This window comes from Kitasatospora dryopteridis, from assembly GCF_050749075.1.
Taxonomy (GTDB): Bacteria; Actinomycetota; Actinomycetes; order Streptomycetales; family Streptomycetaceae; genus Kitasatospora.
In genome coordinates this window covers 7118369-7175192 of record NZ_CP192749.1, presented here as the reverse complement: position 1 = coordinate 7175192, position 56824 = coordinate 7118369, and the positions used below count along the sequence as shown (strand labels likewise).

At 73.3% G+C, this 56824-nt stretch carries 52 protein-coding genes and 3 pseudogenes (2 of these 55 cut by a window edge); 33 read left to right on the top strand and 22 right to left on the bottom strand.

Annotated features, from left to right (window positions below):
• A protein-coding gene (locus tag ACQ614_RS32480; protein ID WP_431682570.1) for a bifunctional 3-(3-hydroxy-phenyl)propionate/3-hydroxycinnamic acid hydroxylase crosses the window boundary here: on the bottom strand, positions 1-870 show its 5' portion. 726 nt of this gene lie to the left of the window's left edge; only the first 870 of its 1596 coding nucleotides appear in the window; it begins with the start codon at positions 868-870; its stop codon lies beyond the left edge, outside the window.
• Between the two features lie 121 nt (positions 871-991).
• Here ACQ614_RS32480 and ACQ614_RS32475 point away from each other — a divergent pair, with 121 nt between their 5' ends.
• Together ACQ614_RS32475 and ACQ614_RS32470 are read left to right on the top strand one after the other, a co-directional pair.
• A complete protein-coding gene (locus tag ACQ614_RS32475) occupies positions 992-1624 on the top strand; it encodes a TetR/AcrR family transcriptional regulator (RefSeq protein ID WP_431682569.1) in 633 nt (210 codons plus the stop codon).
• Positions 1625-1723: 99 nt separating this feature from the next.
• Positions 1724-2776 (top strand): amidohydrolase family protein, encoded by a 1053-nt coding sequence (locus ACQ614_RS32470; RefSeq protein ID WP_431682567.1) that lies wholly within the window; start codon positions 1724-1726, stop codon positions 2774-2776.
• A 28-nt stretch (positions 2777-2804) separates the two neighbouring features.
• On the opposite strand, the gene ACQ614_RS32465 is transcribed toward ACQ614_RS32470, so the two are convergent.
• Both ACQ614_RS32465 and ACQ614_RS32460 read right to left on the bottom strand, forming a co-directional pair.
• Positions 2805-4964, bottom strand: coding sequence for a SpoIIE family protein phosphatase (locus ACQ614_RS32465; protein ID WP_431682566.1), 2160 nt, complete (start codon positions 4962-4964; stop codon positions 2805-2807).
• 75 nt (positions 4965-5039) lie between these two features.
• Positions 5040-5762: an IclR family transcriptional regulator gene (locus tag ACQ614_RS32460; protein ID WP_431684092.1), complete on the bottom strand. Its 723-nt coding sequence runs from the start codon at positions 5760-5762 to the stop codon at positions 5040-5042.
• Positions 5763-5888: 126 nt separating this feature from the next.
• On the opposite strand from ACQ614_RS32460, the gene ACQ614_RS32455 reads away from it, so the two are divergent.
• From ACQ614_RS32455 to dmpG, 3 genes are read left to right on the top strand one after another with little or no spacing between them, the layout of a single operon-like run.
• A complete protein-coding gene (locus ACQ614_RS32455; RefSeq protein ID WP_431682565.1) occupies positions 5889-6848 on the top strand; it encodes a 2-keto-4-pentenoate hydratase in 960 nt (319 codons plus the stop codon).
• Positions 6845-7783 carry an acetaldehyde dehydrogenase (acetylating) gene (locus ACQ614_RS32450; RefSeq protein ID WP_431682563.1) on the top strand — a complete coding sequence of 313 codons (939 nt, stop codon included), beginning with the start codon at positions 6845-6847 and terminating at the stop codon, positions 7781-7783. The genes ACQ614_RS32455 and ACQ614_RS32450 overlap by 4 nt, the downstream gene beginning before the upstream one ends.
• Positions 7780-8799 carry a 4-hydroxy-2-oxovalerate aldolase gene (dmpG, locus tag ACQ614_RS32445; protein ID WP_431682562.1) on the top strand — a complete coding sequence of 340 codons (1020 nt, stop codon included), beginning with the start codon at positions 7780-7782 and terminating at the stop codon, positions 8797-8799. Before ACQ614_RS32450 ends, dmpG begins: the two co-directional genes overlap by 4 nt.
• 52 nt (positions 8800-8851) lie before the next feature.
• Here dmpG and ACQ614_RS32440 read toward each other — a convergent pair whose 3' ends face one another.
• The 5 genes from ACQ614_RS32440 to ACQ614_RS32420 form a co-directional block, all read right to left on the bottom strand.
• Entirely contained in the window at positions 8852-10093 is a 1242-nt protein-coding gene (locus tag ACQ614_RS32440) for an alpha/beta hydrolase family protein (protein WP_431682561.1), read from the bottom strand.
• Positions 10094-10237: 144 nt separating this feature from the next.
• Positions 10238-11728, bottom strand: a complete 1491-nt coding sequence (locus tag ACQ614_RS32435; protein WP_431682560.1) for an NCS1 family nucleobase:cation symporter-1 — start codon at positions 11726-11728, stop codon at positions 10238-10240.
• 123 nt (positions 11729-11851) lie between these two features.
• Entirely contained in the window at positions 11852-12868 is a 1017-nt protein-coding gene (locus tag ACQ614_RS32430) for a TIGR03842 family LLM class F420-dependent oxidoreductase (RefSeq protein WP_431682559.1), read from the bottom strand.
• A 7-nt stretch (positions 12869-12875) separates the two neighbouring features.
• Positions 12876-14279: a dihydropyrimidinase gene (gene hydA / locus ACQ614_RS32425; protein WP_431682557.1), complete on the bottom strand. Its 1404-nt coding sequence runs from the start codon at positions 14277-14279 to the stop codon at positions 12876-12878.
• A gap of 14 nt (positions 14280-14293) precedes the next feature.
• Positions 14294-15136 carry a nitrilase-related carbon-nitrogen hydrolase gene (locus ACQ614_RS32420; RefSeq protein WP_431682556.1) on the bottom strand — a complete coding sequence of 281 codons (843 nt, stop codon included), beginning with the start codon at positions 15134-15136 and terminating at the stop codon, positions 14294-14296.
• 310 nt (positions 15137-15446) lie between these two features.
• On the opposite strand from ACQ614_RS32420, the gene ACQ614_RS32415 reads away from it, so the two are divergent.
• Positions 15447-17945: a DEAD/DEAH box helicase gene (locus ACQ614_RS32415; protein ID WP_431684091.1), complete on the top strand. Its 2499-nt coding sequence runs from the start codon at positions 15447-15449 to the stop codon at positions 17943-17945.
• Between the two features lie 182 nt (positions 17946-18127).
• Here the strand turns inward: ACQ614_RS32415 and ACQ614_RS32410 are convergent, their stop codons facing one another.
• From ACQ614_RS32410 to ACQ614_RS32400, 3 genes are all read right to left on the bottom strand, one after another.
• On the bottom strand, positions 18128-18787 hold the full coding sequence (locus ACQ614_RS32410) for a hypothetical protein (RefSeq protein WP_431682555.1): 660 nt from the start codon (positions 18785-18787) through the stop codon (positions 18128-18130).
• A complete protein-coding gene (locus tag ACQ614_RS32405; protein ID WP_431682554.1) occupies positions 18784-20094 on the bottom strand; it encodes a hypothetical protein in 1311 nt (436 codons plus the stop codon). Before ACQ614_RS32405 ends, ACQ614_RS32410 begins: the two co-directional genes overlap by 4 nt.
• Before the next feature lie 365 nt (positions 20095-20459).
• Complete coding sequence (locus ACQ614_RS32400) at positions 20460-21296, bottom strand: hypothetical protein (RefSeq protein WP_431682553.1); 837 nt, start codon at positions 21294-21296, stop codon at positions 20460-20462.
• Positions 21297-21494: 198 nt separating this feature from the next.
• Between ACQ614_RS32400 and bioB the strand changes: the two genes are divergently transcribed.
• From bioB to bioD, 3 genes are read left to right on the top strand one after another with little or no spacing between them, the layout of a single operon-like run.
• Positions 21495-22742, top strand: a complete 1248-nt coding sequence (gene bioB / locus ACQ614_RS32395; RefSeq protein ID WP_431682552.1) for a biotin synthase BioB — start codon at positions 21495-21497, stop codon at positions 22740-22742.
• Positions 22742-24037, top strand: coding sequence for an adenosylmethionine--8-amino-7-oxononanoate transaminase (locus tag ACQ614_RS32390; protein WP_431682550.1), 1296 nt, complete (start codon positions 22742-22744; stop codon positions 24035-24037). Before bioB ends, ACQ614_RS32390 begins: the two co-directional genes overlap by 1 nt.
• Positions 24034-24762, top strand: coding sequence for a dethiobiotin synthase (gene bioD, locus ACQ614_RS32385; protein WP_431682549.1), 729 nt, complete (start codon positions 24034-24036; stop codon positions 24760-24762). The genes ACQ614_RS32390 and bioD overlap by 4 nt, the downstream gene beginning before the upstream one ends.
• A gap of 93 nt (positions 24763-24855) precedes the next feature.
• On the opposite strand, the gene ACQ614_RS32380 is transcribed toward bioD, so the two are convergent.
• The 4 genes from ACQ614_RS32380 to ACQ614_RS32365 form a co-directional block, all read right to left on the bottom strand.
• Positions 24856-25377, bottom strand: a complete 522-nt coding sequence (locus ACQ614_RS32380; RefSeq protein ID WP_431682547.1) for an SRPBCC domain-containing protein — start codon at positions 25375-25377, stop codon at positions 24856-24858.
• Complete coding sequence (locus tag ACQ614_RS32375) at positions 25374-25694, bottom strand: ArsR/SmtB family transcription factor (RefSeq protein ID WP_431682546.1); 321 nt, start codon at positions 25692-25694, stop codon at positions 25374-25376. The genes ACQ614_RS32380 and ACQ614_RS32375 overlap by 4 nt, the downstream gene beginning before the upstream one ends.
• 66 nt (positions 25695-25760) lie before the next feature.
• Positions 25761-26069, bottom strand: coding sequence for an AzlD domain-containing protein (locus tag ACQ614_RS32370; RefSeq protein ID WP_431682544.1), 309 nt, complete (start codon positions 26067-26069; stop codon positions 25761-25763).
• Entirely contained in the window at positions 26069-26782 is a 714-nt protein-coding gene (locus ACQ614_RS32365) for an AzlC family ABC transporter permease (RefSeq protein ID WP_431682542.1), read from the bottom strand. The genes ACQ614_RS32370 and ACQ614_RS32365 overlap by 1 nt, the downstream gene beginning before the upstream one ends.
• A 190-nt stretch (positions 26783-26972) precedes the next feature.
• Here ACQ614_RS32365 and ACQ614_RS32360 point away from each other — a divergent pair, with 190 nt between their 5' ends.
• Positions 26973-27455, top strand: coding sequence for a helix-turn-helix domain-containing protein (locus ACQ614_RS32360; protein ID WP_431684090.1), 483 nt, complete (start codon positions 26973-26975; stop codon positions 27453-27455).
• Between the two features lie 19 nt (positions 27456-27474).
• Here ACQ614_RS32360 and ACQ614_RS32355 read toward each other — a convergent pair whose 3' ends face one another.
• Complete coding sequence (locus tag ACQ614_RS32355; protein ID WP_431682541.1) at positions 27475-27900, bottom strand: GNAT family N-acetyltransferase; 426 nt, start codon at positions 27898-27900, stop codon at positions 27475-27477.
• Positions 27901-28034: 134 nt separating this feature from the next.
• Between ACQ614_RS32355 and ACQ614_RS32350 the strand changes: the two genes are divergently transcribed.
• Entirely contained in the window at positions 28035-28742 is a 708-nt protein-coding gene (locus tag ACQ614_RS32350) for a class I SAM-dependent methyltransferase (RefSeq protein ID WP_431682539.1), read from the top strand.
• A gap of 254 nt (positions 28743-28996) precedes the next feature.
• Entirely contained in the window at positions 28997-30157 is a 1161-nt protein-coding gene (locus ACQ614_RS32345; RefSeq protein WP_431682537.1) for an ROK family protein, read from the top strand.
• A gap of 75 nt (positions 30158-30232) precedes the next feature.
• Here the strand turns inward: ACQ614_RS32345 and ACQ614_RS32340 are convergent, their stop codons facing one another.
• Positions 30233-31009 (bottom strand): GntR family transcriptional regulator, encoded by a 777-nt coding sequence (locus ACQ614_RS32340; RefSeq protein WP_363497950.1) that lies wholly within the window; start codon positions 31007-31009, stop codon positions 30233-30235.
• A gap of 254 nt (positions 31010-31263) precedes the next feature.
• Between ACQ614_RS32340 and ACQ614_RS32335 the strand changes: the two genes are divergently transcribed.
• Positions 31264-32067: an exodeoxyribonuclease III gene (locus ACQ614_RS32335; RefSeq protein WP_431682536.1), complete on the top strand. Its 804-nt coding sequence runs from the start codon at positions 31264-31266 to the stop codon at positions 32065-32067.
• 144 nt (positions 32068-32211) lie between these two features.
• Here the strand turns inward: ACQ614_RS32335 and ACQ614_RS32330 are convergent, their stop codons facing one another.
• Positions 32212-33636, bottom strand: coding sequence for an RtcB family protein (locus tag ACQ614_RS32330; protein WP_431682534.1), 1425 nt, complete (start codon positions 33634-33636; stop codon positions 32212-32214).
• Positions 33637-33718: 82 nt separating this feature from the next.
• The gene (locus ACQ614_RS32325; RefSeq protein WP_431682533.1) at positions 33719-34162 is read right to left on the bottom strand and encodes an archease; all 444 of its coding nucleotides are present in this window, start codon (positions 34160-34162) and stop codon (positions 33719-33721) included.
• Positions 34163-34250: 88 nt separating this feature from the next.
• On the opposite strand from ACQ614_RS32325, the gene ACQ614_RS32320 reads away from it, so the two are divergent.
• From ACQ614_RS32320 to ACQ614_RS32275, 10 genes and pseudogenes are all read left to right on the top strand, one after another.
• On the top strand, positions 34251-35066 hold the full coding sequence (locus tag ACQ614_RS32320) for an HAD-IIA family hydrolase (RefSeq protein ID WP_431682531.1): 816 nt from the start codon (positions 34251-34253) through the stop codon (positions 35064-35066).
• Positions 35067-35075: 9 nt separating this feature from the next.
• Positions 35076-36203 carry a CapA family protein gene (locus tag ACQ614_RS32315; protein ID WP_431682530.1) on the top strand — a complete coding sequence of 376 codons (1128 nt, stop codon included), beginning with the start codon at positions 35076-35078 and terminating at the stop codon, positions 36201-36203.
• Positions 36204-36330: 127 nt separating this feature from the next.
• Complete coding sequence (locus tag ACQ614_RS32310; RefSeq protein ID WP_431682529.1) at positions 36331-36852, top strand: nucleoside-triphosphatase; 522 nt, start codon at positions 36331-36333, stop codon at positions 36850-36852.
• Positions 36853-37243: 391 nt separating this feature from the next.
• Entirely contained in the window at positions 37244-39379 is a 2136-nt protein-coding gene (locus tag ACQ614_RS32305; protein ID WP_431682528.1) for a SpoIIE family protein phosphatase, read from the top strand.
• Positions 39380-40053: 674 nt separating this feature from the next.
• Positions 40054-40320, top strand: coding sequence for a hypothetical protein (locus ACQ614_RS32300; RefSeq protein WP_431682527.1), 267 nt, complete (start codon positions 40054-40056; stop codon positions 40318-40320).
• A 3-nt stretch (positions 40321-40323) separates the two neighbouring features.
• Positions 40324-41601, top strand: a complete 1278-nt coding sequence (locus ACQ614_RS32295; protein WP_431682525.1) for a M14 family zinc carboxypeptidase — start codon at positions 40324-40326, stop codon at positions 41599-41601.
• A gap of 148 nt (positions 41602-41749) precedes the next feature.
• Positions 41750-41845: pseudogene (locus tag ACQ614_RS32290) on the top strand (exodeoxyribonuclease III); the annotation flags it as partial.
• Between the two features lie 741 nt (positions 41846-42586).
• Positions 42587-45180 (top strand): annotated as a pseudogene (locus ACQ614_RS32285) (RICIN domain-containing protein).
• A 530-nt stretch (positions 45181-45710) separates the two neighbouring features.
• Complete coding sequence (locus ACQ614_RS32280; protein ID WP_431682524.1) at positions 45711-46292, top strand: expansin EXLX1 family cellulose-binding protein; 582 nt, start codon at positions 45711-45713, stop codon at positions 46290-46292.
• Positions 46293-46662: 370 nt separating this feature from the next.
• The gene (locus ACQ614_RS32275; protein ID WP_431684137.1) at positions 46663-47025 is read left to right on the top strand and encodes a hypothetical protein; all 363 of its coding nucleotides are present in this window, start codon (positions 46663-46665) and stop codon (positions 47023-47025) included.
• Positions 47026-47112: 87 nt separating this feature from the next.
• On the opposite strand, the pseudogene ACQ614_RS32270 reads toward ACQ614_RS32275, so the two are convergent.
• Positions 47113-47223: pseudogene (locus ACQ614_RS32270) on the bottom strand (hypothetical protein); the annotation flags it as partial.
• On the opposite strand from ACQ614_RS32270, the gene ACQ614_RS32265 reads away from it, so the two are divergent.
• The 4 genes from ACQ614_RS32265 to ACQ614_RS32250 all read left to right on the top strand — a co-directional run bounded on the left by ACQ614_RS32265 (position 47203) and on the right by ACQ614_RS32250 (position 49842).
• Positions 47203-47589, top strand: coding sequence for a hypothetical protein (locus ACQ614_RS32265; RefSeq protein WP_431684136.1), 387 nt, complete (start codon positions 47203-47205; stop codon positions 47587-47589). The pseudogene ACQ614_RS32270 and the gene ACQ614_RS32265 overlap by 21 nt on opposite strands.
• Positions 47590-47933: 344 nt before the next feature.
• Positions 47934-48296 (top strand): hypothetical protein, encoded by a 363-nt coding sequence (locus tag ACQ614_RS32260; RefSeq protein ID WP_431682523.1) that lies wholly within the window; start codon positions 47934-47936, stop codon positions 48294-48296.
• A gap of 71 nt (positions 48297-48367) precedes the next feature.
• Entirely contained in the window at positions 48368-49627 is a 1260-nt protein-coding gene (locus ACQ614_RS32255) for a hypothetical protein (protein WP_431682522.1), read from the top strand.
• Entirely contained in the window at positions 49624-49842 is a 219-nt protein-coding gene (locus ACQ614_RS32250) for a helix-turn-helix domain-containing protein (protein WP_431682521.1), read from the top strand. Before ACQ614_RS32255 ends, ACQ614_RS32250 begins: the two co-directional genes overlap by 4 nt.
• 34 nt (positions 49843-49876) lie before the next feature.
• Here the strand turns inward: ACQ614_RS32250 and ACQ614_RS32245 are convergent, their stop codons facing one another.
• A complete protein-coding gene (locus ACQ614_RS32245; protein ID WP_431684089.1) occupies positions 49877-50137 on the bottom strand; it encodes a GNAT family N-acetyltransferase in 261 nt (86 codons plus the stop codon).
• Between the two features lie 412 nt (positions 50138-50549).
• Between ACQ614_RS32245 and ACQ614_RS32240 the strand changes: the two genes are divergently transcribed.
• The 6 genes from ACQ614_RS32240 (at position 50550) to ACQ614_RS32215 (ending at position 56149) form a co-directional block, all read left to right on the top strand.
• The gene (locus tag ACQ614_RS32240) at positions 50550-51068 is read left to right on the top strand and encodes a hypothetical protein (protein WP_431682520.1); all 519 of its coding nucleotides are present in this window, start codon (positions 50550-50552) and stop codon (positions 51066-51068) included.
• Between the two features lie 104 nt (positions 51069-51172).
• On the top strand, positions 51173-51790 hold the full coding sequence (locus ACQ614_RS32235) for a class F sortase (RefSeq protein WP_431682518.1): 618 nt from the start codon (positions 51173-51175) through the stop codon (positions 51788-51790).
• A gap of 208 nt (positions 51791-51998) precedes the next feature.
• Positions 51999-52346: a TNT domain-containing protein gene (locus tag ACQ614_RS32230; protein ID WP_431684088.1), complete on the top strand. Its 348-nt coding sequence runs from the start codon at positions 51999-52001 to the stop codon at positions 52344-52346.
• A gap of 175 nt (positions 52347-52521) precedes the next feature.
• Positions 52522-54573, top strand: a complete 2052-nt coding sequence (locus ACQ614_RS32225) for a thioesterase domain-containing protein (protein ID WP_431682517.1) — start codon at positions 52522-52524, stop codon at positions 54571-54573.
• 1 nt (position 54574) lies between these two features.
• Positions 54575-55840 carry an ATP-grasp domain-containing protein gene (locus ACQ614_RS32220; protein WP_431682516.1) on the top strand — a complete coding sequence of 422 codons (1266 nt, stop codon included), beginning with the start codon at positions 54575-54577 and terminating at the stop codon, positions 55838-55840.
• Positions 55841-55996: 156 nt separating this feature from the next.
• Positions 55997-56149, top strand: a complete 153-nt coding sequence (locus tag ACQ614_RS32215; protein WP_431682514.1) for a hypothetical protein — start codon at positions 55997-55999, stop codon at positions 56147-56149.
• Between the two features lie 69 nt (positions 56150-56218).
• Here ACQ614_RS32215 and ACQ614_RS32210 read toward each other — a convergent pair whose 3' ends face one another.
• Positions 56219-56824: the 3' portion of a hypothetical protein gene (locus tag ACQ614_RS32210; protein WP_431684087.1), read on the bottom strand. 165 nt of this gene lie beyond the right edge of the window; 606 of the gene's 771 nt are visible here — the last part of the coding sequence; the start codon falls outside the window, past its right edge — the gene reads right to left on this strand; it ends in the stop codon at positions 56219-56221.

The following is a 56824-nucleotide window of genomic DNA, read 5'->3' as shown; positions in this document are numbered from 1 at the left end:
CAGGAAGACCCGGCCGGCCCGGAAGCGGGAGGCGAAGCGGACGTGGTGGCTGTAGACGGTGGCACGCAGGATCCTGATGCTGTCGCGGCCGATCCCGTACCGGGCGACCATCGCGTGGATCGCGTCGTCGGTGGTGAGGTGCTTCTCGTCGTCGCCGGGCAGGATCGGGAACTCCCACCGGTGGTGGCCCAGCGGGGTGGGGCAGTCGACGGCCGGGCGGGCCGGGTCGCAGCGGAAGCGCAGCCGGTCGTGGTCCGGCCAGGGCTTGAGCATCTCCGTGTCGACGACCACCCAGCGGTCCTCGTACGTGCGGCCCTCGTAGCCGATGTTGAGCTGGGCCCGGGTGAGGCTGGAGCCGCCGTCGGCCGCGATCACGTACTTCGCGCGCACCCGCCGCACCGAGTCGTCGGCCGTCCCCACCAGGGTCAGCTCGACCCCGCCGGCGTCCTGGGCCAGCCGCAGGCACTCGTGCTGCAGCAGGACCTCGACGTTCGGGTAGCGGTCGACGCCGTCGCGCAGGACCTGCTCCAGCGCGGGCTGGTAGATGAACATCTGCGGCGGGTGGCCGTGGCCGCGCGGTGCGGGGCAGGCGCTGAGGAAGGTGCGGCCGCGGGCGTCGACGAAGTCGATCGGCCGCTCGGCGAGCATGTCCTGCTTCAGCCGGTCGGCCAGCCCGATGCGCTGCCAGATCCGGACGACCTCCTCGTCGGTGGAGATCGCCCGCGCCCGGGTGAAGATCTCGGCGTCGCGCTCCAGTACGAGGACCCGCAGGCCCGCCGCGCCCAGCAGGTTCGCCGCGGTCACCCCCGTGGGCCCGTATCCGATCACCGCCACGTCGTACGCGCTGTCCTCGGCTCTGATTCCGTTCACGGCCACCTCGCTGTCGTCCTGTCGCGGCTCTTGTTGTAACGCTCACTCCAATTAGAATGACCGCTACGGTAAGCTCGACCTCAGAGACGGTCAAGTGCCGGCACCACGGAAGGGCAACCCCATGACCAAGGCGGAGACGACGCGCAAGAAGCGCGCCAACGGCGTGGAGTCGCGGCAGCGCATCCTCGACGCCACGGTGGAGATCGCGGGCGAGCGCGGGTACGAGGGCACCTCGATCGCCGCGGTCAGCACCAAGTGCGGGCTGCCCGCGAGCTCGATCTACTGGCACTTCAAGGACAAGGACGACCTGATCGCCGCGGTCATCGAGCGCAGCTTCGAGACCTGGCTGGCCGCCGTCGACCTGCCCGGCGACGAGGCCGGCACGCCGCAGGAACGGGTCACGGCCATGGCCGCGAACGTGGCGAGGTCCCTCGTCGACGCACCGGACTTCCTCCGCCTCGGCCTGATGCTCGCCCTGGAGCGGCGCCCCACCGAACCCCGCGGCCGGACGGTGTTCCTCCAGGTCCGCGAGATCGCCCGCCGGAAGGTCACCGAGGTGATCGGCGAGCTGCTCCCCGGCCTGGCGGAGGACGACGTGCAGCTGCTGACCACCTATGCCGTCGCCGGCGCCGACGGCCTGTTCGTGCAGCGGGAGATCAACGGCGACACCGTCGACCTGGTGGGGCTGTTCGAGCTGCACGCCCGACTGGTCTGGGAGGCCGGGGTGCGGATGGCGGCGAGGAACGGGGAGTGAGCCCGGCGGCCGCCCGGCACCGGCCGTCGCCGGGCGCCGTCACCGGCTCCTGAACCGCCGTGCACCGACCCGAGTTCCCCCCAGTGAGAGGCCACCCCCATGACCACCGCGCCCCACCGGATCGACGTCCACCAGCACACCGTCCCGTCCCTCTACCGCGACGCCCTCGCCAGGGCCGGCATCGCCGACGCCGGCGGCCGCGCGCTGCCCGACTGGAGCCCCGAGTCGGCCCTTGAAGTGATGGACCTGCTGGGTACCGCCACGGCGATCCTCTCCGTCTCCACCCCGGGCACCGGCTTCCTCTCCGACCCGGCCGAGGCCGCCGACCTGGCCCGCCGCCTCAACGACTCGGCCGCCGCGCTCGCCGCCGAACACCCGGACCGCTTCGGCTGGTTCGCCACCCTGCCGATGCCCGACACCGACGCGTCCGCCGCGGAGGCCGAGCGGGCCCTGGCCCGGCTGGGGGCCGACGGGGTCGCCCTGCTCGCCAACAACCGGGGCAGCTACCTGGGCGCCGAAGGACAGGACGCCCTGTGGAGCGTCCTCGACGAGCACCGCGGCGTCGTGCTGGTGCACCCGGCCGAACTCCCCGCCCCCGCCGTCGACGGCATACCGCCGTTCGCCGCCGACTTCCTCCTCGACACCACCCGCGCCGCCTACCTGCTCGTCCGCAACGGCATCGTCCGCCGCCACCCGAACATCCGCTTCATCCTCAGCCACGCCGGCGGATTCCTGCCCTACGCCTCGCACCGCATGGCCGTCGCCATCGCCGCCGACACCGGGCGCAGCCCGCTCGACGTCCTGGACGACTTCCGCGGCTTCTACTTCGACACCGCGCTCTCCTCCAGCCCCGCCGCGCTGCCCACGCTGCTCGCCTTCGCCCGCCCGGGCCACGTCCTGTTCGGCAGCGACTGGCCGTTCGCGCCCACCGCCGCCGGCCAGTACTTCGCCAACGGGCTCGACGGCGGCGCCGCCCCCGGCACCCTCGCGGCCGTCAACCGCAGCAACGCCGAAGCACTCTTCCCCCGCCTGGCCGCCACCCCCACGCCGACCCCGGCCCGCCGGCCGCCGCTCCGGGCACGTCTGCGCCGGTCCGCACAGCGCGCCGGCGCCCGCCTGTTCTTCAGACTCGTCCAGCCGGGCACGGACTGAACGAACCGAGCCGCCGTCGCCGGGCCCGTCAGCCGAAGGCCGGCGCCGGGAGGTCGGCGGACTCCTTCAGTTCGGCCCAGACCGTCTTGCCGCGCCGGGCGTGGCGGGTGCCCCAGTGCTCGGCGAACCGGGCGACCAGGAGCAGGCCGCGCCCGCCCTCGTCGAAGATCCGGGCGCGGCGCAGGTGCGGACTGGTGCTGCTGGCGTCGGACACCTCGCACAGCAGGGTGCGGGTGGCGGCGCCTCCCCGTTCGCCGGGGGGCCTCGGGAGGATGAGGCGCAGGCTGATCGGGGGGCGGCCGTAGCGGACGGCGTTGGTGACCAGCTCGCTGACCACCAGTGCGGCGCCGAAGTCGAACTCCTCCAGCCCCCAGGCGGTCAGCTGCCGGGAGACGTCCGTACGGACGCGGGCGACGGCTGCCGGGTCGGCGGCCACGTCCCAGCTGGCGACCCGGTCGTCCCCCAGGGCGCGGGTGCGCGCGACGAGCAGCGCGACGTCGTCGTCGGGCCGCTCGGGCAGCAGGGTTTCGAGCACCGTGTCGCAGACCGCCTCCAGGGAGGGCGCGGGCCTGGCGAGCGCGTGCCGCAGTGCGGCGAGGCCCGCGTCGACGTCGTGGCTGCGGGCCTGGATCAGGCCGTCGGTGTACAGGGCGATCAGGCTGCCTTCGGGCAGGTCGATCTCCGCCGTCTCGAACGGCAGGCCGCCCAGGCCCAGCGGCGGGCCGGGAGGCAGGTCCAGCAGGTCCGCCTTGCCGTCCCCGACCACCACGGCGGGCGGCACGTGCCCGGCGCGGGCCAGGGTGCAGCAGCGGGCGACCGGGTCGTAGACCGCGTACAGGCAGGTGGCGCCGATGTCCCCGTCGGCCTCGGTGTCCGGGCCGGCGGATGCTTCGGCGGCCAGGCGCAGCACGACGTCGTCCAGGTGGGTGAGGAGTTCCTCGGGCGGCAGGTCGATGTCGGCCAGGGTGCGGACGGCGGTCCGCAGCCGGCCCATGGTGGCGGCGGCGCGGACCCCGTGGCCGACCACGTCGCCGACCACGAGGGCGACCCGGGCGCCGGAGAGCGGGATGACGTCGTACCAGTCGCCGCCCACCCCGGCCTCGGAGCCGGCCGGCCGGTAGCGGTAGGCGACGTCCACGGCCGACTGCTCCGGCGCCTCCCGCGGGAGCAGGCTGCGCTGCAGGGTGAGCGCGGTGGAGCGGGCGTTCGTGTACCGGCGGGCGTTGTCGACGGCGACCGCGGCCCTGGCGGCGATCTCCTGGGCGATGAGGAGGTCCTCGTCGTCGTAGCGGGCCGGACCTCCGTGCCGGGTGAACTCGGCGACGCCCAGGGTGGTGCCGCGGGCGCGCAGCGGCACCACCAGACAGGCACCGGGCGGCTCACCAACCGCGGCCGCGCCGCCGTGCCGGGTGGCGCGTCCGGCGGACAGGGCGAGCGCGGTCGGCGATCCGTCCGGCGGGGTGTGGAGCTGCTGCGGCGCCGCTGCCGGGTCCGGTCCCGTCCCGGACGCAGGTGCCTGCGCGGTCCGGCGCAGCAGGAGCCGGCCGTCCCCCGGGCCGTCCTGTCCGCGGAACACGTGGTCGAGCAGGTCGACGGTGGCGAGGTCGGCGAGGGACTCCGTGGCGAAGTCCGCCAGTTCCTGGGCGGTGCGGGCGATGTCCAGCGTGGTCCCGATGCGTGCGCCCGCCTCGTTCACCATGGCCGTGCGCCGGCGGAGCCTGCGGTCCCGCTCCTCCTGGAACGCCGCGACGCCCTGCTCGGACGTCCGGTCCACGTACGCGGTCGCCATCGCGATCAGCTCGCGGGCGGCCGCGCCGACCAGCTCGGGATCGCCGGTGAGCCGGGGGATCTCCGCGAGCAGCTGGTCGAGGGCGACCGCCTGGGCCAGCCGGAAGGCGCGGAGCATCGTGCTGAGCGGGATGCCGCGCCGGGCCAGTTTCCGCGCGCGCTCCTCGTCGGCGGGCGGCGGTGCGATGTCGCCCGGGGCGACGGCGTGCTCGAGGCCGAACAGCACGGCGCGGATGTGATCGGCGATGTTCTGCGAGACCGTCCGGCCGACGTCCGGGTCGTCCCACAGGCCCGGGAGCTCGCGCCGCAGGCAGCGTTCCACGTCGGCTGTCAGCTCGTCCGCTCTCGAGCCGAGTTCGTGTGCGGCTCGCGACACAAGACCGCCGGCCGTGAACTCCACACTGTCGACGGTACGCCGCGTGCACCCGTTCCTCCGACCGGGCGGAGCTGCGCGGCCGGGTGCGGCATGCCCCCGTCAGCCGCCGGTGCGCAGGACGCGGGAGAGCCCCAGGGCCGCCGTCCGCACGGCGGGCGCCAGCTGGGCCGGGCTGAAACGGGCCCGCGGCACGGCCACCGAGAGGGCGGCCACCATGGTGCCGCCGGAGAAGACCGGGGCGGCGATGCAGCACACCCCGAGGGCCGCCTCCTGCTCCTCGTAGGCGAGGCCGGAGACCTGGATCTTCTCCAGGGCCGTGCGCAGCCGTGCCGGGTCGGTGATCGAGTACGGGGTGAGGCTCGGCAGCGGCCGCGCCAGCACCTCCTCGGTCAGCTCGGCGCCGGAGAAGGCGAGCAGGGCCTTGCCCACACCGGTGCAGCTCAGCGGCAGGCTGCCGCCGATGCGGGAGGGCAGCTGCAGGGCCTCGTGGCCGTGGATGCGTTCGAGGTAGACGACGTCCGTGCCCTCGCGCACCCCAAGGTGCACGGTCTCGCGGGTGGCCTCGAAGAGGTCCTGGAGGAACGGCAGGGCCGCTTCGCGCAGGTCGAGCCGGTGGGGTACCAGCGAGCCGAGTTCGAAGAGCTTCGCCCCGAGCCGGTACTGCGGGCCGGTGCGTTCCAGCCAGCCCAGCCGGACGAGGTCCGCCGCCAGCCGGTGCACGGTGGGCTTGGGCAGGCCGGTGTGCTCGGAAAGTTCCGACAGGCGGTACGGACCGCCGCTCGGAATGAAGCACTCCAGGATGGTTGCGGCCTTGTCGAGCATGCTGCCGCCTGCACTGTTCCGTGTCACGGAACAATGTTTGTCCCATCCGGGGTGTGCTGTCTATACCGGGATGCACAGCCGGGCGCCACGAGGCCCGCTCCCCCACCACCCCTCTGGAGGCAATCCGTGTCGACCGCACCCGACGGCGCCCGTCCGGCCGCCGCTCCGCCGCCCGCCGTCGAGCAGGCCGCCGACCTGCTGGCGGAGGCGGCCCGCACCCGCGTGGCGTGCCCTCCCGTCCGCACCCTGTTCGACGGCGGCGGCGACCTGGAGACCGCCTACGCCGTGCAGCAGCTGAACGTCCGCCGCGGCCTGGCCGCCGGCCGCCGGATCGTGGGCCGCAAGATCGGCCTGACATCCGTCGCCGTCCAGCGGCAACTGGGCGTGGACCGGCCCGACTTCGGCGCACTGTTCGCGGACATGGCGGTTCCCGACGGCGGCGAGGTGCCCACGGGACGGCTGATCCGGCCCAAGGTGGAGGCCGAGGTCGCACTCGTCCTCGGGCGCGACCTGCCGGACCCCGGCTGCACCGCCGCCGACGTGCTGCGCGCCGTCGACTTCGCGCTGCCCGCGCTGGAGATCGTCGACAGCCGCATCGCCGGCTGCATCTCCCTGGTCGACACCGTCGCCGACAACGCCTCCTGCGGCCTGTTCGTGCGGGCGCCACCCCCGTCGACTCGACCTGCGCGCCGTCACGCCCGCGCTGGAGATCGTCGACAGCCGCATCGCATCTCCCTGGTCGACACCGTCGCCGACAACGCCTCCTGCGGCCTGTTCGTGCTGGGCGCCACCCCCGTACCGCTCACCGCCGTCGACCTGCGCGCCGTCACGATGACCATGACCCGCAACGGCGGGACGGTCTCCGCCGGCACCGGCGCCGACTGCCTGGGCAGCCCGCTCAACGCGGCCGTCTGGCTGGCCTCCGCGCTGGCCGAGCGGGGCGACCCGCTGCGCGCCGGGGACCTCGTACTGACCGGCGCCCTGGGCCCGATGACCCCCGCCGCCCCGGGAGACGTCTTCGAGGCCCGCATCCCGGGCCTGGGCTCCGCAGCCGTCCGCTTCGCCACGGAAGGAGACCGCACGTGACCACCAAGGTCGCCGTCATCGGTTCCGGCAACATCGGCACCGACCTCATGATCAAGATCCTGCGGCTCTCGGAGGGCCTGGAGCTCACCGCGATGGCCGGGATCGACCCGGACTCCGACGGCCTGGCCCGCGCCCGCCGCCTGAAGGTCGCCACCACCCACCGGGGCGTCGAAGGACTCGTCGGCATGGACGAGTTCGCCGATGTCGAGATCGTCTTCGACGCGACCTCGGCCGGCGCCCACCGCCACCACGACGCGGTGCTGCGCCCGCTCGGCCGCACCCTGGTCGACCTCACGCCGGCGGCCCTCGGCCCGTACGTCGTCCCGCCGGTCAACGGCGGCGACCACCTCGGCGCGCCGAACGTCAACATGGTCACCTGCGGCGGCCAGGCCACCGTCCCGATCGTCGCCGCCGTCAACGCGGTCACCCCCGTCCACTACGGCGAGATCGTCGCCTCCATCGCCTCCCGCTCCGCAGGCCCCGGCACCCGCGCCAACATCGACGAGTTCACCGGGACCACCGCCTCCGCCGTCGAACGCGTCGGCGGCGCGGCACGCGGCAAGGCGATCATCGTCCTCAACCCCGCCGAACCCCCGCTGATCATGCGGGACACCGTGCACTGCCTGGTCTCCGCCTGCGCCACCGAGGCCGTCACCGCCTCCGTCGAGGAGATGGCCGAACGAGTCAGAGCGTACGTGCCCGGCTACCGGCTCAAGCAGCAGGTGCAGTTCGACGAGGTGTCCGCCGACGACCCGCTGCGCCGCCTCGCCCCCGGCGTCGACGAGGCCCTGAAGGTGTCCGTCTTCCTCGAGGTCGAGGGTGCCGCGCACTACCTCCCGGCCTACGCCGGGAACCTCGACATCATGACCTCGGCCGCGCTGCGCACCGCGGAGCGCATGGCCGCCCACCGCACCACGGAGGTGGCATCCCGATGACCCGCCTGTACGTCCAGGACGTGACCCTGCGGGACGGCATGCACGCCGTCCGGCACCGCTACGGCGTCGGCCAGGCACGCGTGATCGCCGCGGCACTCGACGCGGCCGGCGTGGCCGCGATCGAGATCGCCCACGGCGACGGGCTGGCCGGCTCCAGCATCAACTACGGCGTCGGTGCCCACACCGACTGGGAGTGGATCGAGGCCGTGGTGGACGCCACGCACGACGCCGTCCCCACCACACTGCTGCTGCCCGGCATCGGCACCGTGCACGACCTCAGGCAGGCGCACGCCCTCGGCATCCGGTCGGTGCGGATCGCCACCCACTGCACCGAGGCCGACATCTCCGCCCAGCACATCGCCGCCGCCCGCGGGCTGGGCATGGACGTCGCCGGGTTCCTGATGATGTCCCACCTGGCCGAGCCCGCCGAACTCGCCCGCCAGGCGAAGCTCATGGAGTCCTACGGCGCCAACTGCGTCTACGTCACCGACTCCGGCGGCCGCCTGACCATGGACGGCGTCCGCGAACGCTTCCGGGCGTACCGCGACGTGCTCGACCCGGCCACCGAACTGGGCATCCACGCCCATCACAACCTCGCCCTGGGCGTGGCCAATTCGGTGGTCGCCGTGGAGAGCGGCGCCACCCGTGTCGACGCCTCGCTCGCGGGGCAGGGCGCCGGGGCCGGGAACTGCCCGCTGGAGGCGTTCGTCGCGGTCGCCGACCTGATGGGATGGGAGCACGGCTGCGACCTGTTCCCGCTGATGGACGCCGCCGACGACCTGGTGCGGCCGCTCCAGGACCGCGAGGTGCGGGTGGACCGCGAGACCCTCAGCCTCGGCTACGCCGGCGTGTACTCCAGCTTCCTGCGCCACGCCGAGACCGCAGCCGCCCGGTACGGCCTCGACACCCGCAGCATCCTGGTCGAGGTCGGCCGGCGGGGCATGGTGGGCGGCCAGGAGGACATGATCACCGACATCGCGCTGGACCTCGCGGGCCGCGAGCCGGCCGCCTCCTGATCCGGGCGGCGGCACGCACCGGCCCCGGCCGGGGCCGGTGCGTGCCAGCCGACTACTCCACGAACTCGGCCTGCGGGAAGCGGCTCGACGGGCCGTCCAGCAGGTGGCTGTCGCGGTGGCGCAGCCCGAGGTCGAAGAAGGCGTCGACGTAGGCACGCTGGGCCGCGACCGAGTCTGCCGGGTCGATGGTGCCGACCTGGGTCTGCACGGCGGCGGCCGGCACCCGTCCTGCGGCCGCGATCTGCGGCAGCTGCACCTGCAGGTCGGTGTACGAGAGGTGGCCCGAGCCGGTCAGCCGGATGTTGCGGTGCGGGCCCCGGAGGTTGGCCCAGAACGGCTGCCAGAACGCGTCGTTGTGCGTCCACTCGCCGCTGTTCATCAGCAGGAACGGCCGGTCCAGGCCGTCCGCGACGACGCTGCCGACCGGGCCCTCCTCCCCGAAGTCCAGCCCGCCGTCGAGGTCGACCGCGGCGTCCACCCGGGCGTCGTCGTGCATCACCTGGGCGGCGGTGGCGCCACCGAGCGAGTGGCCGACCATGCCGACGGCGGCGAGGTCGATCCGGCCGGCCAGCCCGGCGGGGAGGCGGCGGTGCTCGGCGTCCGGGTTGCCGCCCCGGTTCAGCACCGCGAGCCGGTCAAGGACGAAGCGGGTGTCGGTGACCCGGATGTCGACCAGTCGGCGCGGTGCGGCGCCGGCCGCGGCGGGGTCGGCCGTGGCCGTCCGCCCGCCGGGGAACTCCACGGCCAGCGACTCGTAGGTGTGGTCGATCGCCACCACCAGGTAGCCGCGGGCGGCCAATTCCTCGGCGAGGACGGTGCCCTGGCCGCGCAGACCGCCGGCACCGGGCGAGTACAGCACGACGGGGAGGCAGCCCCGGCCGGACGCGGCGGGCACGCCGGTGCGGGCGTGGGTGAGGGTGCCCGCCCAGTCGGCGGTGTCGGCGGGCAGGCCGAACTGCCGCTGCAGCGAGTCCGCGAAGGCGGCCGCGGTGCCGGCGGACAGCTGCGGTGCCCGCGCACCCGCGCCGCCGGAGCGGGCCGGGTACCAGAGCGTGACCATCAGCTCGCGGGAGCGTCCGGGCTGCCAGGGGTCGGTGCGACCGGTGTCCACCAGGTGCAGGTCGGTCGTGCCGACCGCGTAGGGGCCGTGCGGTGCCGGGAGGGTCAGGTGCACGGGGGTGCCGGCGGGAGCCGGGTCCGCATGGGCCACCGGGGCGGCGGCGAACGGCCCTGCCAGCGCGAGCAGGACGGAGGCGGCGGCCGTGGTGGACCGCCGGATTCGGTTCGTCGTCATACCCGCACCCTATGCGGCGGGGCTTACCCATGGGTATCGACTTTCGGCTAACACCGGCTCTGCAAAGCAAGGCTGACGTCTACTCATGTGATGCGCCGCCACAACCCTTCCCCGCCCCACGCCAGGGGCGGGGAAGGGCGCGGTTCAGCGGGTGGTGCGGGAACCGATGCCGAGCGCGGTGTAGAGGAGCGTCGCGGAGGCGAAGCCGACCGCCCAGCCGTAGTCGGCGAGGGGCTTGAGGAAGGGGATCAGGCCGTCGGCTGGGAAGGGGCCGCCGTAGGAGCCGCCGACGGCGAGGAGGCCGCCGACGAGGAGGGCGAGCAGGGCGCGCCAGTTCCAGCCGGCGGTGTACCAGTAGCGGCCGTGCGGGCGGTACAGGTCGGCGAGGTCGAGCGAGGTGCGGCGGACGATCCAGTAGTCGGCGATGAGGATGCCTGCGACGGTGCCCAGCAGGCCGCCGACCACGCCGAGCCAGGTGAAGATGTAGATCTGCGGGTCGGAGATCAGCTTCCACGGGAAGATCACGACGCCGACCACGCCGGTGATCATCGCCCCGGTGCGGAAATTGACGAACTTCGGGACGAGGTTGGCCAGGTCGTAGGCGGGCGAGACCACGTTCGCGGCGATGTTCACCGACAGGGTGGCGACCAGCACGGTCAGCAGGGCAAAGAGGATCCCGGCGGTGGAGTCCATCTTGGCGGACAGCGCGATCGGGTCCCAGATCGGCTCCCCGTAGACGGCCTGGGAGCCGGAGGTGACGAGCACCGACAGCAGGGCGAACAGGGTCATGGTGGTGGGCAGGCCGAGCGCCTGGCCGCGGATCTGCGCCTTCTGCGAGCCGCCGAAGCGGGTGAAGTCCGGGATGTTCAGCGAGAGCGTCGACCAGAAGCCGATCATGCCCATCAGGGCGGGGAAGAAGACCTTCCAGAAGTCGCCGTCCCAGCCCAGCTTGGAGGGCTGGTCGAGCAGCGGGCCGAAGCCGCCGGCCTCCACCGAGATCCAGAGCAGCAGGGCGAGCGCGCCGACGATGACGAACGGCGCCGCCCAGTTCTCGAACCGCCGCAGGGTCTCCATGCCGCGGGCGATGATCGCCATCTCGATCGCCCAGAAGATCAGGAACGACAGCCACTGCGTCCACGGGTAGCCGCCGACGTGGCCCGCGTTCTGCCAGCCCGAGCCGAGCAGCTTCCCGGCGAGCAGGAAGATGCCCTCGCCGCCGATCCAGGTCTGGATGCCGAACCACGCGCAGGCCACCGCGGCCCGGACCATCGCCGGCAGGTTCGCCCCGCGCAGCCCGAACGAGGCCCGGGCGAACACCGGGAACGGGATGCCGTACTTGGTGCCGGCGTGCCCGGTGAGCAGCATCGGCACCAGCACGATCAGGTTGCCCAGGGCGATGGTGAGGACGGCCTGCTTCCAGTCCATGCCGAGCGCGACCAGGCCGGAGGCCAGCGTCCAGGACGGGATGTTGTGGGCCATGCCGACCCAGAGGGCGAGGAAGTTGTAGGTGGTCCAGCGGCGCCGGGCGACGGGAACGGGTCTGAGGTCGTCGTTGGCGAAGCGGGGGTCGGAGAGGTCGGCGCCGTCGGTGAGTTCGACGCGGCCGTCGGCGTGGACGGTCTGGGCTGTGGACACGGGCTACCACCTTGTGCGGGGGAACGGCCCGGCGGCCGCCGTGGGGTGCGGCCGCCGGGAGCGGGAAGGTGATGGTGCGTCTACCGGTGGTTCAGGCCGGCGGTGGGTCGGGCCGGCGGTGGGTCAGGCCAGCGCGGGGATGACGCTCTTGCCGTACGCGTCGATGGTGGGCTCGATGGCGTCGTGCATGGCGTACACGGCGAACTGGTCGACGCCCAGCGAGCGGAGGTGCTGCAGCTTGGCGATCTGCGTCTCGGGCGGGCCGATCAGGCAGAAGCGGTCCACGATCTCGTCGGGGACGAAGGCGGTGTCCGGGTTCCCGGCCCGGCCGTGGTGGCTGTAGTCGTATCCGTGGCGGTCCTTGATGTAGGCGGTGAGCTCCTCGGGGACCATCGAGGAGTGCTCGCCGTAGCGGGAGACCAGGTCGGCGACGTGGTTGCCGACCATGCCGCCGAACCAGCGGCACTGCTCGCGGGCGTGCGCCAGCGCCTCCGGCGAGTCGTCGGTGGTCACGTACGCCGGGGCGGCGACGCAGACGGTGACGGAGGCCGGGTCCCGGCCGGCCTCCGCGGCGGCGTCGCGGACGGCCTTGACCATCCACTCGGTGAGGTAGGGGTCGGCGAGCTGCAGGATGAAGCCGTCCGCGACCTGCCCGGTGAGGTGCAGCGCCTTGGGCCCGTACGCGCCCATCCAGACCGGCAGGCGGGCGCCCTCCTTGACCCACGGGATGTGGATCTCGGTGCCGTCGACCTCGACGGTGCGGCCCTCGGCGAGTTCCCGGATGGCGTGGATGGCCTCGCCGAGCATGGCGAGGCCGGCCTGCTGGCGGCCGGCGACGCGCTGCGCGGAGTCGCCGCGCCCGATGCCGCAGACGGTGCGGTTGCCGTACATGTCGTTGAGGGTGGCGAACAGGGAGGCGGTGACCTCCCAGGTCCGGGTGGCGGGGTTGGTCACCATCGGGCCCACCGTCATCCGCTCGGTCTCGGCGAGGATGCGGCTGTAGATGACGAAGGGCTCCTGCCAGAGCACCACGGAGTCGAAGGTCCACCCGTGGGTGAAGCCGGCCGCCTCGGCGCGCTTCATCCGGTCGATGAGCAGGCGGGCGGGCGGGTCGGTCTGAAGGACGAGGCCGATGTCCACGGGGCTCCTAGCGGTCGAGGTACTGGCAGGTGGCGCGCGGCTGGTACCGGCCGTGGCCGGCCCTGCCGAGGTAGTTGTCTCCGTCGACGACGACGGTGCCGCGGGAGAGCACGGTGCGGACCCTGCCGGTGATCCGCTTGCCCTCGTAGGCCGAGTAGTCGACGTTCATGTGGTGGGTCTCTGCGGAGATCGTCTGGACGGCGTTCGGGTCGTAGACCACGATGTCGGCGTCGGCGCCGGGGGCGACGGTGCCCTTCTTCGGGTAGAGGCCGAACATCCGCGCCGGGGTGGCGCAGGCGATCTCGATCCAGCGGCGGCGGGTGATGTGCCCGTCGACGACGGCCTGGTGGAGCAGGTCCATCCGGTTCTCCACGCCGGGCAGGCCGTTGGGGATCTTGGAGAAGTCGCCGCGGCCGAGCTCCTTCTGCCCGACGAAGCAGAACGGGCAGTGGTCGGTGGAGACCACCTGGAGGTCGTTGGTGCGCAGGCCCTTCCACAGCTCGGCCTGGTGCTCCTTGGGCCGCAGCGGGGTGGAGCAGACGTACTTGGCGCCCTCGAAGCCGGGCTCGGCGAGGTTGTCGGTGGAGAGGAAGAGGTACTGCGGGCAGGTCTCGCCGAAGACCGGCAGGCCCTGGTCGCGGGCGCCGGCGATCTCGGCGACGGCGGAGGCCGCGGAGACGTGCACCACGTACAGCGGGGACCCGGCGACCTGGGCGAGCCTGATCGCCCGGTGGGTGGCCTCGGCCTCCAGCAGTTCGCGGCGGACCTCCCCGTGGTAGCGGGGGTCGGTCTTCCCGGCGGCGAGGGCCTGCTCGACCAGGACGTCGATGGCGATGCCGTTCTCGGCGTGCATCATGATCAGGCCGCCGTTGTCGGCGCCGCGCTGCATGGCCCGCAGGATCTTGCCGTCGTCGCTGTAGAAGACGCCCGGGTAGGCCATGAACAGCTTGAAGGAGGTGACGCCCTCCCCCACCAGCAGGTCCATCTCCTTGAGGCTGGCGTCGTTGACGTCGGCGAGGATCATGTGGAAGCCGTAGTCGATGGCGCAGTTGCCCTCGGCCTTGGCGTGCCAGGCGTCCAGGCCCTCGCGCAGCGAGGCGCCGACGGACTGGACGGCGAAGTCGACGATGGTGGTGGTGCCGCCCCAGGCCGCGGCCCGGGTGCCGGTCTCGAAGGTGTCGGAGGCGGAGGTGCCGCCGAAGGGCAGCTCCATGTGGGTGTGGGCGTCGACGCCGCCCGGGACGACGTACATCCCGGTGGCGTCGATGACCGTGTCGGCCGTCCAGTCCCGGGCGGCGCTGCTGCCGCGGGCGGCGAGGGCGACGATCTTCTCGTCCTCGACCAGCACGTCGGCGTCGAGTTCCTCGGCGGCGGTGACCACCAGGCCGCCGCGGATCACGGTACGGGTCACGGGCGCTGCTCCTCTCAGGCCTGGGTGAGCGGGTTGTACGCGTCCGGGCGGCGGTCGCGGTAGAAGGCCCACTGCTGGCGGACCTCCTCGATGGCGTCGAGGTCGAGGTCGCGCACCAGGAGCTCCTCGTGCTTGTCGGAGGCGACGTCGCCGACGAACTGGCCGCGCGGGTCGACGAAGTAGCTGGTGCCGTAGAAGTCGTTGTCGCCGTACTCCTCGACGCCGACCCGGTTGATCGCGGCGATGTAGTACTCGTTGGCGACGGCGGCGGCGGGCTGCTCCAGCTGCCACAGGTACTGGGAGAGGCTGCGGCTGGTGGCGGAGGGGTTGTAGACGATCTCCGCGCCGGCCAGGCCGAGGGCGCGCCAGCCCTCGGGGAAGTGCCGGTCGTAGCAGATGTACACGCCGACCTTGCCGACGGAGGTCTCGAAGACCGGCCAGCCGAGGTTTCCGGGCTTGAAGTAGTACTTCTCCCAGAATCCCTTGACCTGCGGGATGTGGTGCTTGCGGTACTTGCCGAGGTAGCTGCCGTCGGCGTCGATGACGGCGGCGGTGTTGTAGTAGAAGCCCTGCTGCTCGACCTCGTAGACCGGCACGACGATCACCATGCGCAGTTCCCTGGCGAGGGCCTGCATGCGCTGGACGGTGGGCCCGTCCGGGACGGGCTCGGCCCAGGAGTAGTGCTCCGGTTCCTGGACCTGACAGAAGTACGGGGCGTTGAAGACCTCCTGGAATCCGATGATCTGCGCGCCCTGGGCGGCCGCGTCGCGGGCCGCCTTTTCGTGGGCCGCGATCATCGTTTCCTTGTCCCCCGTCCAGGCGGTCTGGAACAGCGCTGCCCTGACGACTCGGCTCATCTCAACTCCTCGGAGAAGTCGTGGTAGACCGCTGACATTAGGAGTTTCACACCCGCAGGTGGAGTACCACGCTGTAACGCTCTCCGGTGTTTTGCGTTCCGCGGCGAAACCATGATCGGATGAAAATCAGACCCTGATAACAATGGGCGCCCGGGCGGGTTAAACCTGCGTTTCCGATGGGGATGATGGACTGAATTCCTCCGCGGCGCGGCGGGGACCGGGCGAGGATGCGGCGCGGACCGGAGCCGCCGGGGCTTTGCCGGGGCTGATCCCGACCAGGCAAGATAGGCCGGTGACCCTCCTGGACCTGATGCCGAAGCCCGCCACCCCCGACGCCCTGTTCGAGACCTTCGCCGAGTGGGCGATGGAGCGCGGCATCACCCTCTACCCGGCCCAGGAGGAGGCGCTCATCGAGCTGGTCTCCGGGAACAACGTGATCCTGGCGACCCCGACCGGCTCCGGCAAGAGCCTGGTCGCCGCCGGGGCCCACTTCGCCGCCCTGGCCGAGGGCAAGCGCACCTTCTACACCGCGCCCATCAAGGCGCTGGTGTCGGAGAAGTTCTTCGACCTGTGCAAGATCTTCGGCACCGAACAGGTCGGCATGATGACCGGTGACGCCAGCGTCAATCCGACCGCGCCCATCATCTGCTGCACCGCCGAGGTGCTCGCGCAGATCGCGCTGCACGACGGCGAGCGGGCCGACATCGGCCAGGTCGTCATGGACGAGTTCCACTTCTACGCCGAGCCCGACCGCGGCTGGGCCTGGCAGATCCCGCTGCTGGAGCTCCCGCAGGCGCAGTTCCTGCTGATGTCCGCCACCCTCGGCGACGTCCGCCGCTTCGAGGAGGACCTCACCCGCCGCACCGGCCGGGCCACCACCTGCGTCCGCTCGGCGACCCGCCCGGTGCCGCTGTTCTACGAGTACCGGCGCACCACCCTGCACGACACCCTGGAGGAGCTGTTGACCACCGGCCAGGCGCCGGTGTACGTCGTGCACTTCACCCAGAAGGAGGCGGTGGAGCGGGCGCAGTCGCTGATGAGCATCAACATGTGCACCAAGGCGGAGAAGGACGCCATCGCCGCCCTGATCGGCGGCTTCCGCTTCACCACCAAGTTCGGCCGCAACCTCTCCCGCTACGTGCGGCACGGCATCGGCGTGCACCACGCCGGCATGCTGCCCAAGTACCGCCGCCTGGTCGAGCGGCTTGCCCAGGCCGGCCTGCTGAAGGTCATCTGCGGCACAGACACCCTCGGCGTCGGCGTGAACGTGCCGATCCGCACCGTGCTGTTCACCGCGCTGTCCAAGTACGACGGGCAGCGGGTGCGGGTGCTGCGGGCCCGCGAGTTCCACCAGATCGCGGGCCGGGCCGGCCGGGCCGGCTTCGACACCGTCGGCCACGTGGTGGCGCAGGCCCCCGAGCACGTGGTGGAGAACGACAAGGCGCTCGCCAAGGCCGGCGACGACCCGAAGAAGCGCCGCAAGGTCGTCCGCAAGAAGGCCCCCGAGGGCTTCGTCGGCTGGACGGAGGAGACCTTCGAGCGCCTGATCGCGGCCGACCCGGAGCCGCTGGTCAGCCGGTTCAAGGTCAGCCACGCCATGCTGCTGTCGGTGATCGGCCGACCGGGCGACGCCTTCCCGGCCATGCGCAAGCTGCTCACCGACAACCACGAGGACCGCCCGGCGCAGCGCCGGCACATCCGCTCGGCGATCGCCATCTACCGCTCGCTGCTGGAGGGCGGCGTCGTCGAGCGGCTGGACAAGCCTGACGCCGAGGGCCGCCGCGTCCGGCTCACGCTGGACCTGCAGGAGAACTTCGCGCTCAACCAGCCGCTGTCCACCTTCGCGCTGGCCACCTTCGACCTGCTGGACCCGGAGTCGCCGTCCTACGCGCTCGACGTGGTCTCGGTGGTCGAGGCGACCCTCGACGACCCGCGGCAGATCCTCGCCTCGCAGGAGAACAAGGCCCGTGGCGAGGCCGTCGGCGAGATGAAGCGTGACGGCATCGAGTACGAGGAGCGGATGGCCCGGCTCCAGGAGATCACCTACCCGAAGCCGCTCGAGGAGCTGCTCGGCCACGCCTACGAGGTCTACCGCCGGGCGCACCCGTGGATCGGCGACCACCCGCTGGCTCCCAAGTCCGTGGTCCGCGACCTGTACGAGCGGGCGATGACCTTCACCGACTACGTCGGTTTCTACGAGCTGGCCCGCACCGAGGGCATCGTCCTGCGGTACCTGGCGAGCGCGTACAAGGCCCTCGAGCAGACCGTCCCGGACGACATCAAGACCGACGACCTGAAGGACGTCATCGCCTGGCTGGGTGAGCTGGTGCGGCAGGTCGACTCCTCACTGCTCGACGAGTGGGAGCAGCTGGCCAACCCGACCGAGCCGGAGGCGGGCGAGGTCAAGCTGGACGAGAAGCCGGCGCCGGTCACGGCGAACGCGCGGGCCTTCCGGGTGCTGGTGCGGAACGAGATGTTCCGCCGGGTGGAGCTGGCCGCCCTGGAGCACTACGACGAGCTGGGCGATCTGGACAGCGAGTACGGCTGGGACGGCGACCGCTGGGCGGACGCGATGGACGGGTACTGGGAGGAGTACGACGACCTCGGGACGGGGCCGGACGCGCGCGGCCCGAAGATGCTGCTCATCGAGGAGGTCGAGGACGAGGGCCTGTGGCGCGTCCGGCAGATCTTCGACGACCCGGCGGGCGACCGCGACTGGGGCATCAGCGCCGAGGTCGACCTCTACGGCTCCGACGAAGAGGGCCGCGCCGTCCTGCGCGTCACCGCCGTCGACCGCCTCGGCGGCTAGACACTCAGGGGCGCGGGGAACTGCGCAATCCGGACGCGGTGAACTGCACAGTTCGGGTCAACCACTCAGGGGCGCGGGGAACTGCGCAGCCCGGGACGGGTGCACTGGACGTACTCGGGGTTGCCCCCGAACGCACAGCTCGGCGCATCCGGATTGCGCAGTTCCCGCGCCACCGGGCCTCATCACGGCGAAGGTGCCTGCCGCTGCACGGTCGGCGCCTCGTCGGCCCCGGCAGGCGCGTCCCGCTCGTCCGCGGGAAGCAGCTCGACGCCGTGCCGCAGCTCCACCGCACCCGGCAGGTCGAACCTGCGCTCCCGCTGGGCGACGACGTGCCGCTCGACCGCGAGGGCCCCGGTCACCGTGCAGTGCCCGCACCGCACCGCCGCCAGCCGCCCCTGCCGCACCACCGCCACCAGCCCGGCCAGCGCGAACCTCACCGACAGCTCCATCGTGACGCTGCCGAGCTGGGCGCCGTCCAGCAGCAGGGCCACGCTCGGGTTGTTGGTGGAGGCGATGCGGTGGTTGGCCATCGCCACCAGTTCCTCGCTGTCGGGGGTGTCGCGGGTCCGGCGGGCGGCGGTCCGCAGTTCGGTGTGGCGGCACCAGCCGGCGGCCGCGACGTCGAGGAGTTCGAGGCCGAGGAAGCCCTCCAGCATCCCGGCGACCTCGCCCTCCACGGCGCGCCCGGCGGAGGCGGAAAGTCCGCGGACACCGTCGACCAGGCCGCTGACCGTTCCCTGCTCGTGCAGCGATCCGGCGATCGCGTCGACCGGGTTCTCCCGTCCGGGGTCGAACAGGAAGTCCCGTAGGGTGACCGGCTCCGCTGACGTGGTCGTGGTCATGGGTCCTCCTCGGTGATGGTGGGGTTGCCGGGGGCCGGGCGCGGTTCCAGCCGGACGGTGCGGCTGGGTCCGGCCCGGTCGGTGTGCTCGGTCAGGACCGCACCGGCGGCGCCGGCCGGGTGGGGTTCGAGTCGGATGTGCCGGTCCGCCCAGCGGGGTCCGCGGTGGCGGTTCAGCAGGTACGCGGCACCGGCTGCCAGCAGCACACCGCCGCCCAGGGCGGGGCCGACCACCGCGGCCGGGTTCGTGGACCCGCCGCCGCCCGCGCCGTTCCCGTCGTCCCCGTTGCCGTTCCCGCCACCGCCGCCGCCGTTGCCGTTCCCGCCGCCACCGGCCGGCTCCACGGTGAACGCGGCGTCGTCCGTCATCTCCGGGAAGGCCGGGCAGGTGGCGGTGAGGGTCAGGGCGCCCGCCGACGCCTCGGCCGGCACGGACACCACCGCGGCGAAGTCGCCCGCCGGGTCGACCGCGGTGCTGACCGACAGGCTCGCGCCCTCCCAGACGAGTTCGACGTCGCCGGCGTCGCAGGAGAACCCCGTGCCGACGGCCTCCACCGGCTCCCCCGCCGACCCGCTCCCGGGGTTGACGGTGAGGACCGGCCCGTCCGTCGCCCCGCCGCCGTCGTCGACGGTGAATGCCTCCCGGTCTCCGACCTCGGCGTTCTGGGCGCAGTACGCGTCGACGGTGTGCTCACCGGGCGACGCGTCCGACGGCACGGCGACCGTCTCCTCGAAGTCGCCCGTGGGCCCCGTGACGGCGGTGGCGAGCTGGGTGCCGTCGTCCCAGGCCAGTACCGCCTCGCCGCCGGGGCAGGCGAATCCCGTGCCGTAGGCGGTGAAGGCGCTGTCGACCCGGCCGTGCTGCGTGTCCAGCGTCAGGTCGGCGTTCTCGGCTGCGGTGTCCTCCACGACGAACGCGGCGCTGCCCGTCACCCACTCGATCGGCTCCGAGGTCTCCTTCAGCACCGGTTTGGCCGCGCACCTCAGGGTGATGGTGTACTCGCCGGGGGCGGTGTCGGGCACGGTCATGGTTCCGGTGACCGTCTCGGCAGAGGTGACGGAGGCGGTTCCGCCCGCAGGGGTCGGGCCGCTCCAGAGCAGCACGGCGGACGCTCCGGCAACGCACCCGGTGAAGCCGGTGCCGGTCGCGGTGACCTCCGTACCGACGGGTCCGCTCCTCTGGGACAGCGACACCGACTGGGCCCAGGCCCCCGGCGCCAGCACGGCGAAGGCCACCCAGACCACGAAGCCGAGCAGCAACGCGGTCAGACCACGGCCCACCGGCCGGCCGGTCCGTAACAGCAGCATCGTGACCACCCACGGGCGGTCCCGGGCCTACCCGGCGGGGTGCCCGGGGCGGGAGTCGACGGCAGCGGCCGGCCGGGCCGGGCCGCACTGGGCCCTACCGGCCGAGCGGTGCAGGTGTCGGGTCATCACCGACCGCCCTTCCTTGCTCACTACTCCTCATCATCGCCCACCGGACGTACGCGCACCACCCTTCACGGAAAGACCGCCCACCCCGGAGAGCGGTCGGCCCGGTCAGGGTTGACCCGGTGTCAGCCGACGGCGACACCGACGCGGTGGCGATGCCCACCGGCTTCGGCGCGCGGGCGACGGCCTTCCGCACGCTGCGTCACCGACGGCGGCGGCCGGGGCCGCGGGGCGGTCTCCCGCTACATCCAGAGGAAGGGGGTGCGGGCGGTGTAGGAGAGGGCCCGGGCAGCCTTGTCCAGGGTGAGGTCGCCGGGGGCGACGGTGGTGCGGCGGTCGGTGTAGCGGGAAACGGTGACTGTCAGGTAGTGGCCGACGGGCTCGACGCGGGTGACGTCGGCGGGCTTCGGCGGAGGCGTCGTCGCGGTGGGCGGCGGCGTGGTGGTGGCCGGTGCGCCCGGGGATGCGGTGGTGCCGGCCGTCGCGGTGGGCGAGGGGCTGGCGGTGGGCGAGGGTGCGTCGGACTCGGCGGTGAGAAAGGCGAGCACGGACGGGTCGGTGAGGGCCTGCCGGGCCTTCTGGGCGCTCTGCTCGTCGGCGAAGCGGAGCACGGTGACGCTGGTGACGACCTGCTGGTCGGCATTGGTGAAGCCGACGGAGACGTACGCCTGGCAGCCGGTGTCCTTGAGCGGGTTCTTCTCGCGGTCGAGCAGGATCTCGGCGCAGTCGCCGCCCTCGCGGGCCGCGGTGCGGTGGGCCTGCACGCCGTTCTGGTCGACGGCGCGCTGGCCGGGGAAGTAGTGGTCGGCGGTGAAGGCCTGGGCCTCCGTCAGCGGCTGCTCGGAGGCGAGGCCGGGGGCCGGCTGGGACTTCTTGGACTGGCCGCTGGTGCTGCCGAGGCCGGGTATGAGGTCGCCGGGGTTGGGGCGGCTGACCACCCAGCCGATGCCGGCGGCGGCCACGACGAGGGCGCACCACAGGGCGGTACGGCGCCGGCCGGGCCCGAGCCGGCGCGGCTCGGCGGGCGTCTCGCCGTCGTGTCCGGCCGCGGTCTGGTCGGGTTCCCCCTGCGTGGTCATGCGGGAGATTCTAAGCAGATGATCAGCCGGGCCCGGAGGGAGGGCCTGCCGTGGGGGCGCTGCGCGCACGAAGGGGGCGTACGTGACCTGCGCCACTACCCTGTGCGGCGACACTGTGACAACTCGCACACCGCCGAGCGGATCTTCTGGCGGGTTCCCTCTGGCGGAACGCGACGCGGCACGGGCAGGATCGGGCGCATGGATCTGCTCGACACCCTCACCGCCAAGGGCCTGCGCCGGGAACTGCCCACCCGGGAGGAGGCGCTGGCCGTCCTCGCCACCACCGACGACGAACTGCTCGACGTCGTCGCGGCCGCCGGCAAGGTACGCCGCCAGTGGTTCGGCCGGCGGGTGAAGCTCAACTACCTGGTGAACCTGAAGAGCGGTCTCTGCCCGGAGGACTGCTCGTACTGTTCGCAGCGGCTCGGTTCCAAGGCGGAGATCCTCAAGTACACCTGGCTGAAGCCGGAGCAGGCGGCCGAAGCGGCCGCCGCCGGTCTGGCGGGCGGCGCGAAGCGGGTATGCCTGGTGGCCAGCGGACGCGGCCCGACGGACCGTGACATCGACCGGGTGGCCGACACCATCGCCGCCATCAAGGACGCCGACGCGCAGGTCGAGGTGTGCGCCTGCCTGGGCCTGCTCTCCGACAACCAGGCGGAGCGGCTGAAGGCGGCCGGTGCCGACGCGTACAACCACAACCTGAACACCTCCGAGGCGACGTACGGCGACATCACCTCCACCCACACCTACGCGGACCGGGTGGACACCGTGCAGAAGGCGCACGGCGCGGGCCTGTCCGCCTGCTCCGGCCTGATCGCGGGCATGGGCGAGCGCGACGAGGACCTGGTGGACGTGGTCTTCGCGCTGCGCGACCTGGGCTCGGACTCGGTGCCGGTGAACTTCCTGATCCCGTTCGAGGGCACGCCGCTGGCGCAGGAGTGGAACCTCACCCCGCAGCGCTGCCTGCGCATCCTGGCGATGGTCCGCTTCGTCTGCCCAGACATCGAGGTGCGGATCGCCGGCGGCCGCGAGGTGCACCTGCGCTCGCTGCAGCCGCTCGGCCTGGAGATCGCCAACTCGATCTTCCTGGGCGACTACCTGACCAGTGAGGGCCAGGCCGGCCAGGCCGACCTCGACATGATCAAGGACGCCGGCTTCACCGTCGAGGGCGCCGGCGAGCAGACCCTGCCCCGGCACCGCGCCGACGCGGTGGCGGCCGGCGGCTGCGGCGGTGCCTCCGCATCGCCGTGCGGCACGGAGGCGCACGCCTGCGGCACCGGCGGCTGCGGCCCGTGCGGCGGCCACGCCGAGCCGGCCGAGACCGCGGCGGACGTCGCGGCGGACGTCGCGGCGGCCATTGCGGCGGAGTCCTCGGACGAGGCCCGGACCGACCTCGTCCGGGTGCGCCGGCGCGGTGCGGGCACCGAGCTGGCCCCGAACGCCTGATGGCCGACGTCCAGCACCTGCTCGACCTCGACCGGGCGCACGTCTGGCACCCGTACGGGCCCATGCCCGGCACCGTCACCCCGTACGTGGTGGAGTCCGCGTCCGGGGTGCGGCTGCGGCTCGCCGAACCGGCCGGCGGACACGACGAGCTGATCGACGGCATGTCCTCCTGGTGGGCGGCGATCCACGGCTACCGGCACCCGGTGCTGGACGAGGCCGTGCGCGAGCAGCTCGGCCGGATGAGCCATGTGATGTTCGGCGGGCTCACCCACGAGCCCGCCGTCCGGCTCGCGGCGAAGCTGGTCGAGATCACCCCGGAGCCGCTGCGGCACGTGTTCCTCGGCGACTCCGGGTCGGTCTCGGTCGAGGTCGCGCTGAAGATGTGCCTGCAGTACTGGCAGTCGGTCGGCCGCCCGGCCAAGCGCCGGGTGCTGACCTGGCGCGGCGGCTACCACGGCGACACCTTCCACCCCATGTCGGTCTGCGACCCCGAGGGCGGGATGCACCACCTGTGGGGCGGGGTGCTGCCGCACCAGCTGTTCGCCCCCGAGCCGCCGGGCGGCTTCGACGCCCCGCTCGACGAGGCGTACGCGGGCGTGCTCGCCGACCTGGTCGCGCGGCACGCCGGCGAGCTGGCCGCGGTGATCGTGGAGCCCGTGGTGCAGGGCGCCGGCGGCATGCGCTTCCACTCCCCCGCCTACCTGCGGCTGCTGCGCGAGCTGTGCGACGAGCACGGCGTGCTGCTGGTCTTCGACGAGATCGCCACCGGCTTCGGCCGCAGCGGCGCCCTCTTCGCCGCCGACCACGCCAGGGTGTCGCCCGACGTGATGTGCCTCGGCAAGGCGCTGACCGGCGGCTACCTGACGATGGCGGCGACGCTGTGCACGGCGGAGGTCGCGGACGGCATCAGCCGCGGCGAGATGCCGGTGCTGGCGCACGGCCCCACCTTCATGGGCAACCCGCTGGCCGCGGCCGTCGCCAACGCCTCGATCGACCTGCTGCTCGGCCAGGACTGGCAGTTGGAGGTCAAGCGGCTCGAGGCCGGCCTCACCGCCGGGCTCGCCGCCGTCGCGGACGCCCCCGGCGTGCGCGAGGTGCGGGTGCAGGGCGCGATCGGCGTCGTCCAGCTCGACCACCCGGTCGACATGGCCGCCGCCACCGCGGCCGCCGCCCGCGAGGGCGTCTGGCTGCGGCCCTTCCGCGACCTCGTCTACACCATGCCGCCCTATGTGACGAACGATCAGGACCTGGCCCGGATCACCGCCGGTGTCGCAGCCGCGGCGGTGGCCGGATGACCGTCCTCTTCGTGACCGGCACCGGGACGGAGGTCGGCAAGACCGTCGTCACCGCCGCGGTCGCCGCCCTCGCCACCGGGCCGGTGGCCGTCCTCAAGCCCGGCCAGACCGGGGTCGGGCCCGCCGAACCCGGCGACGCCGGCGAGGTCGCCCGGCTCACCGGGCGCGACCTCACGCTGCGGGAACTCGCCCGCTACCCGGAGCCGCTCGCCCCCGACACGGCGGCACGGCGGGCCGGCCTGCCCACCGTCCGCCCGCAGCAGGCCGCCGAGGCCGTCGCCGAACTCGCGAAGGACCACGACCTGGTGCTGGTCGAGGGCGCGGGCGGCCTCCTCGTCCGCTACGACGAGGACGGGCACACGCTCGCCGACATGGCGATCGCGGCGGCCGGGCTCGGCCTGGAACCGTCCGTGCTGGTGGTGGCGACCGCCGGGCTCGGCACGCTCAACACCACCGCACTGACCGCGGAGGCACTGGCCGCCCGCGGCCTGCCGCTGCACGGCGTGGTGATCGGCGCCTGGCCGGACGCACCGGACCTCGCCATGCGCTGCAACCTGGCCGACCTGCCGGTGGCCGCAGGCGCACCGCTCCTGGGGGCACTCCCCGCCGGCTGCGCCGCCACCGGCGGAGACCCCTTCGTCACGGCGGCCCGCACCTCCCTGGCGCCCGCCCTGGGCGGCACCTGGGACGCTGCGGAGTTCACGGCCGCCCACGCAGCCCCGTAGGCACTCGGTAAACCCGTAGGGGCGCGGGGAACTGCGCGAGACGGGGCAACGGTCCGCACCTTCCGTCTCGCGCAGTTCCCGCGCCCCTTGGTCCTACTCGGCGAGCGTCTTGCCCGTCTCCAGGAGGGACTTGAGGTCGCTGAGGACCCAGGCCCAGCCGCCGCCTCCGCCCATCTCCTCGTCGTCGAAGGCGCCGCTGACCAGGGCGGCGAGCTGCGGGGCGCCGGTCAGTTCGTGGGTGACGGTGAGCCGGGTGGATCCGTTCTTCTCGACCAGCTCGTAGGTGAGGCGGGTGAAGCCCTCGGCGACGAGCTGCGGGTCCATGAGCATCCGCCAGGTCAGGACCAGCTTGTGCGGCGGGTCCGCCTCGACCACCTCGCCGTCGATGACGGTGTCGGGGACGGTGAAGCCGCCCGCCTCGGCACCGTCCACCATCGCCTGGCTGGGGCGGGTGCGGTAGGGGGCGCCGGGCGTGAGGTCGTAGTCGGTGAGGCCGCCGTAGCCGTAGCGGTCGGTCCACTCGGGCTTGGTGATGGCGTCCCAGACCTGCTCCGGGGCGGCCTTGATGTACACGCGGTAGACCTGGGTGGTCGCCGCGGGCTGGGTCCCGCTCATGTGTCCTTCTCCAACTCTGCCTTCAGGGCGGCAAGTGCGGTCACGTGGCGTTCGGTGTACTTGTCGATCCAGCGGTCGTGGATGAGCCGGATCGGTACGGGGTTGAGGAAGTGGAGCTTCTCGCGGCCCGACTTGCGGGTCACGACGAGCCCGGCGTCCTCCAGGACGCGCAGGTGCTTCATGACGCCGAACCGCGACATCTCCAGCTCGGACTCCAGCTCGGTGAGTGTCCGCCCGTCGCGGGCGAACAGCAGATCGAGGAGGAAGCGCCGGGTCGGGTCGGCGAGCGCCTTGAACACCTGGTCGTCATCGGGCACGACTCCAGAATAGGTGACCATTTGGTCACATGTCCACCGCTCGGGCCCGGCACGCCGCCGGGAATCTCAGGACACGCCGCCCAGCCGCAGCAGCGCCGTGGTCGCCGCGGCCGCGACCACCACCAGCGGGAACGGTGCCCGCCGCAGCACCAGCACGCCCGCGACCAGCACCCCGGCCGGGCGGGCCCAGCCTGCGAAGCCCTGCCCCTGGGTGAGCGCGGCGGTCACCACCAGGGCGATCAGCAGGACCGCGGTGGCGGTGGAGAGCAGCCGCTCCAGCCCCTCGGAGAGGTGCAGGCGGTCGCGCAGGACGGGGCCGGCCAGCCGGAACGCGTACGTGCCGGCGGCGAGCAGCAGGACGGCGAAGAGCGGCATCAGCGGGCCTCCCCGGCGGGTTCGGCGGCCCGGGCGGCGGGCGCGGGTGTGCGGCGCAGTGCGGTGCGGACGGCCGGGACGAGGGCGGCGAGCGCCAGCAGTACGGGCAGGCCGGGCGGCAGAAAGGGGGTGGCGGCGACCGCGAGCACCGCACCGGCCAGGGCCGGGTTGCGGACGGAGCGGTCGGTGAGCGAGGGCAGCACCAGGGCGAGCAGGACGGCGGGGAAGGCCGCGTCCAGCCCGAGCGCGTCGGTGTCGCCGATGGCGCCGCCGGCGAGGGTGCCGAGCAGGACGGCGATGTTCCAGGCGGCGAACAGGGCGAGGCCGCAGACCCAGTAGGCGGCGCGGCGGGCCTTCGGGTCGCGCTGCTGGAGGGTGAAGGCGGTGGACTCGTCGGTGAGCACGTGGGCGCCGAGCAGCCGGTCGCGCCACCGGCCGCCGAGCACGTCGGCGACGGCGAAGCCGAAGGGCAGCAGCCGGGCGTTGAGGACGAGGCCGGTGACGACGGCGGCGATCGGGCCGCCGCCGGCCAGCACCACGCCGACCGCGGCGAACTGCGAGCCGCCGGCGAAGACCAGTACGGACATGGCGACCGGCACCCACGGCGGCAGGCCGCCGGAGACGGCGATCGCGCCGAAGGAGGCGCCGACGAGGGCGTCGGCGAGACAGACCAGGGCGATGTCGCGGAGCGTGCCGCGATCGAGTGTTCGCAATGCCGAACGCATGTCCAGTAGAATGAACAGCAACCTCGGCGTTCGTCAAGCCGAACGGGCAGCAGTCTGGAGCGAACACGTGGACGACGCGGACAACACGCCGGCGGTCGGCGGCCACCGGTCCTCGCAGGACCTGATCACGCTGATCTCCACCTCGATCCGCCGGGAGCGCGAGCGGGCCGGTCTCTCGATGGCCGAGCTGGCCCGCCGGGCCGGCATCGCCAAGTCCACGCTCTCCCAGCTGGAGGCGGGCACCGGCAACCCGAGCGTGGAGACGCTGTGGGCGCTCGGCGCCGCCCTCGACGTGCCGTTCAGCCGCCTGGTCGACCCGCCGCGGCCGCAGATCCGGGTCGTCCGGGCGGGCGAGGGCCCGGTCACGTACTCCGAGCGCGCCGACTACGCGGCCACCCTGCTCGCCTCCTGCCCGCCGGGCGCACGCCGGGACATCTACCGGATCGACGCCCGGCCCGGCGGGGCCCGGCTCTCCGACCCGCACCTGCCCGGCTCGGTCGAGCACGTGGTCCTCGGCAGCGGCAGGGCCCTGGTCGGCCCCGCCGACGCCCCGGTCGAGCTCGGCCCGGGGGACTACATCTCCTACCCCGGCGACGCACCGCACGTCTTCGAGGCGCTGGAGCCCGGCACCACGGCCACGCTCACCATGGAGCACGTCTGACCGGCCGGGCGGGCGCGGCTCAGCCGGTCAGCGGACGCACCCAGCGGCGCCAGTGCTCCTCGCGCCGGTACCCGGCGCCCGACCAGGCGCTCTGCCCGAGGGCGTTGCGCTCCAGCACCATCGCGTCCACCCGGCGGCCGCCCAGCCCGGCGAACCTCCGCTCGGCCGCCTCGATCAGCGCGCCACCGACCCCGCGGCGGCGCAGCTCCGGGTCCACGGCCAGCCGGTAGAGGTGGCAGCGCCAGCCGTCGAACCCGGCGACCACCGTGCCCGCGAGCACCCCGTCGAGTTCGGCGACCAGCAGCGCCTCCGGGTCCCGTTCGATCAGCCGGGCCACCCCGGCCTCGTCGTCCGTGATGCTGGCGCCCTCGGCGGCGCGGGACCAGAAGGCGAGCAGGGCGGGGATCTCGTCGGGGCGTGCGGTACGGATCGCGATCTCGGTCATGCGCCCCTGTCTAACAGGCACGCTCCGGGCAGACAGGACATTCCACAGGGTGGGACGGGCCGGGCTGACCTCGCGTCACCCGTCCCGTAGGCTCGGTCCACCCCCCGCCTGTGCGACACCCCGCGAGGAGCACCGTGCCGACCGCACCCACCGCAGATCCCGCAGCAGACCCCGCCGCCTCCGCCCCGGCCGACCCCGCCGAGGCGGAGGAGTTCGTCCGCGCGCAGACCGCGGTCGGCGCCGTCCCCTTCGTGCCGGAGGTGCGGCTGCACCTGGCCGAGGAGGCGATCGGCCTGTGGGAGCGGACGGAGTCCGCCAAGGGCGAGATCGGGCTGCCGCCGCCGTTCTGGGGCTTCGCCTGGGCCGGCGGCCAGGCCGTCGCCCGGTACGTGCTCGACCACCCGGAGTCCGTCGCGGGCCGCTCCGTGCTGGACCTCGCGTCCGGCTCCGGCCTGGTCGGCATCGCCTGCGCCCTGCGCGGTGCGGCCGGTGTCACCGCCGCCGAGATCGACCCGTACGCGGTGGCCGCGATCGGGCTCAACGCCCGGGCCAACGGGGTGCCGATCGCCGCGCACTGCGCGGACCTGCTGGACGGCGACGGCGCACCGGCCGAGGTGGTGCTGGCCGGCGACGTCTTCTACGAGCGGGCCATGGCGCTGCGCGTGCTGCCGTTCCTCCAGCGGGCCCGTGCCCGCGGCGCCCTGGTGCTGGTCGGCGACCCGGGCCGGGCGTACCTGCCGCGCGAGCACTTCACCGAGGTCGCCTCCTACCGGGTGCCGGTGGTCGCCGACCTGGAGGACGCCCCGGTGAAGACCTCGGTGGTCTGGCGGCTCACCGGCTGAGCCCGCCCTCGCGGGCTCCGGTGCCCGAGCGTCACCGCCTTCGTACCGTTTAGATACCGAAGCCGTGATGAGCTGCGGAAACGCTCGCGGCGCGCGGGGTGCCCGAGTACCATCCGGCTGACGCCCCGGGGCGCGGTGCGCGCACACCGATGTGCCGTGCTGCCCCGCGGCGACTCTCGCGGGGCAGACGGAGGTCACCGCGCACTCGGCACCGCGCGCCAGAGCTGTCGCGCGAACGCGGGAAGGGCAGCGACTTGGCGGATCGGCTCACCGGAGGCGACTCCTCGCTGCTGCGTCGGATCAACGCGGCGGTCACCCTGCGGGCGCTGCGCGACGGACAGACCGTCACCCTGACGCAGCTCGTCGGCGACACCGGGCTGTCCCGGCCCACCGTCGAGGGCGTCATCGAGGGGCTGATGGAGTCCGGGCTGGTCGCCGAGGTCGAGCACGGCCAGGACGGCGGCGGACGGCGCGGCCGGCCCGCCCGCTGGTTCCGGTTCCGCGCGGAGGCCGGGCACGCGCTCGGCATCGAGATCGGCGTGCACGACGTCCGGGTGGTCCTCGCCGACCTCAGCGGCGAGATCCTCGCCGTCCACGCCAAGCCCGTCGACGAGACCCTCGACGCGGAGGAGCGGCTCGGCGTCATGCGGACGACCGTCGCCGAGGTGCTGCGCAAGACCGGCGTCTCCCGGGACAACCTGTGGGCGGTCGCCGTCGGCACCCCCGGCATCGTCGACGGCGACGGCACCGTCCGTCTCAGCACCGCCATGCCCGGCTGGACGGGGCTCGACCTCGGCGCCCGGCTGCGCCGCTCGTTCAAATGCCCCGTCGTCATCGAGAACGACGCCAACCTCGCCGCCATCGCCGAGCACTGGAAGGGCGCCGCGGTCGGCAAGGGCGACGTCGTCTTCGTCATGGCCGGCCTCAGCCCCGGCGCGGGCTCGCTGATCAACGGCCGGCTGCACCGCGGCTACGGCGGCGCGGCCGGCGAGATCGGCGCCCTCCACCTGCTCGGCCAGGAGGCCACCCCGGAGCGGCTGCTGTCCACCACCGGCAAGCCGCTCGACCCACTGGACGAGGCCGCCGTGGCCCGGGTGCTGCGGCTGGCCCGGGAGGGCGACGAGGTCGCCAGGGACGCCATGGACCGGTTCCTGCGGCGGCTGGTGCACGACGTGGCGGCGCTCGTCCTCGCCCTGGACCCGCAGCTGGTGGTGGTCGGCGGCTGGGCGGCCGGGCTGGACGGCGTGCTGGAGCCGCTGCGCGAGCGGCTCGGCCGGTTCACGCTGCGGGCGCCCGAGGTGGCGCTGGCCGCGCTCGGCACGGAGGTCGTCGCGACCGGGGCGCTGCGGGTGGCCCTGGACCTCGTCGAGGAGCAGCTGTTCGCCGTCGACCCGCCGGGGGCGGGCGGGCGCTGACCCGCCGTCCGGCGGGCGACAGCAGACGGGCCCGTCCGGTGTCGGACGGGCCCGCGCTTCGGCTTCGAAGAGGTGTCAGGCGGAGCGGACCGCCTCGACCGGGGTGACCTCGACCGCGCCGGCCTCGCCGAAGGTGAGCTTGCAGGTGTCGGCCCGGTAGGTGCACACCGCGCGGGCGATCTGGCGGCCGGCGGAGGCGTACACGGTGGTGACCACCAGCACCGGGGTGCCCGGCGGGCGCTCCAGCAGGGCGGCCTGCTCGGCCTCGGCGACGCCCAGCTCGACCGTGCGGGACTCGCCGTCGACGCCGGCGCGCTCCAGCTGACGGAGCACCGAGCGGGCGCGCTCGCCCTCGGCGGAGCCGACCAGCTGCGGCAGGGCCGGCAGGTGCGGGACGGCCGAGTCCGGCACGTGCAGCGACTCGGTGGCCATCACGCGGCCCTGCACCAGGCGCAGGCGGCGCACGGTGTGCACCGTCTCGCCCGGCAGGACGCCGAGGTCGGCGGCCAGGCGTGCGGAGGCGGGGGCGCTGGTGCAGTCGACGATCCGCCAGGACTGGTTGCGCGAGGCGCTCGGCCAGCCCTCCTCGCTGCTGCTCACCGGCACGCCGACCCGCGGGGCGGCGATCACGGTGCCGATGCCGCGGCGGCGGACCAGCCGGCCTTCCAGCTCAAGCTGGTCGAGGGCCTGACGCAGCGTGGCCCGGGCCACGCCGAAGCGGGCGGCGAGCTCGCGCTCGTTGGGCAGCACCTGGCCGGCGGAGAACTCCGAGTCGATGGTGCGCACCAGGACGGTGCGCAGGTGCCAGTACTTCGGCTCGGGAGCCGCCGTGAGCTGTCCTGCTTGCGCCACCGTGTCCTCCGCCCTGAAGGTGTGGGGCCGCCCGACCCCCGCCCGGTTTCGGCAGGTGGGGAGGGTGGGCTTTATCCGTCCTTCTTTATTAAAGGTCTTTGCAGTAAGCGACCCTAGGGGGTGGCGGAGGAGATGGTCAAGACCAATGACCGACCTCGACCGGAGTTCGGACAGTGAACGATCGTTCGTGACCTGCGCCACAGCGGGAAGCGACCACATCACCGATCCGGCGGGCCGGACGGTACCCTCCGGGGGTGATCGTGGTTTCAACAGTCAACGTCAACGGCATCCGCGCAGCCGCCAAGAAGGGCCTCGTCGAGTGGCTCTCCGGCACCAAGGCCGACGTCGTCTGCCTCCAGGAGGTCCGCGCCGAGCAGGACCAGCTGCCGGCCGAAATCCGTGACCTGGAGGGCTGGCACGCGGTGTGGGCGCCCGCTGCCGCCAAGGGCCGGGCCGGCGTCGCCGTGCTGTCGCGCCGCGAGCCCGAGCGCACCGCGATCGGCTTCGGCTCGACCGAGTTCGACAGCTCCGGCCGGTACGCCGAGATCGACCTCCCGGGCCTCACCGTCGCCAGCCTCTACCTGCCCTCCGGCGAGGTCGGCACCGAGCGCCAGGACGAGAAGGAACGCTTCATGGCGGAGTTCCTCGTCCACCTGGACGCGCTGCGCCGCCGCGCCGCTGAGAACGGGCGCGAGGTGCTGGTCTGCGGCGACTGGAACATCGCCCACCGCGAGGACGACCTCAAGAACTGGCGCGCCAACCAGAAGAACGCGGGCTTCCTGCCCGAGGAGCGTGCCTGGATGACCCGCCTCTTCGACGACGTCGGCTACGTGGACGTCGTCCGCGTCCTCCACCCCGGCCAGGCCGGCCCCTACACCTGGTGGTCCTACCGCGGCCGCGCCTTCGACAACGACTCCGGCTGGCGCATCGACTACCACATCGCCTCCGCCGGCCTGGCCGCCCGCGCCAACGACGCCGTCGTCGAGCGCGCCGCCGCCCACGGCGAGCGCTGGTCCGACCATGCCCCGGTCACCGTGGTCTACGACCACGGAGTCTGACGGCCCTCCCGGACCACGTCCGCGGCGCGCTGGGCGTTCCCCTCGGAGAGTCGTCGTGTCCGCCGGAGGCCGGCGCGACGGTGGACACGTTCGTCGTCGAGGCGGCGTGCGGCGCACCCTTCAGCCCGTCATCCCTTCAGCCCGTCATCCCTTCAGCACCCCGAGCGGGACCAGCCGGGCGACGATGCGGCTGAGCCCGTTGCGCTCACTGGCGGTGACGACGGCGTCGACGTCCTTGTAGGCCTCCGGGGCCTCCTCCGTCGCACTGCGCCACGAGGTCGGGCGGGCCGACACGCCGGCCGCGACCAGTTCGGCGCGCAGGTGGCGGATGTCGATCTCGCGCTGGGCGCGGTGTCGGCTCCAGACCCGGCCCGCACCGTGGCAGGAGGAGTCGAACGCCTCGTTCCCCGGCACCCCCGCCAGGACGTAGGACGCCGTGCCCATGGTGCCGGGGACGAAGACCGGCTGCCCTGCCCCGGCGAGGTCTGCCGGCAGGTCCGGGTGACCCGGCGGCAGAGCCCGGGTGGCGCCCTTGCGATGGACGCAGAGCAGTCGGCGCTCTCCGTCCACCTCCTGGCGTTCCAGCTTGGCCAGGTTGTGCGACACGTCGTAGAGCAGGTCCAGCCCGTAGCCGGTGTGCTCGCGGAACACCGCTCGGGCGGCGTCGGCCAGCAGGTGGCGGTTGGCGCGGGCGTAGTTGGCCGCGGCGGCCATCGCCCCCATGTAGTCCCGGGCCTCCGGGGAGTCCACCGGGGCACACGCCAGCTGCCGGTCGGGGACGGTGATCCCCCGGCGGTGCATCACGGCCTCCATCCGCCGGACGTGGTCGGTGCAGATCTGGTGACCCAGGCCGCGCGAGCCGCAGTGGATCATCACGCAGACCTGATCGGTGCGCAGACCGAAAGCCCGGGCGCATGCTTCGTCGTAGATCCGGTCGACGGCCTGGACCTCCAGGAAGTGGTTGGCCGAGCCCAGGCTCCCGACCTGGCCCGCCCCGCGCTCCAGCGCGCGGTCGCCGACGTGCGTCACGTCCGCATCGTCCACCGCCCCGCCGTCCTCGCAGCGGTCGAGGTCGCGCGGCACCCCGTGCCCCATGTCCACCAGGTAGCGGGCGCCGCCGCGCAGCAGGTCGGCCAGTTGCCGGCGCCCGGCGGGCCGCCACAGGCAGCCCCGCCCGAGGCCGCGCGGGATCAACGGGTCCAGCCGGTCCATCAGCGCCGGCAGCACCTCGCGCACCGTGTCCCGGTCGAGCTCGCTGGTGAGCAGCCGGACCCCGCAGGAGATGTCGAATCCGACCCCTCCCGGAGACACCACGCCGCCGGCCGCGACCTCCGTGGCCGCCACCCCGCCGATCGGGAAGCCGTAGCCCCAGTGGATGTCGGGCATCGCGTACGAGGCCCGGACGATACCCGGCAGCGAGGCGACGTTCGCGACCTGTTCGAGTGCGCGGTCGCCCTCGTCGAGCGGCAGCAGCCCGTACGGGGCGAAGATCACCCCTGGCACCCTCATCACGCCGCTGCGCTCGATCCGGTAGCGCCAGGGGGTCTCCTCCACCAGTCGGACGTCCATGTCAGCCGATGCCTCCTCGGCCCCGTCACGCTCATGTGCCGTGGTGGCGCTCGTCCGCCGCGACGCCCGGGCCGCGCGCCGGTCAGACGTCCAACGTCACGTGGCACCGCCAGCCCCCCGCCGTTTCTCTCGTCATCCGCAGACCGTGCAGGGACACCGCCTTCGGCACCGCGCCGACCTGCTCGACCAGGGCGCTGTCCACCATGGCCAGTCGCATCCGCACGCCCGCCCCCGTGCGCCGGACCGACACCCGGGCCGGCAGTTCCCCGGCCGTCTCCGCCCGGAAGATCATCTCCTCCAGCGCCGAGACCAGCAGCCGCTCGTCGGTGTCGTCGGCCAGCTCGTACTCCCGCTCGGTGCGCACCGCCCCCGGCGGGATCTCCGCGAAGCCCCCGACCGCCCCGCGCACCGCCTCCGCGACGCACTCCTCCCGCTCCGGGGCCCATGCCTCGACAGCCAGATCCCCGGTGTGCGGCACGGTCCGGTGACCGGTGCCGCCGGGCGCTGCGCCCGGTGCTCCACTCACACCACCAGTCTTCCCCCCGAAACGGGCCCGGCGGTAGCCCGGGAAGCCGGAACGTGCCGCACGGCCGGGCCGGCGCTAGGGTCGGCCCATGCGGCACCGCACCACGACGACCGTCAGCGCGGCCCTGATCGACATCGACGGGGTGCTCACGGTGTCCTGGAAGCCGCTTCCCGGGGCCGTCGAGGCGCTGGAACGGCTCCGAGAGATGGGCCTGCCCTTCCTGCTCCTCACCAACACGACCTCGCGCACCAGGGCGTCGATCGCGACGACCCTCGCCGGTGCGGGCTTCCCGGTCTCGGCCGAGTCCATCCTCACCGCCCCCAGCGCCACCGCGGCCTTCCTGGCGGAGCACCATCCTGGTGCCCGCTGCCTGCTGCTCAACAGCGGTGACGTCCGAGAGGACCTCACAGGGGTGGCCCTGGCCGAGGACGACGAAGCCACGGAGGGGGAGGACGTGGACGTCGTCCTGGTCGGCGGCGCCGGACCCGAATTCGGCTATCGCGCCCTCAACCGCGCGTTCGGCCACCTCCAGCGGGGCGCCCGCCTCGTCGCCATGCACCGCAACCTGTACTGGCGCACCGACCGTGGCCTGCAGCTCGACGGCGGCGCCTTCCTGTCCGGCCTGGAGCAGGCCTCGGGTCAGCGGGCCGAGGTGGTCGGCAAACCCGCTGCCGCGTTCTTCACCGGGGCGCTGACCCGGCTGGGAGTCGAGGCGGACCGGACCCTGATGGTGGGCGACGACATCGAGTCCGACGTGCTCGCCGCCCAGCGCTGCGGCATCAGCGGCGTCCTCGTGAAGACCGGGAAGTTCCAGGGCCGTGCGCTCCGCGACGCCGACGGAACCCCCGACCACGTCCTCGACTCCGTCGCCGATCTGCCGGTCCTGGTGGCGCGGTTGGCCTAGCGTTGAAGCGTGGACGCCGACGTCGTGACGCTGTTCCTCTGCGGGGACGTGATGCTCGGGCGCGGGGTCGACCAGATCCTGCCGCACCCGGGTGCTCCGGGGCTGCGGGAGCCGTACGTGCGGGATGCGCGGGACTACGTCGGGTCGGCGGAGGCCGTGAACGGCCCGATTCCCTTCCCGGTCGACTTCGCGTGGCCCTGGGGCGAGGCCCTGGCGCTGCTCGACCGGGCCGCGCCCGACGTCCGGGTGCTGAATCTGGAGACGAGTGTCACCCGGAGCGACGACTTCGCGCCGGGCAAGGACGTGCACTACCGGATGAATCCGGCGAACCTTCCCTGTCTGGCAGCGGCCCGGCCCGACGTCTGCGTACTGGCGAACAACCACGTGCTGGACTTCGGTGTCCCCGGCCTCCGGGAGACGCTGGCCGCTCTGGCAGGCGCGCGGTTGCGGGCGGTGGGAGCGGGGCGGGACGCGGGCGAGGCCCGACGGCCCGCGATCGTCGAGGCCGACGACGGCCGCCGAGTGCTGGTCTTCGCCTTCGGCACCGCGTCCAGCGGGATTCCGTGGACCTGGGCCGCGTCCGAGCAGCAGGCCGGCGTCCACGTCGTGTCCGAGGCGTCGAGCGCCGACGCGGCCGAGATCGTCGACCGGGTGCAGCGGGTCAAGCGGCCGTGCGACATCGTGGTCGCCTCGGTCCACTGGGGTTCCAACTGGGGCTACCACGTCTCCCGGGAACAGGTGCGCTTCGCGCACACACTGATCGACGGCGGTGTCGACGTGGTGCACGGGCACTCCTCGCACCATCCCCGTCCCATCGAGCTCTACCGCGGACGGCTGATCCTCTACGGGTGCGGCGACTTCATCGACGACTACGAGGGCATCGCCGGCCACGAGCAGTACCGGGACGACCTGCGGCTGCTGTACTTCGTCTCGGTGGAGCCCGACAGCGGGGAGCTGGTCGGTGTGCACATGGCACCCGCACAGGCTCGCCGGATGCGGCTGGAGCACGCCTCCTCCGAGGACTCTCGGCACCTGCGCGACACGCTCGACCGGGTCAGCCGCGGCTTCGGCGTACGCGTGGGTTCCGGGCCGAACGGCATGCTGGCGCTCCTGGCCGCGCGGGGGAAGCAGGCGTGAGGGGAGGCCTTCCCGAGGTCTTCCCGTTCCCGCGACTCCCGCGAGCGGATCCACGCCCCGCCGCCGCCCTCCCCGGTGGGAGGCTGGCTAGTAGGGGCTGAACGCCGACGACCGATCCGAGCACGTGATGCCCACGAGGATTCTGCTGGAGGGGCGCCCCGGCAGCGGGAAGACGACCGCGATCCGCCGGCTGGCGGCGCTGCTGCGCACCCGGGAGGCCGTCGGCTTCACCACGGAGGAGATCCGCGAGGGCGGCGCCCGGGTCGGTTTCGCGTTGGAGACGCTGACGGGCCGGAGAGGTGTGCTCGCCCGGGTCGGGTTGCCGGGGCCTTTGCGGGTCGGGCGGTACGGCGTCGACATCGGAGTGATGGAACGGCTCGCGGTGCCCTCGCTCGCGACGCCTCTGGAGCCCGGCACGCTCGTGCTCATCGACGAGCTCGGACGGATGGAACTGGCGTACTCCCCGTTCCGGAACGCCGTCCGGGCCGTGTTCGCGGCCGACGTGGACGTGGTCGCCACCGTGCACGCACAGCACGGCCCCTTCACCGACGTCCTCAAGCGCCGTACCGACGTCGAGCTGATCCAGCTGACCCGGGCGAACCGGGACGTCCTCCCGGAGCTGCTGGCAACGCGGCTGGAGGGACGGTGAGCGGCGCCGTGCCCCACCGGGGCCGGGCCGGCGCCGCGATCCTCCGACGACGCGACGACCGGCGGGCCGGGGCGTCGAGCGGTGCCGCCGGTGGGCGCGCGAGGGCTCGCAACGGCCCGCGGAGCCGGCACCGCCGTCATGGTTCTTCCTCGCCCTGCCGTTCGCCCGGAGGACCGGCACGAAGGCCTGAACCACGGCTCACGCATCGATGCCGAGCCGTCGCCCCGTGGATAGACTGACCAAGCGTTCCAGGAACGGACCCGGCGCGGGCGGCGGAGCACTCGTGCGCCTCGTTGTCGCACATGTACGCCCCTCTCCGTGACCGCACGGCGATGGCAAGCCTGTCGCGGATGATCCGGCAGCGGGCCATCGATCGGACGGGAGCCCTGCCATGGCGAACACGTCCAGGTCTCCGGACGGCTACGACCCCGAGACCGCCCTCCCCGTGTCCGCCCGCGCTCCTTCGCCGTCGTCGGGCTCCCCCGGTGACACCGAGCCGACTGCGGCCAACGACCGGCTGGCGCTCAACGGCATGGGCAGCTTCGACTGGGACCTCGACAAGGGCACCTACCACCTCGACGACGTGGGCCTGGAAGTGTTCGACCTACGGGCCGACGAGTTCGACGGGGTGCCCGCGTCACTCTCCGCCAGGGTGCTGCCGACGGACAGCGAGCGGCTCGAAAACGCCGTGTCGCTCGCGCTGCGGGAGGGGCACCTGACCTTCGCGTCCTATTTCCGCCTGGTCTGCCGCGACGGAACCCTGCGCTGGACCCACACGCAGGGACGCATCCTGCGCGACCCGCAGGCGCACCCGTACCGCATCGTCGGCATCGTCCGCAACGCCGAGGAGGAGCTGGCCCACGCCGAGGGGATGCGGACGCTCGCCGCCGACCGGCGCCGCCAGACCGACTCCGTGCGCGCCACCACCGAAGCCCTCGCCCGCGCCATCACCGTCCGCGACGTGACCAACGTGCTGACCGACAGCGAAGGGCTGCGACGCTTCGGGGCGGACGGGCTGGCCCTCGGGCTGGTGGACGGGGACGTCATGCGCCTCGTCGCCGTGACCGAGCAACCGTCGGCTGAGCTCAGGGCCCAGGACGACCTGTCGCTGACCCACTTGGAGGACGGGCTGCCGCTGTCCGAGGCCGTGCTCACCCGGCGCGCGCGATTCGTCGGCACCAGGGAGGAGCTCACCACCCGCTACCCCCGCCTGCTGCCCTATGCCGAGGAGATGGGGATCGAGGCGGCGGCCTTCCTGCCCCTTGTCGCCCAGGCCCGCACCATCGGCGCGCTGGGCCTGTTCTACCGGGACAGGCACCACTTCAGCACCGAGGACCGCAACATCTGCATCGCGCTCAGCAGCGCTGTCGCGCAGTCCCTGCAACGCGCCATGCTCTTCGACCAGGAACGCGAATTCGCGACCACGCTCCAGACCACCATGCTGCCGCGCCGCATCCCCGAGATCAACGGCGGTGAGGTGGCCGTCCGCTACCGCGCCGGCCGCAGCGGACGCGAGGTGGGCGGGGACTGGTACGACGTCATCCCTCTGCCGGGTCGGCGGGTGGGTCTCGTGGTCGGCGACGTGGAGGGGCATGACAGCCACGCGGCCGCCATCATGGGTCAGTTGAGGATCGCTCTGCGGGCCTACGCCACCGAGGGGCACACTCCCGCCACGGTCATGGCCCGCGCGTCCAGGTTCCTCGCCGATCTCGACACCGAGCGGTCCGCGACGTGTATCTACGTCGACGCCGACCTGGAGACCGGAACTCTGCGCATGGTGCGGGCCGGCCACCTAGAACCACTCGTGCGGCACAGCACCGGCCGTACCGGCTGGGCCAGCGTCCGCGGTGGCCTGCCGCTCGGCGTGGCCACGGTCTTCGGCCAGGACGGCTACCCCGAGACCCGTCTCGACCTCAACCCCGCGGACACCCTGCTTCTGTGCACCGACGGCATGGTCGAACACCCCGGTCGGGACATCGCGGACGGCATCGAAGCGCTCGCCGCCGCCATGCGCGCCGGCCCGCTCGGCACCGAGGCGCTCGCCGACCACCTCTGCGGCGGCCACCCGAGCCGCCTCGGCAGCAGCGACGACGTGGCGCTCCTGCTGCTGCACCGCACAGCCGAACCCGGCGCCTACGTCACCCGGCAGATGACCCAACACGTCCACCAGGCAGATCCGGAAGGGCTGGCGGAGACCCGGGCGATGCTCCGCCAGGCCCTGGCCGCGTGGGGTGCGACCGACCTCCTGTCCGACGTCGAACTCACTGCGGACGAACTGATCACCAACGCCCTGGTCCACACCGACGGGGGCGCACTGCTCACCATAGAACTACGGGCCGGGACCACCCCCTGTATTCGCCTGGAGATCCAGGACCGCTCCAGCGTCCTGCCGCGCCGCCGGGCCCCCGGCGAGACCGCCACCTCCGGCCGCGGCCTGCTGCTGGTGGACGCCCTCAGCGGGAGCTGGGGCGTGGAGCCGCTCGGCAGCGGAAAGAACGTCTGGTGCGAATTCCCGCTGGCGAGTTGACCATCTGCTGGCAGTTCACATGTGCGGCCACTCGTCAATCCACGTGGCCGCCGACGGCTCGGCCCGAGCAGCTGATGGGCGGGTACGACCACGTCCGCCTCGACCCGCTGAAGCTCGAACGGCCACCGTGACGCGGCCGAGGGGTTCGGCACCGACCGGGCCGAACGACGCGGACGTCCTCGCCGCAGTCGGAAGGCATGCGCCACCACCCTGAGCTACGGACGGCCCTCGCGGGCCTGACGGACGCCTTCGCGCCGTGGCACACCGCCGGAAGGACGGCGAGCTGACGTGACTCCCCCTCGCGAACGGGGGCTTCCCGCCAGGCCGGTCCGGTTCACGCCGACACGGGCGGCCCGGCCGCGCATCGGGCGAGCCTTCGGACCGGACGCCGCCCGTGCCCCACGGACTGCCGCCGGCGGTTTGCGTCCGGGGCCCGGTGTGCCAGGCTGAAAGAGTGCGTGGGTTCCCCGCGCCCGACGGCGGGAACCCCGGCTCTGGTGTTCCGGAATTGTCACCGTCCGTCACCCGGCCTGATGCGGGCCAGCGGTGACTCTGTGTACCCGGAGCTCCGGTCGGCCGGGCCCGGAGGCGCCGCCGGACGCGGCGGGCAGTCCCGGCCCCGCGCTCACGCACCGCATCCGTCGAGCGGGGCCGCCGGCAAGGTGGTGAGTGTCGTGAGCCTGGTTCAGATCGAAGGCTCCGAGGAGGTCCTGCGTGCCGTGCAGGACATTCCGGAGCTCCACCTGGTGCGTTCGAGCCTGGAGACCCGTTCCGACTACCGGTACAAGGTCGCGGCGTACGCGTCCGACCAGGCGGTCGAGGCGGCGGTTGCGCAGGGTGCGCAGGTGACGGTGCTGCTCTCCTCGGAGGGCGTCGACGAGCACCACGCCCGGATGTCGGCCGTGATCGGCCAGGGGCGCACCGAGCGCGGGGAGGTGTGAACGATGCCCCCGCCCTACGCCACGCCGACCGTGCCGCAGACACCGGCCCAGATCGAGGCGGCACTCGCCGACCTCGCGGCCACGTTCCCCGCCCTGTGCACGCTCGGTGAGTTCCCGAACCGCAGCGTCGAGAACCGGGAGATCCACTTCATCCGCATCGCGAACGCACCGCAGGACGGCCGTCCGGCTGTGGTGCTGACCGGTGGCGTCCACGCACGCGAGTCCGCGCCGCCGGACGCGCTGGTCCACTTCGCGCAGAACCTCCTGGTGAGCCGCACCACCGGCGCCGACGTCGTCTTCCCCGCGACGTCCTGTCGGCCGCTGCCGGCCGGGCCGACGGTGAACTACCCTCCGTTCACCATCCCGGCCGTCGAGGTGGAGCGGATCCTGAACGGCGTCGACCTCTACGTCGCGCCGCTGATCAACCCCGACGGCCGGCTGTTCGACCAGCTGAACCCGCCGTCCGACCCGATCGGTGCCGGCTGGCGCAAGAACCGGCGGTCCCACCCCAACCCGGCCAGGGTCGGAGTGGACATCAACCGCAACCACGACATCGCCTGGAGGTTCGAGGACTACTACGACATGGGGGTCTACCTGTCCTTCTACCGGAACGGCCCCGCCTCCACGGACAGCAGGGCGGAGACCTACCGGGGACCGGCCGCGGCCTCCGAACCGGAGACCGCCAACGTGCAGTGGCTCATCGACGACGCCAGGGCCACGTACTTCGTCGACGTCCACCAGTTCGGCCGCAAGGTCCTGCTCTGTTGGGGCATCGAGGACAACGGCAGCGACCCGTCCATGAACTTCTCCTCTCCCACCTGGACGGGCAAGCGGGACGGCCTCCGCCCGGGCAGCCCGGGCCTGCCGCCGGACCGCCCCGACTATCAGGAGTTCGTCAGCAACACCCCGCCGCACTTCGTGCGCAAGACCCTCGTCACCATCGCCGGTGAGATGCGCGACGCCATCCTGCGCAGCGCCGGCGTGGACCCGACCGTCAGCACCGCGAAACCCCAGCGCGCCCACTCCACCTACGACGTCGGCCAGAGCGCCTCGCTGTACCACCCGCTGGGCGGACCGGTCACAGGCACCACCGACGACTACGCCTTCCGCCGGCAGTTCGACGACCCGACCAGGGCACCGGTCTTCGCCTTCACCATCGAGACCGGGCACGAGGAGGAGTCCGGGTTCCACCCCGACTACGACAGCCCGCCCGGACACTACGCCAAGATCGAACGGGAGGTGCATGCGGCACTCATGGCCCTCTGCAACTTCGCCGCCTGAGAGCCGAGTTGCCGGATCCGGAACTGATACAGGACCGGCCGCCGGCTCCCGGGCCGGCGCCGCCTCGGGCCGCGCACGCTCGAACGAGTGCACCTCTTTTGGAAAGCGTTCGTTCCGCCGGGGGATCGACTGTCTGACGGTCAGTCAGGGAATCGCGGCCAGGTGCGTCGAGGCGTACGTCGAGCGCGCCGCCTCCCACGCCGAGCGCTGGTCCGACCACGCGCCCGTCACGGCGGTCTTCGATCGCGGACAACCAGGCCACCGAGGTGGGCAGTTCGGCAGATCGGCGGCCAGGTCGAACCTCGGCTCCCGGCACCCCGACAGGACCGCGGCCCTGCGCGCGCCGGCTCACCAGCGGTCCGAGCCGGCGGCGGTCCGAGCCGACCGGGCCGAACTGCGAGCCGTCCGGGACAGCACGGTCACCCTCTGTCGCAGGGACATCGGTGGAGGTCTTGATGCTCCGGGGGGCGATGACGCATCGTCGACCGGCGAGCAGACCGCTGGCGGCGTCGGTCGGAGCCACCTCGCCCGAGTACCCGTGCCGCTGGTGCTGTTCGCGGGGCGGCAGGTCTACGCGGTCGGCGGCGATCCCGGGGCGTCCAGGCCGACCGGCATCCGCGGCGACCTGCGGGTGGTGCCGATGTACGGGGCCTCCTCGCTGATCTCGGCGATCGCGGCCGCACCCACGACCGACTCCTTCTCCTCCGTGACCGCCGCACCGGCTCCGCACGGAGGGCGTCGGGGACGCTGCGCACACCTCGGCCGAAATTCTTCCGGGCGGGCGACAACCTCTTGCGCACCGACGGCAACTGACGGGCGACAGCAGGGCGGAACACACCCCACGGGTCGCTCGATCCCACCGCCGACCGCTACCGCGCACCGCCCGACCGGGAGGGTGCGGGGCGGCGGACCGAAGCAAGGAGTAGCCCCATGAACGAGACGGATCCCACGGCGGACGGCCGCGACCGGCGCACCCGGGCGGCCGGTGGCGTCCCGGCGCACCCGCGGGCGTCACCGTCGGCGCTGGACCACGCTGGGCCTGGCGCTGGGCGTGCCCGGTGTGCTCGGCCCCTACCTGCTGTTCGTGCAGGCCGATTCGAAGGCCGCGTCGGTGGATCCCGACGCCTACTACACGCTGGTGTCCGTCCGCAGCGACAAGGCACTGGACGTGCCCGGTGCGGACGCGGCCGACGGCGCCTGGATACGGCAGATGAACCGCGTGGCCGGTGCCGCGAACCAGCAGTGGCGGCTGCGGCTGGCGGGGGACGGCTACTACGAGCTGGAGAACCGCAGCAGCCACAAGGTCCTCGGGGTGCGCGGTGACTCCTCGCAGTCCGCCGCCGCCGTCGAGCAGCAGACCGACCACGCCTCCGCCGCCCAGCAGTGGCGGATGCAGGACGTCGGCGACGGCGCGGTGAAGTTCGTCTCCCGCAACAGCGGCATGGTGCTGGATGTGTGGGGCGGCGGCAGTGCCGAGGGCGTGCCCCTCGTCCAGTACGCCGACCGGGGCAGCACCAACCAGAGGTGGCGGCTGGTGAAGGTGTCCGGCACGGGCGGGTACACCTGGCACAACGCGCAGATCGTCGGCGGCGGGTTCGTCACCGGACTGGTCTTCAACCCCGCCCGCAAGGGCCTGCTGTACGCCCGGACCGACATCGGCGGAGCGTACCGCTGGGACGCCGCCGCCGAACGGTGGACCTCGCTGACCGACTGGATCGGTGGCACCGACTGGAACCTGCTGGGCATCGAGAGCCTGGCGACCGACCCGGTCGACCCGAACCGGCTGTACCTCGCCAGCGGCACCTACACCAACGACTGGGCGGGCAACGGCGCGATCCTCCGCTCCACCGACCAGGGCCGGACGTTCCAGCGCACCGACCTGCCGTTCAAGCTGGGCGGCAACGAGGACGGCCGGTCCATGGGCGAGCGGCTGGTGGTGGACCCGTCCGACAACCGCACGCTCTACCTGGGAACCCGCAAGAACGGCCTGTGGCGCAGCAGCGACTACGGCGCCACCTGGAGCCAGGTCGGCAGCTTCCCCGTCAAGGGCGGTGCGAGCAGCGGAGTCGGCCTGTCCTTCGTGACCTTCGGCCCGTCCGGCAGCAAGACGATCTACGTCGGGGTGGCCGACAGGTCGACCTCGCTGTACCGCTCCACCGACGGCGGCGCCACCTGGCAGGCCGTCCCCGGCCAGCCGACGGGGCAGTTGCCGCAGCACGGTGTGCTGTCCGGCGACGGCTCGTTCTACCTGACGTACACCAACGCCCCGGGCCCCAACGGGGTGACGGGCGGTTCGGTGTGGAAGTACACGCCGTCCACCGGGGCGTGGAAGAACGTCTCGCCGTCCAGCGGCAGTTACGGCTTCGCCGGCTTGGCGGTGGACCCGCAGCACCCCGCCACGGTGATGGTCACCACGCTGGACCGCTGGTGGCCCTCCGACGAGCTGTACCGCTCGACCGACGGCGGCGCCACCTGGAAGGCGCTCGGCGCGAGCTCGGAGCGGGACAGCTCCGCAGCGCCGTACGTGGGTACGGGGATCGGGCACTGGATGGGCGCGCTGGCGATCGACCCGTTCGACTCGGGACATGTGCTGTACGGCACCGGCTCGGCATGTGGGGAAGCAACGACGTGACCGCGGCGGACGGCGGGCGTCCGACGCACTGGACCATTCCGGCCAAGGGCCTGGAGGAGACCGCGACGCTCGGGCTGGTCAAGCCGCCCGGCCTCCCGCTGATCAGCGCGCTCGGCGACGTCAGCGGATTCCGGCACGACGACCTGACCAAGGTCCCCGCCAAGGCGCTGAGCGGTCCGCTGTTCACCAACACCACCGGCATCGACTTCGCCCAGGGCAAGCCGGAGTTCATGGTGCGGGTCGGCCTCGGTGGCGCGCAGCACGGCGCCTACTCGACCGACGGCGGAGCCGGCTGGACTCCCTTCGCCGCGGCTCCGGTGGGCGATGCGGGCGGCGGCTCCGCGGCCGTTTCGGCGGACGGCGGCACCGTGGTGTGGACCCCCGCGGGCCGGGCTCCGTTCCTCTCGACCAACCGCGGCGCGTCCTGGGCTGCGGTCTCCGGCCTGCCGAAGGACGCGGCCGTGGTGGCCGACCGTTCGGCGGCGGGCACCTTCTACGCCCTCAGCGGCGGCACCCTGTACGCCAGCACCGACGGCGGGAAGCATTTCACCGCCCGGGCCACCGGACTGGGCGACGGGCAGCTCAAGGCGGTTCCGGGCGTCGCCGGTGACCTGTGGATCGCCGGCGGGGGCAACGGGCTCCGGCACTCCACCGACGGTGGGGCGAGCTTCCGCAAGCTCGACGGCGTGGAGCAGGCGGGCGCCGTCGGCTTCGGCAAGCCGGCGCCCGGCGCCGGCTACCAGGCTGTCTACCTGAACGGGAAGGTGAGGGGCGTCATCGGCCTGTTCCGCTCCACCGACGGCGGCTCGACCTGGGTCCGGATCAACGACGACCAGCACCGGTTCGGCGGGAGCGTCATCAACGTCGTCTCCGGCGACCCCGACGTCTACGGCCGGGTGTACCTGGGCGGCTACGGCCGCGGCGTGGTGTACGGCGACCAGTCCTGAGCCCGGGGCGGGGCGGCCCCGGACGGCCGCCCCGCTCCCGTCGCGGGAGAGTCCGCACGCGACGGCAACCTTTTCGCCGTCGGCGGCCACTGGGATGTGCAACAGCGACGTGATCTACCGATCGGACGAGCATGAGCACAACGAAGCACGGCGCTCCGCGGGAGCGGCGCGCGCGGAACCGCGGACGAGCCGTCGGCATTCCGCTGGTGTTGACCGCAGTGGGAGCGCTGGCCTGCCTGGCCGTCGCGCTGCTTCCCGGGAGCGGCGCCGACACCGGCCGGCCGGCCGGCGCGGCCGTGGCAGGGGCCCCGGCGGGCGATCCGGCGGGTTCCGGCCCCGCCGGGCCGGCGGCCGGCGCGCCGACCGCCTCGGCGCAGCCGTCGGCCTCTGCCGCCGTCTCCGCCGCCGCCTCCCCGACTGTCCCGGCATCGGCCCCGGTCCCGGCCTCGGGTAGCCCGCGTTCCGCGTCCGCAACTCCCCCCGCGGCACCTGCGGCGGGGCGAATCCGCCCCGCCGTCGGTTATCAGGGCGTGGCGACCGCGTACGAAGCCGCCGACGGCAACGGTGCCTGCCTGTACGGTCCGTCCGCCGACATGATGATCGCGGCGATGAACCACACCGACTACGAGTCCTCCCGGGCGTGCGGCGCGTACGTACTGGTCCGGGCCGCCAACGGGGCCTCGATCACGGTGCGGATCGTCAACGAGTGCCCGCTGCCCTGCGCTCCGGGGCAGCTCGACCTCAGCCAGCAGGCGTTCGCCAAGCTCGCCGATCTGAAGGTCGGCCGGCTGCCGATCACCTGGAGCCTGCTGAGCCCCGCCGCCGCACCGGCCACGCTCTCCGTCCGGTACAAGACCGGGTCCAGCCGCTACTGGTGCGGCATCCAGGTGATCGGTCACCGGAATCCGGTCGCCGCCCTGGAGGTGCGGACCGCCGGCGGCTGGCGGCAGCTGCCGCGTACCGACTACAACTACTTCCTCGCCGCCGACGGCAACGGCTGCGGCTCCTCGATCAGGATCACGGACATCTACGGCGAGCGGCTGACCGTGGACGGCCTCGCGGTGAGACCGGATGTCGCCCAACCCACTCGGGTCCAGTTCGCCCGGCACTGATCGTGGCATCCACCCACCGCCACGGTCACGCCGCCGCAGGCGGCGACCGTTCGGTCGCGGTGACGGGCGCTGTCGGGTTCGGGCCGGTTGTCAACGCACGCATCGCGGGGAGAGGGCGACCGGGGGAGATGCGCCCCGAGGACGCGTCCGCGGGGTTCCACGACTTCTTCGAACGCCACCATGCCGAACTGGTCCGACTCGCCTACCTGCTGACCGGTGAGCCGGACGCGGCCGACGACATCGCCGCGGACGCCCCGTCTACGCCTCCACGGCCACCGGTCCGGCGCCGAGCGCCACGGCGGGCGGACCGCGCCCGAGTCCGCCGGCAGTCGGGCGTGTCCAGAACGGTCCGCTGTGGACCGAGGGTTCGGTGGACGCGCACAGCACGGTCTACTGGGGCCAGAGCAACCTGGTTCTCGGGGCCGCCCGGCCGCTCACCTCGCTCACGGTGGAGCTGCGGGTCGCGCAGACCGGTGGGGTGCACGACACCGGCACCTGGCGGCCCCTGCCGGCCGACGACTTCGCGGTCACCGTCCAGGAGTCCGGCGGCTCGCTGGTCTACCGCTGGGTCCTCAAGCCGGGCCGTACCGTACCCGCCGGGCAGCACGAGTTCGCCGCTCAGTTCAACCACGCCACGGGCGCCCGCGTCGCGGCCGGCGACAGCTACCGTGTCGACGCCCGGACCGCCGGCAGCTCCGTCACCCTCCGAGGAGGTTTCGCCCCGGCACGCTGAGGGGTCGGGGGGTTCCTCCCCGGGTCCGGCCCGCAGCACGCCGATCACCTCGCGGAGGTCCTCGAGTGCCTGGTGGGCGCTCTTCCTGATCACCCCGGCGGCCCGGGCGACGTCGGCGGCGGGCGCGTCGGGGCGGAACTCCAGTGCCCAGGCGTGCAGGCTCAGCAGGGAGATCCGGTGGGCGAGCACATCGTGCATCTCGCGGGCGATCCGGTCACGTTCGGCCTGCCGGGCCTGCGCCAGCCGCCGCTGCTCCTCCTCCGCGGCCCGCCGCGCCTCCTCCGCGGCGGCCTCGGCGAGGCGCCGCCGGAACCGGACCAGTGTTCCCGAAGCCAGCACGACCGCCACGCACGCGAGTCCGAGCAAGGCCAGCGGCCAGGACGGCACGGGCAGGTCCGGCCGGGCCAACGGCGTGAGCAGCGACGCCAGTCCGAACCCGGCCGCGACCACCCCTGCCGTGAGGAACCGCCGGTGGGCCGAGACCGTGAACAGCGCGATCAACGCCACCCCGGACGCGGCCGTCGAGTAGACGCTGAACAGACCGGTGACCGCGGCAAAAGCTGACCGGCTGGCGTCGGCGCCACCACGCCCCGGCGCAACTGAGCGCCCCCAGAACCAGGTCCACCGTCAGGGGCGCACCCGAACCGTGGCCGTCGAGGTACGTGGCAGCCGTGAACCCGGCGGCCAGAAGGAAGGCGAGCGCGTCGAACGCCCGGTCCCGTCCGGGTCGACGGGAGCGCACGCCATCGGGAACGAACTCGGCCACCGGCTCGGTCATGACCGGACTACAGGCACCCGCCCGTCCGGCCCGCATCCGACCAAAGTAGGTGCCAGAAGCCTTCCTCGGTCGGCCGGTTGCCGACCGAGGACCGAGGCCGCGGCCCGGCACCCCGGGCCATGCTGAGCCCATGGTCAGAACAACGGACACGAGCATCCTGCGATGGGGCGGCCTGGCCGGTGCCGGCGGCGGCGTGCTGCTCATCCTCGTCTTCGGCCTGGTGATCGGCCTCGCCGGGCCCGAACCCGCCGGCCTCGCCGGACCGATCGACCGGTTCCCGCAGATCCGGTGGGTCCGCACCGTCGAGAACGGCCTGTACCTCGCCGCCCTGGCCCTGTGGGTCCCCCTCCGTCTCACCCTGTACCGCAGCCTCCGGTCCGGCCGTCCCGCACCGGCACTGTTCGGCAGCGCCCTCGGTGTCCTCGGCATCGGGCTGATGGCCACCGGCGCCATCCCCCACGTGGTCACCTCCCGGCTCCCGAACAATTTATGATGATCAGTCAATTCTCCGACTGAGTAGCGGAGTTGCCGATCGGGGTGTGGATCGTTGCCCGATCTCGATTCGTGGATGCGGTTCACGGCGTACGTGCGGCCAGGGTGTTCCGCTTCGCCGCACTCCTGCGGCGCGGCGACACCTCCGGCGCGTGGGGCTCTGTTCCGGGCCAGGACGATCCTGCGACTGCCGAACTGGCCCGGGTGCGGGCCGCGCTCGAACTCAACGCCGGATCCGCGGTCCGCGCGGTCGAAGTCCTGCTCGCGGTGGACGGCGCCGGATCCGCCGTCCTCACCGAGGCCTTCCACGCCGCCCAGTCCGCGGGCGAACCGGACCTGATCGAGCGCGTCCGCGCCCGGGTACGGGCCACCCTCCCGGCAGCCTCCGGCACCCTTGCCGCCCTGGCCGACCTCTACGGCGGCGAGCCCGTCACGGCAAGTCCGTTGGACGGGGCGGCGCGCGACTGCGGGGTGCTGTTCAGCGAACGGTTCCTGGCCGCGCACGCGGCGCACGTGCTTGCCGACCACGAGACCGCCCGTGAACTCGCCGACCTCCTGCTCGCCCACTGCCGCTCCCACGGCCTGCTCGGCTGGCAGGCGACCTGCCTCCACCTGCTCGCCGAGACCCACCTCGCGCTCGGCGCACTCGAACCGGCGGCCCGCACGGCCTCCGAGGGGCTGCGCATCGCCCGGTACGCGGGGTTGGACCACCGTGCCTGTTACCTGCGCACCACGCTCGCCGCCTGCGCGGCACTGGAGGGGGACGAGGCTCGCTGCCGCGAACTGGCCGAAGCCGCACTCGCCCATGCCGGAAGGCACGACCTCGGCACCGCCACCGCCCACGCCCACCGGGCCCTCGCCCTGTCCCACCTCGGTGCGGGCGACCCGGCACCGGCCCTCGTCCACCTCGATCAGGCCGATCGCCACCCGGCGGGGCCGCCGGTGCTGATCGCCTTTCTGCTGCCCGACCTCGTCGAGGCCGCAGCCCGCACCGGCACGACACGCGCCGGGGCCGCGGAGCGCGTCGCGCGGTGGGCCGACCGGTCCGGCCTGCCGCCGCCCTCGCCCTGGCGGCCCGCTGCCGCGCCCTCGGCGCCGAGGACGCGGAGGCCGAAGACCTGTTCACCACGGCCGTCGTCCACGGCGAGCGCGCGGGCGGCGGCCTGGAGCTCGCCCGGACCCGGCTGCTGTACGGCGAGTGGCTCCGCCGCCGACGTCGCCGGTCCGGCGCACGGCGCGTCCTGCGGGAGGCCCTGGAGTCCTTCGAGAAGACCGGGGCCCGGCCCTGGGCGGAACGAGCCTGTGCCGAGCTCCGCGGCACCGGCGAGGTGATCGACTCCACCAGCGCCACCGGCACCCCGCTCGGCCGGCTCACCCCGCAGGAACGAGAGGTCGTCCGCCTGGCCGCAGCCGGTCACAGCAACCGGGAGATCGCCGCCCAGCTCTTCCTCAGCCCCCGCACCGTCGGCCACCACCTCTACCGCGCCTTCCCCAAACTGGGTGTCACCTCCCGTGACCAACTCACGGAAGTCCTGGGGTCCCCTTGATCCGGCCGCCGGCCGACGGCGCAGGCGCTTGCCCTCAGAGGTCGCCCTGCACCAGGGCGTGCAGGTGCTGGTCGTGCCATCCGTCCGCATGCAGCAGCGCGCTGCGCACGGTGCCCTCCAGGACGTATCCGGCCTTCTCCGCCACCCGGCAGGAGGCGGGATTGGCCACGGAGTGGCAGAGCGTCAGCCGGTGCAGGCCGAGGTCCTCCAGGGCCCACCGGCTGAGGCGGCGGGTGGCCTCGACGGCGGCGCCACGGCCGCGGGCTGCGGGCTGCGGGCTGCGGGCAGCAGCCAGTAGACGATCTCGGCACTGCCTCCTCCAGGTCGAGGTGGCCCCAGCCGATCAGGCCCAGTGCCTCACCGCCGTCCCCTCGGGCGACGGCCCAGATGGCGGCCTGCTCGGCCGCCAACGCTCGTGCATGCGCTCGATCCGGCGGTGCGCTTCGTCCGCCGACGGCACGTCCAGCCGGTTCCACTGGCCGCGTGCGAATCGGTGCTCGTTTCGCGTACCCGTCGGGTCAGGCGGTGTACCGAACCGACGGGTACGACGGGCCGAGGGTTGAGCAGGTCGGGTGACCGGTCGGCCCGCTGACCTGGTGCGTCCTCAGGAGTGCCCATTTGGTGGTCATATAAAATGATTAATTTGGGGATCGTCGTGCACTGGACGGCGGAGATACCGCCGGTCCTGCGATGTACGAGGAGCACCAATGCCAGCTGGGATCAGCAGGGCGGCCTGCACGGCCGCGGCGATCGCGACCGGGATACTCGTCGCAACGGCCACGCTCGCGGGCCCCGCATACGCGGACGGCTCGTCCTCTCCCTTCTCGGGCCGCACCGAGGGCGGCAGTCTCGTGGTCAAGAGCGGGGACATCGTCGCCTGCGAAGGCGTCGGCCGGGTCGTGGTGGCCATCACCGAAGGCGGCAAGATCCTCAGCACCGACGGCCCCGGCACGAAGTTCACCACGCCGGCCGGCGCCCAGTTCGAAACCCTGGCCGACAAGTCGGTGAAGGTGAGTTTCCAGGGGGCCCACGCGGTGGTCAGCTGCCCCGCGGACCAGGTTCCCACCACCACCGCCTTCGTGCCGAAGTCCTCGCTGGCCGGCACCGGCGGTTCGGTGACCGGGGTGAACACCGCCGCCACCGCGGCCGGTGGCGCTCTGGTCGCGGTCGGACTGGCGGGCGGCGCCGTTGTGCTGCGCCGCCGTTCGGCCGGCAGCAGGGCGTGACGCGAGGGATCGGGCAACGGTCCGGCCGACGTGCGCTGCCCGGTGGAGCGCCGTCGGCCGGTCGGACGAGGCGCGGGCGGCTCGGGACGCACGTCGCGCTCATCGTGGCGGCCGCCGTCGTCGGCAGCGGGGCCGGGCTGATCCACACCGGTACCCGGACCTCGGCTCCGCCGCGGCCGGCCGCGGCGGACGCCTGGCCGAGCGCGTCGCCCGGCACGTCCCAGGACCCGGCCGCGGCCGTACCCGCCGCGGCCGGGATGGGGTTCTCGAAGCCCGTCCGCATCCGCATCCCGAGTATCGGCGTCGACGCGCCGGTCACCGAGGTCGAAGTGGACGCGGCCGGGAATCTGCCGGCACCGTCGGCGGACGACCGGAACCTCGCCGGCTGGTACCGGCAGAGCGCGGCCCCGGGCACCGTCGGAAACGCGGTCATCGACGGCCATGTGGACACGGCCAAGGGCCCGGCCGTCTTCTACAACCTGGCCACTTTGCACCGGAGCGCCACCATCGGCATCGTCCGGGCCGACCGGAGCACCGCAGAGTTCACCGTCGACGCCGTCGAGGTCTACCCGAAGAACGCCGTGCCCGGCGATCAGGTGTACGGCGACGCGGACCGGCCCCAGCTACGCCTGATCACCTGCGGCGGTACCTACACCAAGAGCGCCGGATACCAGGGAAGCGTGGTCGTCTACGCCCACTTCAGCAGGGCGGTGCCGGCCTGACCGGCCGGGTCCGGACGCGTCGCCGCCGTGTGGCGCGGAGAGTGGCGACATCCCGGGGAGCTCCGGCGCGGGTGGCGCCGGGGCTGTCGGCTCAGAGCTCGTGGTCGTGGGCGTGGGCGTGGGCGTGGGCGACGGTCACCGGAGCGTGGTCCACGACGGCAGGGTCCGACGCCGTACCCGACGCCGCCTGACGGTGCGCCGGCAGGTGATGCTGCCCGGCGGCCTCCTGGACCGCTTCGGAGCCGACACCGGCAGGTACCCCGCGGACGGCGGGACGCCCCACGCCGAGCGCGCCCTGCCGCCGGACTCGCCCAACGGTCCCGGGAACTCCTACCACCGCTACGTGGTGAACCGCGACTTCCGCGTCCGGGCGGGCCACATCGCAGCCGCCTTCGCCCGGCCCGGCTTCGGCTACCAGGAGTGGCTCGACCCCGCCCTCAAGCCGTCCGACTTCGCCGACTCCGAGACCTTCAACGTCGCCAACCTCGTCAGGCACGAGTACCTCCGGGACGCCGCACCCGAGCGGTGCGCGGCCGCCGCAGGCAACCGTTCCTGACGGACCGTCGGCCGACGCCCCGCCAGGACCGCTGCGCGCCACGAGGACGGCTCCCGGCTCCCCCGCAGGGAGGGGACGGCGCAAAAGACCCGACGCCGTGCCCATTACCCGCCCGACGACGATGCCCAATCATGACGGGAGAGTCCATCACGGGCAGGCCAGGAGGGGACCGGGCATGAGGGTAGACGAACTGGTGCCGTTGTGGGCCGGGCGCAGCACGGGCCTCCCGGTCTTCTGCCTGCCCCACGCGGGCGGCGGCGCGTCGGCCTACCGCGGCATCGCCCGGGGCGCGCCCCCCGGGATCAGCCTGCAGCCGGTCCAGCTCCCCGGCCGGGAGACCCTCGCCCGGCTGCCGCTCTGCGACGACGTGCCGCACCTGGTGGAACTGCTGGGGGCGGCGCTGCGGCCGCTGCTGGACGAGCCGTACGCGCTCGCCGGGCACGGCATGGGCGCGCTGCTCGCCGCGGAGCTGACCGCCTGGCTGGAACGCCACCGGGCCCCGGCACCCCGGCTGCTGGTCGTCTCCTCCTGCGGAGGCGACCTGCGGCCGGACGCCATGCCGACCGGCGACCTCGGCGACGCTCGCCTGCTCACGGAGCTCGCCGGGCTCGGCCGGACGGCACCCGAGGTGCCCCGGGACCCGGAGACCAGGGCGCACCTGCTGGAGGTCCTCCGCAACGACCTGCGGCTGGTGCGCCGGTACCGCTCGGGCTACGACCGGCTGGCCGTCCCGGTCCTGGCGCTCGGCGGCGACCGCGACCCCGCGGTGAGCGGTGCCGCGCTGGCCGAATGGCGCCACCGCACCAGCGGCGACTGCCGCGTCGAGCTCCTGCCGGGCGGCCACTTCGTCCTCCACGAGCAGACGGCGGCCGCCGGCGCCCTGATCGCCCACCGGCTCCGGTCGGTGGCGCAGCCGTTCGACGCCCTCCCCGCGGCGGACCGGGCGCTGCTGCCGGCCGGGCTCGCGGACGCCTTCCCGGCCTCGGCCGAGCAGTCGGCCCTGCTCGGCGGCCGCGGCGGGGCCGGGCGCCCCGGCCTGGGCCAGGACCTGGTCGGCGTGCACGTGGAGGCGCCGTTCGACGAGGTGCGGTTCCGTGCGGCGCTGCGCACGGTGATGGCCCGCCACGACCCGCTGCGCAGTTCGTTCGGGACGGCCGGGTTCTCCGCCCCGGTGCAGCTGGTACGGGCGGAGGCGGATCCGCCGCTGGACGTCGAGTCGGGTGACGGCGCCGCGCTCGTCCGCGCCTTCCACCGGCGCCGGCTCACCGCCGGCGCCGACCTGTCCGAGGCGCCGGCCTTCCGCTGCCACGTCGTCCGCGAGCCGGAGTCGTTCAGCGTCTCGGTGGCCGCCCACCACGCCGTCCTGGACCGCTGGAGCGTGTGGATCCTGCTGGCCGAGCTGATCACCGTGTACGAGGCGGAGCTCCGCGGTGTGCCGGCCGAGCTGCCCGCCGTCCCTCCGGACGGCCACCGCCGCCTCGTCGAACCCGAGTACGCGGACCCGGTCTCGGCGGCGTTCTGGCTCGCCGAGGCGAACGCGCCGCCGCTGCTCCTGCCGCTGCGCGCCGCCGACGCCGTCCCGGATCCGGTCGAGGCGCGGTTCGTGCCGCTGGACGAGCCGGCGGTCGGCCGCATCCGCGCGGCCGCCGAGGAGGCGGGGGTGCCGCCGAAGAGCCTGTTCGTCGCCCTGCACGTCTGGTCGCTGGTGCAGGCGACCGGGCGCGACACGGACGTCGTCACCGGCCTGGTGACGGACTGCCGGCCCGCGGAGGCCGGGTCCGACCACCTGGTGGGGCGGTTCGTGAAGACCCTTCCGCTGCGGCTGCGGACCACCCGGGGCAGCTGGGCCGACCAGGCCAGGCGGGCCTGGAGCGCCGAGCAGGACGCCGCGGCGCACCGGCACTTCCCGCTCGCGGAGATCGAACGCCGGCTGCGCCGGGCGCCGTTCGACGTCACCTTCGGCTTCACCCAGTTCCGTCCGCACCACCGGCTGGAGCACCTGGGGACCCCGGTCGGTTCCTGGTGGTCCGTCAGCAGGTCCAGCATCCCGCTGGGCGTGGACGTGCTGCTCGGCTCCCCCGACCTCGGCAGCGGTGTACTGGTCGCCTTCGACCCGGGGCTGGTCAAGGCCCCGGTCGTCGACGAGTACATCCAGTCGTTCACCTTCGCGCTGCTGTGCGTCGCCAACTCCCTTCCGTTCGTCATGCGCACGTTCCCCGGAGGCTGACATGCTGGTGATCGCCTACGACCACGGTGCCGCCGCTGCGGCGGAGATCGCCACGGCGCTGGCCGCGGACACCCCGCTCGCCTTCCTGATCCCGCGTTCGGACCACACCGAGCAGGTCCGGCCGCTGCTGCAGCAGCTGGGCACGGTCGTCGAACTCACCGGTGGCGACGCGGACGTCGCGCGGGTGCGGGCGCTGCGCCCCGACGGGATCGTCACCTACAGCGAGCCGATGCTGCGGGACACCGCCAGGATCGCCGCCGCCCTGGGCCTGCCGGGCCACCGTCCGGAGACCGTCCTGCTGCTGACGGACAAGTACCGGCAGCGCCGCCGGCTCGCGGACGCAGGGGTGGACTCCGTGCGGCACCATCCCGTCCACGGTCCGGAGGACTGGGTCGCGGCCCTGGGCGCCGTCGGGCTCCCGGCCATCGTGAAGCCGCTGTACGGCGGCGGCAGCCGGGACACCCACCTCGTCCGGGACGGGGAGACGCTCGCGCGGCTGGCCGAGCGGCACCCCGCGGGCATGATGGTCGAGGAGTACCTGCAGGGCCGGCCGAGCCTGCCGTACGGGGACTACGTGTCGGTCGAGAGCGTCTGCGCACCGGCCCGGATCACCCATGTGTCGGTCTCGGGCAAGTTCCCGATGGCTCCCCCGTTCCGCGAGCAGGGCCAGTTCTGGCCGTCGGCGCTGCCCGCGGACGAGCTGGCCGCGGTGGCCGACCTGACCGCGCGGGCGCTGCGGGCGCTCGGGGTGGACTTCGGCGTCACGCACACGGAGGTGAAGCTCACCGCGGAGGGGCCGCGGATCATCGAGGTCAACGGCAGGCTCGGCGGGCTGGTCAACGAGATCAGCCGACGGGCGGCGGGGGTGGACCTGATCCGCCTGGCCGGCCTGCGGGCGGCGGGCAAGGACGACTGGGCCGAACCGGAGCCGATGGACCGGGTCTACTTCCAGTACTGGGGGGCCGGGCCGGCCGAGCGGTGCCAGTTGACCGCCGTGCAGGGCGGCCGGGAGGCCCGCGCGGTGCCGGGGATCACGGCCTACCGTCCGATCGTCCGGCCCGGGCAGTGGCTGTTCGACGGAGGGATGACCTGTCAGCTGGACATGGTGTGCGGGGAGGCGGCGGACCACGGGGAGATGTTCGCGGTGCTCGACGAGGCACTGGGGAGGATCGGCTACGACTTCCGGTTCGAGGACGGGCGCACCGTACGGCTCGCGCCGCCGCGGCCGTGGAGCACGGCCGGCGGTACGGCATCGCAGCAGGTCTGACGGCCTCCGCCGCGGCCGCTATCGCGGTGGTGGCGGAGGCGATAGCGCACCGATGCGGTGGCAATGGGGGGCCTTCCTAGCGTGAGGGTCATCAGGAAGCGCCGAGCAGGGCGCGACCGCCGCAGGCTCAGCCCCGCCGACATATGGGAGACAGCGATGACCAAGCTCATGTTCGTACGTGCGTGCGCATGCCTGCTGGCCGCCGTGGCCCTCACTGCGGTCGCCGGCTCCCTGGAGTCGCAGGCCGGCCCCGCCCGCACCGTGCACGTCGTGGCCGACAACCCGTGGGGCCCGGGCCCGCAGTCCTGAACGGCCGGCCACGCCGCCACCGTCCACCCCGCACCGGATCCCCGTCACGGCGTTGAAGAACCCTCAAGGTCAGACGGGCGGCATCAGATCGCTCTCGCTGACGGTGTACGTCAGCAGGGGGTAGGTGAAGTCCGTTTCATCGTTCTCACGGCGCCGCAGTCGGTAGAACTCGGCGCTCTGCTCGTCGTCGGCCGACATGAGACGCGCACCCTGCGGGAGGTATGCGTGTCCGTCGCGAAACCGGACGAAGGTCTTCGACGTCCGGAACGTCACACCCAGCCATTGGTTGTCCGCCGTCGGGACGGTCGCGTCCATGACGATCTTGTGCCTGAGTCGCCGGTTCGAGTCCACGGAGAACGCGACGACACTGTTGTGGGCGAGGGGAATCTCGAACTTGTCGACACCCGACTCCTTTGATTCGAAGATCAGCTTCCTCCGCGGGCCCGCTTCGGGATGCCGGTAGCAGGAGAAGACGGCGATGAACGAATCGTCGGCCAGATCGAGGGCCTGGTCGCAATGGCTGCCCATGGTTCGGTAGGCGTTCGTGTAGCACTCGACGAGGGCGTTGTTGAAGCCGACCGACAACGCCGCACGTTCCTGGATCCGCCGCGCGAGCCGCTCGTGCACCGCCCGGAAGCGCTGCGCCGGGCTGCCGTACCGAGTGGTGGTCCGCAC

Bases quoted from the DNA above. Each gene is read 5' to 3' on its own strand.
- ACQ614_RS32215 (WP_431682514.1), top strand. From the start codon at position 55,997: ATGACCAAGCTCATGTTCGTACGTGCGTGCGCATGCCTGCTGGCCGCC.
- dmpG (WP_431682562.1), top strand. From the start codon at position 7,780: ATGACCCGCCTGTACGTCCAGGACGTGACCCTGCGGGACGGCATGCAC.
- ACQ614_RS32320 (WP_431682531.1), top strand. From the start codon at position 34,251: ATGCGGCACCGCACCACGACGACCGTCAGCGCGGCCCTGATCGACATC.
- ACQ614_RS32260 (WP_431682523.1), top strand. From the start codon at position 47,934: ATGGTCAGAACAACGGACACGAGCATCCTGCGATGGGGCGGCCTGGCC.
- ACQ614_RS32415 (WP_431684091.1), top strand. From the start codon at position 15,447: ATGCCGAAGCCCGCCACCCCCGACGCCCTGTTCGAGACCTTCGCCGAG.
- ACQ614_RS32310 (WP_431682529.1), top strand. From the start codon at position 36,331: ATGCCCACGAGGATTCTGCTGGAGGGGCGCCCCGGCAGCGGGAAGACG.
- ACQ614_RS32360 (WP_431684090.1), top strand. From the start codon at position 26,973: ATGGCCGAGCTGGCCCGCCGGGCCGGCATCGCCAAGTCCACGCTCTCC.
- ACQ614_RS32330 (WP_431682534.1), bottom strand. From the start codon at position 33,636: ATGGACGTCCGACTGGTGGAGGAGACCCCCTGGCGCTACCGGATCGAG.
- ACQ614_RS32220 (WP_431682516.1), top strand. From the start codon at position 54,575: ATGCTGGTGATCGCCTACGACCACGGTGCCGCCGCTGCGGCGGAGATC.
- ACQ614_RS32400 (WP_431682553.1), bottom strand. From the start codon at position 21,296: ATGACCACGCAGGGGGAACCCGACCAGACCGCGGCCGGACACGACGGC.
- ACQ614_RS32370 (WP_431682544.1), bottom strand. From the start codon at position 26,069: ATGCCGCTCTTCGCCGTCCTGCTGCTCGCCGCCGGCACGTACGCGTTC.
- ACQ614_RS32295 (WP_431682525.1), top strand. From the start codon at position 40,324: ATGCCCCCGCCCTACGCCACGCCGACCGTGCCGCAGACACCGGCCCAG.
- ACQ614_RS32355 (WP_431682541.1), bottom strand. From the start codon at position 27,900: ATGACCGAGATCGCGATCCGTACCGCACGCCCCGACGAGATCCCCGCC.
- ACQ614_RS32475 (WP_431682569.1), top strand. From the start codon at position 992: ATGACCAAGGCGGAGACGACGCGCAAGAAGCGCGCCAACGGCGTGGAG.
- bioB (WP_431682552.1), top strand. From the start codon at position 21,495: ATGGATCTGCTCGACACCCTCACCGCCAAGGGCCTGCGCCGGGAACTG.
- ACQ614_RS32420 (WP_431682556.1), bottom strand. From the start codon at position 15,136: ATGAGCCGAGTCGTCAGGGCAGCGCTGTTCCAGACCGCCTGGACGGGG.
- ACQ614_RS32225 (WP_431682517.1), top strand. From the start codon at position 52,522: ATGAGGGTAGACGAACTGGTGCCGTTGTGGGCCGGGCGCAGCACGGGC.
- ACQ614_RS32440 (WP_431682561.1), bottom strand. From the start codon at position 10,093: ATGACGACGAACCGAATCCGGCGGTCCACCACGGCCGCCGCCTCCGTC.
- ACQ614_RS32470 (WP_431682567.1), top strand. From the start codon at position 1,724: ATGACCACCGCGCCCCACCGGATCGACGTCCACCAGCACACCGTCCCG.
- bioD (WP_431682549.1), top strand. From the start codon at position 24,034: ATGACCGTCCTCTTCGTGACCGGCACCGGGACGGAGGTCGGCAAGACC.
- ACQ614_RS32460 (WP_431684092.1), bottom strand. From the start codon at position 5,762: ATGCTCGACAAGGCCGCAACCATCCTGGAGTGCTTCATTCCGAGCGGC.
- ACQ614_RS32405 (WP_431682554.1), bottom strand. From the start codon at position 20,094: ATGCTGCTGTTACGGACCGGCCGGCCGGTGGGCCGTGGTCTGACCGCG.
- ACQ614_RS32230 (WP_431684088.1), top strand. From the start codon at position 51,999: ATGCTGCCCGGCGGCCTCCTGGACCGCTTCGGAGCCGACACCGGCAGG.
- ACQ614_RS32305 (WP_431682528.1), top strand. From the start codon at position 37,244: ATGGCGAACACGTCCAGGTCTCCGGACGGCTACGACCCCGAGACCGCC.
- ACQ614_RS32390 (WP_431682550.1), top strand. From the start codon at position 22,742: ATGGCCGACGTCCAGCACCTGCTCGACCTCGACCGGGCGCACGTCTGG.
- ACQ614_RS32380 (WP_431682547.1), bottom strand. From the start codon at position 25,377: ATGAGCGGGACCCAGCCCGCGGCGACCACCCAGGTCTACCGCGTGTAC.
- ACQ614_RS32410 (WP_431682555.1), bottom strand. From the start codon at position 18,787: ATGACCACGACCACGTCAGCGGAGCCGGTCACCCTACGGGACTTCCTG.
- ACQ614_RS32240 (WP_431682520.1), top strand. From the start codon at position 50,550: ATGCCAGCTGGGATCAGCAGGGCGGCCTGCACGGCCGCGGCGATCGCG.